The organism is Paraburkholderia sp. J8-2 (assembly GCF_905220195.1).
Classification (GTDB): domain Bacteria; phylum Pseudomonadota; class Gammaproteobacteria; order Burkholderiales; family Burkholderiaceae; genus Paraburkholderia.
Map to the genome: position 1 here is coordinate 1 of NZ_CAJMZA010000029.1, position 56,658 is coordinate 56,658.

Sequence of the window (56,658 nt, forward strand, 5' to 3'; positions counted from 1 at the left end):
CCGCGAAAACAAGGAAAGGCCAAAGCGCCAGGACCCGCAAAAAAAACCCCTGCGCGCAGCAGCCCTCAACCAATCTCAACAATAATCTTACTAGCCGCACTACCGTCGGCGACGGCCCCATAAGCGCTCTCAGCATCCGCGAACGCAAAGCGCCTCGCATCCACCCGCGGCGCAAGCTTCCCCGCCTCGGCAAGCCGCGTCGCCTCGGCGAGCATCTCCCCATGATGCGCGCGATGCTTCCCACTCAACAGCGGATAAAGCGTAAACACACCCGAATACGACGCCTCACGAAACGACAGCGGTGCGAGCGCATGCGTCCCCCACCCAAGCGCGCTCACCACATGCCCGAAATGCTTGACCGCGGCAAACGAAGCGTCGAGCGTCTTGCCGCCTACAGTGTCCACCACGAGATCGAAGCCCGCGCCCGCCGTGTGCGCCTGAACGTACTGCTCGACACTGAGTGAGCCATAATCAACAGGCGTCGCGCCCAACTGCGAAATAACATCCATGTTGCGTGCGCTTCCCGTCGCGAAGACTTCCGCGCCAAGCGCCCGCGCAATCTGCACGGCCACGTGTCCGACACCCCCCGCACCGCCCTGAACCAGCACGCTCTGACCCGCCGCCAGATGCGCACGATCGACAATGCCCGACCACGCCGTTATGAATGCAAGCGGCAGCGCGGCGGCTTCGCGCATGGACAGATTCGCGGGCTTGCGCGCGAGGAGGTCCGCATCCACAGCGGCGTACTCGGCCAACGCGCCTTGAATGCCGCCCACGCCGCCTGTCATACCGTACACCTCGTCGCCCGGCGCGAAACGCGTGACGCCCGCGCCAACCGCTTCCACCACGCCCGCCATATCGATACCGAGCACGAGCGGCAACGGATGCTTCGCATGGTCGGCCTTGCCCGCGCGAATCTTCACGTCGAGCGGATTGAGCCCCGCCGCATGAATGCGCACGAGCACCTGGCCCGTTTGCGGCTGCGGACGATCGAGCGTGACAAGTTCGAGCGGACCATCGTATTGGTTGAGAACGAGCGCTTTCATTTTCGGTGTGTGTGCCCTTGTGAGTTAATGAGGTAGCCTAAGCAAAGCTTGCTTAGTCCTTGTCGTTCAGTTGCGAGGCGGCGTCACGCAACGCGGTGCGCAACCCTTCTTCCACTACGGGGTGATAGAACGGCATCGCCAGCATGTCGTCCACACTCAGCCCCATCTGCACGCTCCACGCGAGCAGGTGGCCGATATGCTCCGCCGCCGGTCCAAACCATTCCGCACCCACGAAACGCCGTGTCGCGCGATCCACGTAGACGTGGCCTACGCCGTGGTTCTTGAGCATCACGCGGCTGCGACCCTGGTCCTCGAAGCTCACGGCGCCCGTCACGAAACTGCCCGCCGCCAGTTGCCGGTGCGACTTGCCGGCGATCGCGATCTGCGGGTCGGAGAAGACGATGGCAAGCGGCGCGCGGCGCGCAACGGCCTCGATCTCCGGAAAGCGCGCCGCATTGCGGCCCGCTGCGCGGCCCTCGTCGGCGGCTTCGTGGAGCAGCGGCAGCACGTCGTTCGCGTCGCCCGCCACGAACACCGGCGCGCCACTGGCTTGCAGCGTAGCCGGGTCGAAGCGCGGCACACCGTGCGCGTCGAGTTCGAGCGAGGTGTTCGCGAGGCCAAGGGTCGCCACGTTGGGATGCCGACCCGCTGCCGCCAATACGTAATCAAACGTCTCTTCGGACTCCGTGCCATCCGCGCGGGCGTAGCGAAGCGTCACGCCCGCATCGTTGCGCGTCGTCGATACGACACGTCCCTGCGTTTCGAAGTGCATTTCCGCGCCAAACACGCGGTGCGCTTCGGCGATCACACGCGGGTCTGTGAGCGGTCCCACGCTGCCGTGCGAGCCGCCGTACAACGTGACCCGCACACCCAGCCGCGCGAGCGCCTGGCCAAGTTCCAGGCCGATCACACCCGAACCGACCACCGCCACGCTGCGCGGCAGGTCCTCCCACGCGAACACGTCGTCGTTGACGATGAGCCGGTCGCCAAGTCCCGCGAGCGACCCGGGTATCGTGGGCGTCGATCCCGTTGCGATCACGACGCTCTTTGCGCGCACCCGCGTGTGCTCGCCAACCTGGATCAGGCCGTCGTCGATGAAGCGTGCATGCCCAACCAGGCGGTCCGCTTCGGGCAGTGCGAGCGTGCTTTCCACGACGAAACCGACGAACCGGTCGCGCTCGCTGCGCACGCGCGCCATCACGGCGCGCCCGTCGATTTCCATGCCGCGCGGATTCACGCCGAAGCGCGGCGCCAGACTCACCGCGTGCGCCGCCTCGGCCGCCGCGATCAACAGCTTCGAGGGCATACAGCCCACACGCGCACACGTCGTGCCGTAGGCGCCGCCTTCAATGATGATTGCGCTCGCACCTTCCGCCTTCGCGGCGCGGTAAGCGGAGAGTCCGGCCGTGCCGGCGCCGATGATGGCGACATCCGTTCGCAGAGTTTGCATCGTGTTTCCTTGAGGGGCTCATGCATTCGTTGACATGTGCCAGTCTAGGAGGTCGACGTACGTGGGTGAATGTCGGCGCTGCTCAAGTTCATGCCCGATCGTCTCACGCGAGGCGAGGCAAGGTGAGGCGGGCCGCCGCTCACTCGGGCATGTGCTGCGCGAGCCAGTCGATCAACACGCGCACTTTCGGCGGCAAAAAGCGATTGGGCGGATACAGCATCCACACCGGGCCGCTGTACGCACGCGGCTCCAATGACCACTCGGGCAGCACGCGCACGAGCAGGCCGTCGCGCAGCGCATCCGCCGCCGCGAATTCGGGCAGGCTCGCAATGCCCCAGTCCGCAAGCGCCGCGTCGCGCCGCGCGCCCACGTCGTTGGCGATATAGCGGCCCTTCACCTCGACGGTTTGCGTTTGCGCGCCGCGCCGGAACGTCCAGCGGTTGTCGTCGGGCGTTTCGCCGAGATAGAGGCAGTCGTGGCGCGCGAGGTCCTTCGGGTGCTTCGGCGTGCCGCGCTCGCGCAGGTAAGCGGGGGACGCGCACGGCATCCATTGCAGCGTGCCGAGCCGGCGCGCCGCGAGCCCCGGCGGCGGCGTGGGCGTGGGGCGAATCACGATATCGACGCTGTCGCGCACGGGGTCGACGTCCCGGTCGGTGAAGATGAGCTGCACCGCGACTTCCTCATATGCGCGCAAAAAGCCGGAAATCAGGGGATGAACGACGCTCTGCGCGAACGAAATGGGGGCACTGATGCTCACGCGGCCATGCGGGCGGCCAGTGAGGCGGCTGGCGGCCTGGGCCGCGCTCGCGGCGGCTTCGACCATGTCCGTGCAGTGCCGGTAGACCTCCGCGCCCGATTCCGTGAGCCGCAGGCTGCGCGTGGAGCGCTCCAGCAGGCGCGTGCCGAGCGCGCGTTCGAGCCGCTGCATCTGGCGGCTCACGGTGGAAGGCGTGCTGCCGAGCTGGCGCGCCGCAACCGAGAAATTACCGGCATCGACCACGCGGGCGAAGGTGGCCAGATCGGGCAGCAGGGGCAGGAGGTCGGAGAGCGTCATGGCTGGCTGGGCGAAATCATCTGTGCATTCGAAGCATAAATGATGTTCCGGTGAAGTGGATTATCGCTATGAAAGCATTATCGGACAATGTGTTCGTCCTCGACCAATCCGCAAGCCCGCTGCCATGAATGCCCTGACCCGTTCCTCCCGCACCGTCGATCTGCTGCTCGTTGTCGTCGCGCTCATCTGGGGCACGAGCTATGGCGTGGTGAAGGGCGCGCTGCTCGTCTACCCGGTGCTGGGGCTGCTTGCCCTGCGCTTTGGCATCACGTTTGTTTTGCTTTCGCCCGCGCTGCGCGGGTTGCGTCACGTGATGTGGCGCGAGCGCATCGGCGTGCTCGGCGCGGGCCTGCTGCTGCTCGGCATCTTTCTGGCCGAGACGTTTGGCGTTTCGCTCACGAACGCCTCGAACGCGGCGTTTCTCATCAGCCTGTGCGTGGTGCTCACGCCGGTCGTAGAGTGGGCGTGGCTCAAGCGCGCGCCACGCCCGGTGGAATGGGCGGCCGCCGGCGTGTCGCTGTTCGGCGCGCTGCTCCTGACGGGCGGACATGTTGCGGCGAGCCCCGGCGACCTGCTGGTCGTGCTCGCCGCGCTGCTGCGCGCGTTGACCACGTGCGCGGTCAAGCGCGTGATGAAGTCGGGTGCCGTGCCGGCGCTCACGGTCACGGCGGTGCAGTCCGCTGTCGTTTCGATCGGCTGCGCCGCGCTCGCGCTCACTGTCGCGCCCGAACAGTGGCAGCCGTTGCCGCACTGGCAGGGGCACGGCGTGTTCTGGGGCAGCGTGATTTATCTCGTGGCGGGTTGCACGCTGTTCGCCTTCTTCGTGCAGAACTACGCCGTGAGCCGCAGCAGCCCCACGCGCGTGGCGTTGCTTATGGGCAGCGAGCCTGTGTTCGGCGCCCTCTTTGCATGCGTGTGGCTCGGCGAGCGGCTTTCTGTGCCTGCGTGGATCGGCGGCATGCTGATTGTTGCGGCCTCGCTTTTCGCGCTCAAGCGGGAGCCCCAGGCCGAAATGCAGGAAGCCGTGAAAGCGTAGGGCGCGCGGACATCCGCAAAGCTGATATGCAATTGCGAATTAACTGGTAGGGGATCGAGACGCGGGCTGTTCCAATGGACGATTGGACCCGTTCGACGCCGCAGGAGAAGCCCTACAATGGCAAAAGCCAACAAACCCATATTGCTCAACGCGTTCAACATGAATTGCGTGGGGCACATCAATCACGGGCTGTGGACGCATCCGCGCGACCGCTCGACCGACTACCGCACTCTCGCATACTGGACAAATCTCGCGCGCACGCTGGAGCGCGGGCTTTTCGACGGGCTGTTTCTCGCCGATATCGTGGGCGTATACGACGTCTATCAGCGCAACGTGGACGTGACGTTGCGCGAGTCGATCCAGTTGCCGGTCAACGACCCCACGCTCGTGGTGCCGGCCATGGCCGCCGTAACCGAGCATCTCGGCTTTGGCGTGACGGTCAACCTCACGTACGAGCAGCCGTATTTGCTGGCGCGGCGCTTTTCCACGCTCGATCACCTGACGCAAGGCCGCATTGGCTGGAACATCGTGACCGGCTATCTGGACAGCGCGGCGCGCGCCATGGGGCTCGAGCAGCAACTTCCGCACGACGAACGTTACGACCGCGCGGACGAATACCTGGAAGTCCTCTACAAACTCTGGGAGGGTAGCTGGGAGCCGGATGCCGTGCGGCGCGACAAGGCCGCGCGTATTTTTGCGGACCCTGCGAAGCTGCATCGCGTGGAGCATGCCGGGCGGTACTATCGCGTGGACGGCTATCACCTGGCGGAGCCTTCCCCGCAGCGCACGCCGGTGCTGTTCCAGGCGGGCAGTTCGGGGCGAGGGCAGCGCTTTGCGGCACGCCATGCCGAATGCGTGTTCATTTCGCCGCCCAATCGCGCCGCAGCGCGCGAGACCGTGCGCGCGCTGCGCGAACAGCTGGTGCAAGCGGGGCGCCGCCCCGACGATGTGAAGGTTTTTGTTGGCGCGGCGGTGGTGCCGGGTGCGACCGAGCGCGAGGCGCGCGAGAAGTATGCCGATTACCGCCAGTATGCGAGCCGCGAAGCGGGCTTGGCGCATTTCGCGTCGAGCACGGGCATCGATTACGCGCAATACGATCTCGACGCCCCGGTAGACTACGCGCCTGGCAACGCGATCGAATCCGCCACGCGCACGGCGAAGCAACATGGCTGGACGAGGCGCAAGCTTCTCGAGATGTTCGAGCTGGGCGGCCGCTATCCGGCGATCGTCGGCAGCGCTTCGCAGGTGGCGGACGAACTGCAGGCATGGATCGACGAGGCCGACGTGGATGGCTTCAACCTGAGCCGGACCGTGGTGCCCGAGAGCTATGAGGATTTCGTGGATCTCGTCGTGCCGGAGTTGCAGGCGCGTGGGCGCTACAAGACGGCGTATGCGCCTGGCACGTTGCGGGAGAAGTTGTTTGGCGATGCGCCGACGTTGCCGGAGCGGCATGCGGGGGCGGGGTTCAGGCGCGTGACGGAATCGGCCTGAATGACGATGTAATGAAAAATCGCCAGTGATTCGGATAACGAATCACTGGCGATGGATTGTGAATCAGGTGACGTTACTGCTGAGGCGCGTCCTTCCACGCGGGCAGCGTCGCGCCGTGATACACGGCAACGATCTCGGAAGCCACATTAGGCTGCTGATAGCTCTCCACGAGCGCATGCACCCAAGGCGCGTTGGCGTCTTTTTCGTTCACGGCAATGAAGTTGCGATACGGATTGCCGGTCACCTTCTCCTGAGCAATCCGCTCCTGCGGAATCTTGATGCCCGACTTCACCGCCCAGTCCGTGTTGACCACGGCTGCGTCCAGATCGCCAATCGCGCGCCCGACTATGCCCGAGTCGAGTTCCTTGATATGGATATTCTTCGGATTCTTCGCGATATCGCGTGCGGTCGGCAAGAGGCCAACATCGTCGCGCAACGTAATGAGCCCTTGTGCCTGCAGCAGCAGGAGCGAGCGGCCTTCATTGCTCGGGTCGTTCGGCACCCCAATGGTCGCGCCCTGCGGCAGGTCCGCCACCGACTTTACCTTGCGCGAATAAAGCCCGATAGGCTGCACGTAGGTAAAGCCCACCGGCACGATCTTGTAGCCGCGCGCCTTGATCTGCGCATCCAGATAAGGTTTGTGCTGGAACGAGTTCGCGTCGAGGTCGTGGCTGGAGAGCGCTTCGTTGGGCTGCGTGTATTCGGAGAACGTGGTCACCTTGATCGTGAGGCCACGCTTCGCCGCATTGGCGGCGACCACGCGCCACACGTCCTCGTCTTCGCCCGACATGATGCCCACGCGAAGCGTCTGGTCTGCCGCGTGCGCTAGCGTCACACCCCCGAAACTCACGCCCAGCGCAAGCGTTGCCAGCATCGTGGCCAACAAGGTTCTTTTCTTCATAGGATCCATTATTCGAAGAGTTGTGGATAGCGCGATGCTAAGGAGCGCGCCGCAAGCGGACAACCAATTTTGGGAGCATTGCTTAGCTAGATTCGTCGTTTTGCGACGCGCAACGGTATGGCTAGGATGCAGCGATTGCATTTTTCAAGCGCGTTCCCTTCCATGTCTACTCTCGCCGTTCCCGCTTCTGAAGCTATCGAAGCCACCGGGCAAGCGCCTGGCCCGCAACATGCCGTGATCCGCTCGGCGCAGGACGTTGCGCGTATCGTCAACGCCGGCGCCGCGCAAGGCAGCAACGCACGCATCGTGATCGCCATCGCGCTGGGCGGCGTGTTTCTCGACGCCTACGATCTCACCTCGCTCGCCTATGGGATCAAGGACATCGCGCGCGAATTCTCGCTGTCGCCGGTGCAGGTCGGCTTCGTGTCGGCGGCCATTACGTTCGGGGCAATTCTCGGTGCACTGTTCGGCGGCTATCTCACCGACCGCATCGGGCGCTACCGCGTATTCATGGCCGACATGCTGTTCTTCGTCGTGGCCGCGATCGCGGCCGGGCTCGCGCCCAACGCCTGGGTGCTCGGCGGCGCGCGCTTTCTCATGGGCTTTGGCGTCGGGCTCGATCTACCGGTTGCCATGGCGTTTCTCGCGGAGTTTTCGCGCGTGGCGGGCAAGGGCAACAAGGCGGCCAGCGTGGCGGCGTGGTGCCCCGCGTGGTACGCGGCCACGAGCACCTGCTATCTGCTCATTCTCGGCCTCTATGCCGTCCTGCCCGAGCACCAGCATGGCTGGCTCTGGCGCATCACGCTCGCGTTCGGCGCGGTGCCGGCGCTCGTCATCATCGCCGTGCGCAGCCGCTATATCAGCGAGTCGCCGGTGTGGGCCGCGAATCAGGGCGATCTGGAGGGCGCGGCGCGCATACTCAAGCGCACGTATGGCGTGGACGCCGTGGTCGAACGCGGCGAGACGCCTGCGCAAGCGCCGCGCGCCGCATCATGGCGCAATTACGGCGTGCTTTTCAACGCCACGTATCGCCGCCGTACGATTCTTGCCGCAACGATCGGCGCGGCGTCTTCGTTCGGCTACAACGCGATCATCTTCGGCCTGCCCGTGATCATCGCGAGTTTTCTCCAGCAAGGACCGCTCACCACGATTGTCGCTGCGCTCACGCTGAACCTGTTGTTCGCATTCGTTGGCGGCTTGATTGGCGTGCGTACCGCGCCCACCGTTGGCGCCTGGAAAATGACCGCGCTCGGCCACACGCTGCAGTTCGTCTCGCTCATCGGCCTCGCGTTGATCGGCCATCCGGGCAGCGGCTTCCTTGTCGCACTAGCCATTTTGCTGCTCGGCGGCTATCTGTTCGGGCAGGGCTTCGGCCCAGGGTCGCACAGCATGACGTACGCGTCGCTCAGCTATCCGACCTCGCTGCGCGGCATTGGCGTGGGCTTCAATCAGACGCTCGTGCGCTCCGCTTCCACGGTGTCGCTGTTCCTGTTTCCCGTGCTCGCCGCGGCGCTCGGCACGAAGGTCTTCTGGGTGATCGCCATCGCGCCGCTCACTTCGCTGCTCGTGTTGCTGGCTATCCGCTGGGAGCCGTCGGGCTACGACATCGACAGCGAAGATTTCGCAGAAGCGCGCGACGCAGCCACGGCATAAGCATTGCACAATAAGTCATTTTGGTTTCGAAGATCAGCATTCCATACTGATTGGCGAGGCGCGCGCTTCGGGACGCGTTGCGCCTGCTTATCGGTGACATAAGCGTGACAAAAGCGTGACGTAAGCGTGAGATAACGGCGACATAGCGATCGCCGCAAACGGGGTTTGAACAGGGGAAACCAACTATGAGCAATTCGACTCTTGCAGCAGAGGGTGGCAAGCACGCGGGCGGCCAGGCCGTGTCGGTTCAACGCAAGCCATTCGGTACGGAAGACTGGTGGGCGGTTGCGATCGGGCTTTTCGTCATTGCGATTGCCTATGCGCTTTTCGCTTCTGGCGGCAGCATCAAGAGCCTTGCGGTGGCGCCGGCGCGCTGGAACGACTTCGGCGGACTCGCGCGCGATCTCGCCGCGCACGCGGGTGGATACGCGGCGCTGTTCGTCGGATTCGCGGCCGTATTCTCCGTGGCGATTGCGGCTCTCGGCTTGCCGGTTGCGCAATTCGTCAGAGGATTCTTTGTCCTCTTCGTGGTGTCGGCGCTCATTTTCATTGTGGGAGCGTGGGCGCAGGCTACTCGCTACAACCTCGAACCGCCGCTCATCGCGCTGGCGCTCGGGCTGATTGTCTCGAACGTCTTCACGGTGCCGGCCTGGCTCGCACCGGCGCTGCGCGTGGAGTTCTACATCAAGGTTGGGATCGTGCTGCTCGGCGCGACGCTGCCGCTCACGTTGATCGCATGGGCCGGTCCGGTTGCCGTCGGGCAGGCCACCATCGTTTCGCTCGTCACCTTCTTCGTGATCTATGGCACCGCGCGGGCGCTGAAGATCGAGCAGCGCTTCGCCGCAGTGCTGGGCGTGGGCGGCGCGGTGTGCGGCGTTTCGGCGGCAATCGCGATTGCGGGCGCAGTGCGCGCGCGGCGTGAGCAGGCGTCGGTGGCGATCACGCTCGTCGTGGGGTGGGCGATCGTCATGGTGTTCGCGCTGCCCGCGCTTTCGCGTGCGTTCGGCCTGCCGACAGGCATTGCCGGCGCCTGGATCGGCACCTCGGAATTCGCGGACGCGGCGGGCATCGCCGCCGCCCAGGCCTATGGCGACCTCGCGCGACATGCGAGCGGCGCGGTAGCGGGCGCGCCCGACGCGGCGCTGCAGGCATTCGTGCTGATGAAGGTGGTGGGGCGTGATATCTGGATCGGCATCTGGGCCTTCGTGCTGGCGATCGTGGCGACCACGCGCTGGGACCGCGAGGCCGGCGACGAGGTGCAAACGACCACGCGCGCCCGCGAAATCTGGACCCGCTTTCCGAAGTTCGTGATCGGCTTCGTCATTGCTTCGGCGTTGGTCACGTGGGTCGCGTCGCATTACACGCTGGCCGAATACCGCAGTGTCGTCACGCCGGCCTTCGTTGCGCCGATCGTCGCGTTGCGCACGTGGGCGTTCACGTTCTGCTTTCTGAGCATTGGCCTCACCACGCGATTCGCCGCGCTTTCGTCGACGGGCGTGAGGCCGCTTGCCGCGTTCACGGCCGGCGTGGCGGTGAATGTGGTGATCGGCTATCTGCTCTCGGCGCACGTGTTCGCGCCGTACTGGCTGGCGCTTGGCCAATGAGCATGAACGACGCAGCTGACTCCGCAAAGCGGCCGCAGTGCGCGCAGTGTGCGTACTGGGCCGAAAACCGCGCGGTGCTGGAGGCGCGCATCGCGGGGTTGGCCTCGTTCGGGTCGGCGTATGGCGCGAGTGTTGGAGAGAGCCGGTTATGTCTGCGGCACGACCGCCTGACTCAGCCGGAAGACCGCTGTGCCGCATTCGTTGCGCGCACAACGTGAGGTGTTCATCGAAGCTCGGTATAGCCCTGCTGCGCGGCTGCGTTGGCCATGTCCTCGATTTCAGCGTAAGCCTCGCCGCTGAGTCTCGCGAATCCGCGCAGGCGCAGCGTGCTTGCGCGTTCGGGGTCAATCGCGAGAGCAGTGTCCAGCGCGTCGCGCAGCGCGTGAGCCTGATTCTCGTCGAGCGCCCGCGAGGCGATCAGCGGAAGGCCGGGCGCGGAGGCTGTCATGCCGATGGTCCGCACGCCGTCGAACGATTCGGGGTGCGAATCGCGCAGCAACGCGAGCGTGACGCAGTCGATGGCGCCTACGTCGGCCTTGCCGCTCGCCAGCGCTTGTAACGTGCCTGCGTGCGAGCCTGTCCGGAGTACCGAGGCGAAAAAGTGGCCGCCGCGTGCGAGCGGTGCGACCGCGTGGCGAAACGCGTTCATGCCGCTATGCGAATCCACACCGTTGCAGGCGGCGCGCAGGCCGCGACATGCTTCGAGCATGTTCGCGCCTCGTTCCCACGCCTGCGCTGAAACGACGAGCACGCTTCGATAGCGCGGGCCCTCGCAACCGGGGGCGTCGAATATCGGCGTCGAGATCAGTTGGACTTCGTCGGCAAGGCCGAGCATCCGGTACGGAAACCCGCAGGTCTGCGAGAGCAGTAAATCCTTGCGGCGCCAGTGTGGCATGAGCTCGCCCTCGGGCGAGTTCATGATCGTGACCTCGCCCGGGTCGAACGAACGCGCAAAGACCGCCACGCTCTCGCTCAAGAGCGAGCGCCACAACGCCGCGTGGTGCGGTGTCACGTTGTACATCGGCAGGGAGGCGATCCAGCGGGTCATCGGCGCATTCTACGCCACGCAACGCTGGCGCGTCGCGCAGCGCGGTGAAATAAGCAAATGGCAATTCGTTGGTTGGTGAAGCATCTCGCGTTCGGTATGGTAAGGACCTGAATTGCTTTGCTCTCCGTATGGAGTGGCACCATCCTTCATCGCGGGAGCTGGCGCACATGGCCGAATACTTCGACGCAGACCACGCGCGGGAAGTCGCCGCGCTCGGCACAGGCTTCACCGCGCGCACGGAGTGGCCCACCTGGCTATTGATCGCCGTGATCTACGGCGGCTGGTTTGCGGTGCTGGCGCTCTTGCGTTCAAGTGCACTTACGCTTGCGGCCGCCACGCCATGCCTCATCGTGCTGTGCGCATGGCATATGTCGCTGCAGCATGAATTGCTGCACGGGCATCCCACCCGGTTCGCGTGGCTGAATATGGCACTGGGCTGGCCACCGCTTGCGGTGTGGTTCCCCTATGCGGTGTACCGCGAAAGCCATATGGCGCATCACCGCGACGAAGCGTTGACCGTGCCCGGCATCGACCCCGAGACGAACTACGTGCAGCACGAGCAATGGGCTCGCCTGCCGCGCTGGCATCGCGTGTTATGGCACGCACGCAAGAGCTTCGTGGGGCGTGTGGTGATCGGGCCGCCCATGAGCGTGGCCGCGATGCTCGCCGGTGCGGCGCAAACGCTGCGCAGCGGCGACTGGCGACACGTGCCGATGTGGCTCGCGCACCTCGCCGCCGTCTTGCTGCTGCTCGCGTGTGTGCAGCGTTACGCGGGCGTGCCGTGGTGGTGGTATCTCGCAGTTGTTACCTGGCCCGCGCTTGGACTCGCGATGGTTCGCTCGCTGTACGAGCATCGCGCGGCGTCGCATCCCAAGGCGCGCATCGCCATCAATGAGGCCGGGCTCGTCATGCGCTTTCTGTATCTGAACAACAACTACCATCTCGTGCACCACGATCTGCCGCGCCTGCCGTGGTTTCAACTGCCGCGCGCCTACCGCATGCGGCGCGACGCCTATCTCCACAAGTGCGGCGGTTTCGTGATCGAAGGCTACGCCGCGCTCTTCAGGCGCTATGCTTGGCGCGCGACGGATGCGCCCGCGCATCCGTTCGGCGATAACGCGGCACAGTGACAGTCACTGGCGCAAGCGTTTGAAAAAGCGCCGAATGTCGGCGGCGAGAAGGTCGGGTTCCTCCATGGCGGCGAAATGGCCGCCGCGCGGCATGTCGGTCCATTGCACGACGTCGAACACTCGCTCGACCCACGACCGAGGCGGGTGATTGATCTCCTTGGGAAAGCGCGCGAACGCGACGGGCGGCGCCACGCGTTGCCCGGCCGCGAAGCGAAACGGCTGGAGACGGTTTTCCCAATACATCTGCATGGACGTGCCAATGCTGCCGGTGAACCAGTACAGCGACAGGTCCGTCAGCAAGGTGTCTTTCGAAAACCGGCGCTCGATCACGCCGTCGCAGTCGCTCCATGCGCGAAACTTTTCGCCGATCCATGCCGCAAGTCCCGCGGGTGAGTCGTTGAGCGCCGCCGCCGCGGTTTGCGGCTTCGTGGCGTGCATATGCGCATATCCGCCCTCAAGCGCCGCCCAGTCGGCCTTTTCACGCAGATAATCCTGCTCCGCCTGAGTGAGCGGGGCTTGCGCCGCATCGACGGTGGGTTCGTACGAAGAGGGCAGGAAGTTCAGGTGAATGCCCTCCACGGCCCGACTGTGCCGCGCGGCCAGCGCGATAGACACACCCGCGCCGAGGTCGCCGCCTTGCGCGCCGAAGCGCTCGTAGCCGAGCCCGCGCATGAGCGCGGCCCACAGGTCCGCCGCCTGGAACGCGGAGGCACCGGGCGCCGCCGGAGCGGGCGAAAAGGCGAAGCCCGGCAGCGAGGGGGCGACGACATCGAACGCATCGGCCGGGTCCGCGCCGAATGCGGCCGGGTCGCATAGCCGGTCGAGCAGCGCGTGGAATTCAAAGAACGAGCCCGGCCAGCCGTGCGTGATCACGAGCGGGTAGGGCTTTGGGCCTTTGCCGCGCCTATGCACGTAGTGCACGCGTTGGCGAACCGCGCCGCCCTCGTCACCCACTTCGGCCATGAACTGCGGCAGGCGGTTCAGCGTGCGTTCGGCGGCGCGCCAGTCGTATTCGTCTGCCCAATACGCGACGAGTTCGCGCAGCCATGCATGGTCGGCCCCTTGTTGCCACGCCGGGGCGGGCGTAGCGTTGGCCCAGCGCGTGGTGCGCAAACGCTGGCGCAGGTCGTCGATTGCCTCCTCCGGAACGCGAATTTCGAACGGTTCGATATGCATGGTGGTTCATCCGCACGACTTCAGGCCAATGAGCGGACCATTATGAGCGAATTCGCCACCGCGCACCGGCCGCCCCTTGGGGCCCGTCGAATTCGCTCCATCGCTTACCAGATGTTTATCGAGGCATTCGTTTTATTTATCGGCGCTTCGAAAACACCGTCGGGTATTTCAGGGGCCATGGGGCGCGGCGCAAACCCCAAGGCGTCCATGGTTTCCGGCATTCCCAGCCGCCCGCTGCCGCACGCGTTTATTGGCGTGAGGGCGGTTTTTCGCGCAATCTAGGTAATTGCCCTGGCTACTAGCGCGGTGGGGCCAATTCGTACCGTAGCGCAACGATTCGAATCAGCAGCAGAGGTCTCAATGATCATCGACATTCATGGCCACTACACCACGGCGCCCAAAGCGCTGGAGGCGTGGCGCAAACGCCAGATAGCGGGCATCGCCAATCCGTCCGAAATGCCGAAGGCATCGGAGCTGAAGATCGGCGACGACGAGTTGCGCGAATCGATCGAACTCAATCAGCTGAAGCTGATGCGCGAGCGCGGTCTCGATCTCACGATTTTCAGTCCGCGCGCGAGTTTCATGGCCCACCATATTGGCGACTTCCAGGTGTCGAGTACGTGGGCGGCGATCTGCAACGAGCTGTGCTACCGCGTGAGCGAGCTGTTTCCCGAGCATTTCGTGCCGGCCGCCATGCTGCCGCAAAGTCCGGGCGTCGATCCAGCAACATGCGTTGAGGAACTCGTCAAATGCGTGGAGCAGTACGGCAACGTGGCGGTCAACCTGAATCCCGATCCCTCGGGCGGCCACTGGACAAGCCCGCCGCTTTCGGACCGTCACTGGTACCCGATCTACGAGAAGCTCGTCGAATACGACGTTCCCGCGATGATTCACGTGAGCACGAGCTGCAACGCGTGCTTCCACACCACGGGCGCGCACTACCTGAACGCGGATACGACCGCCTTCATGCAGTGCCTGACCTCAGACCTGTTCCGCGATTTCCCCTCTCTGCGCTTTGTGATTCCTCACGGCGGCGGCGCGGTGCCGTACCACTGGGGACGCTTTCGGGGCCTCGCTCAGGAGCTGAAGAAGCCGCCGCTCCAGGAGCATTTGCTGAACAACGTGTTCTTCGACACCTGCGTGTATCACCAGCCCGGCATCGACCTGCTCACGCGTGTGATTCCCGTGGACAATATTCTGTTCGCGAGCGAGATGATCGGCGCGGTGCGCGGCATCGACCCTGAGACCGGCCACTATTTCGACGACACGAAGCGCTATATCGAAGCCGCGCATGTGGATGCCACGGACCGCTACAAGATCTACGAAGGCAATGCGCGGCGTGTGTATCCGCGTCTGGACGCGCGGCTCAAGGCAAAGGGCTTGTGAGCGCGTACGCGGCGGCCTGCATTCCATGCACTATCGGCGAGGCGCACTCTCAGGCGGCCTCGCTCTCCTTCGACTGAAACGGAAGTCAATGACAAAGGAAGACGTACACAGCAACGCCGCGCTGGCGGGTGTCGGGTCGATGGCGACGCGCCTGCTGCTTGCGAATCTCGCCGAGCAATACGTGCGCGAAACGGGGCAGCAGTTGACGGTTGCCGCGATAGGCGGCGTGGACGCCGCACGGCGCGTGCAGGCGGGCGAGGCGTTCGATTTCGCCGTGCTGGCCTCGGCGGCGATCGATCGCCTGGCGGCTGGCGGTCATCTCATTGGCGCGCGCACGGACGTCGTGCGCTCCGGTATGGCAGCGGCCGTCGCCACAGGCGTGGCGCACCCCGACATCGGCACGCAAGCCGCACTGCGCGAGACGATGCTGCGCGCGGCGCGCATCGGCTATTCAACGGGGCCTAGCGGCAAACATTTGCTGGGTCTGCTCGAACGCTGGGGCGTGGCCGAAGTGCTCGCGCCGCGCCTCGTGCTGGCGCAGCCGGGTGTGCCGGTGGCGAGCCTGATCGCGAGCGGCGAGGTCGAGATCGGGTTTCAGCAATTGAGCGAGCTAAAGGACGTGCAGGGCGTGGACGTGGTCGGACCGCTTCCCGCCGGGGCTCAGCTCGTCACGGTCTTTTCCGCGGCGATCTGCGCGGTGTCCCGGAAGCAGCGGGCGGCGGCGGAGTTCCTTGCGTTCCTGGGTTCGGAACGTGCCGAAGCGGCCAAGCGGGCGTTCGGCATGGAGCCGGCGGGCCGCACTGAATACGGACAGTAAGCAGAGCGGCAGGGCGCGAGCAGGACGGCAATAAGAGAAACCGAAAGCGCAATAAGGCGATTAGATCGGGCATTTCATGTCGAACGGTCTACGCGTTTACGTTAATTAGACATCCTGATCATAAAAATCAGAACTGGAGGCGTGAAGTGAATCGGAAGAACACCTATACGTACAACACCAGGAGGCAAGCATGAGAATCCCGCATACCCGGCGGCTTTTCACGAGCGCGCGCGCTCGTGCAGCCTCGCTACTTTCGCTGTTCGCCGTCTTCGCGGCGGCCACGCTCGTCGCCGCGTGCGGCAGCGGGGGCAGTGGCAGCAACAGCAGCGACGCCTCGAAAGCGCCGCTCGCAGTCGTGGCGCCCGTAGTGGATTGCTCGAAGCTGGCTACGGTCGATATCAGCGATATTGGCGGTACGGGCAGCTCGATTACATCGGCTGCCGTGACCACGGCGACCATCAATGGGGCTTCGGTCAGCTTCTGTACCGTGAAGGGCACGCTCGCGCCTTCGAATACGTTCGAAGTGGCGCTGCCGGTGAGCACGTGGACGCAGCGCTTCGCGGCGCTGGGTTGCGGGGGCTTGTGCGGCAACGTGAGCGACCCGACCCAGCAGTCGTCGTTCAGCTTCAGCTACACGTGTCCGCTCGTGCAGGAAGGCGGCTTCGTGACGGCGGCGACGGACATGGGCCACGCGGGCAACGACGCCTCGTGGACCACCGACCCGCAAAAACAGGCCGATTTCGCGTATCGCGGGCAGCACATCACGACGCTCACGGCGGAAAAGCTCATCAAGGCCTACTACGGGCAGGCGCAAAAGTACGCGTACTTCATCGGCTGTTCGGACGGCGGCCGCGAAGCGCTCATGGCGGCGCAACGCTACCCGAGCGACTATAACGGCATCGTTGCGGGCGCTCCGGCGGCGCACTTCCAGATCCAGAACTCGCTGTATCACGGCTGGAGCGTGGAGTCGCAAAGCACGACCGGCGACAGCACCGGCAACGCCACGCTCTACGCCGACAAGGCGCTCGTGCTGCACAAGGCGGTCGTGGCGGCATGCGGCGGCCAGGCGGGCGTGCCCGACGGCCTGATCGCCGATCCGCGCACCTGCAATTTCGATCCCGCATCGATCCAGTGCGCGCAGGGCGCGACGAACACGAGCAACTGCCTGAGCGCGGCCGAAGTCGCCACCGCGAGCAAGATCTATGGCGGACCGGTGGACGCGACGACCGGCGAGCGCATGCTGGCGGGCTCCCCGCAAATGGGCTCGGAAGAGAACTGGGTAGGCGTGGAAGTGCCGACGACGAACTCGACGGCCGCGCCGGTTTCGGTGAAGAACCTGTTCAGCTACATGATCGTGACGGGTGCCTATAACCTGATCTTCACGGGCTCGCCCGCCATGCCGACCATCGACACGTTCGGCTACACGGATGCAAGCTTCTACCCGACCTACCTGCAGGCCAACCATCCGCTGATGGACGCGACGAACCCCGACCTCACGGCGTTCAACAAGGCAGGCGGCAAGCTGATCCTGTGGCACGGCTGGGCGGATCAACATATTTCGCCGCTCTTCACGATCCAGTACTACGAGGCCATGCAGAACACGATGGGCGCTTCGAGCGTGAGCAATTTCGCGCGCCTGTACCTCGTGCCTGGCGTGGCGCACTGCGGCGGCGGCGAAGGCTTCCCGAACATCGACCTCGTCTCGCAGATCACGGCGTGGGCCGAGCAGGGCACGGCGCCCAACGCGGTCATGACGTACCAGACCGATTCGTCGAACAACGTGACGGCGAGCCGCCCGGTTTATCCGTATCCGGCCGTCGCGCAGTTCACGGGCACCGGCGACTGGCACCTCGGCGCCAACTGGATGCAGGGCGCACCGTTGTACAACCAGCCCACGCATACCTGGGCGGGCTCGAGCTTCTATACGTCGTACACGCCGACCACGCAGGGGGTGGCAGCGCCTTGACAGGAAAAGCCGCATGATTCGCAGTTGAACCGGCCAGCCCTTCGGGGCTGGTTTCGTTTGAGCTGCGATAACTGAATCGCATGGCAAATGCGAGGCAGTGAAAGTAAGCCGTATCGCGCCGCCCCGCGATGTAGCGGCGACTGAATTCCGCACGATCGTCCGTCACGTTTGCGAATCCTTTCGGAGAGCATCGATTTTGTTTATTGCGCTGGATTCGAATCCAGCCTCGGGCCGCGACAGGCAAAGCGCGGGCTGATTGGGTCCAACCTTTATGCGGCGCGGCTTTCAGGCCGATAACGCAGGAGCGGGCGTGCCGGAATGGCCCATGCGAACGGGCATACATGTACCCAATATGTGGTTAACCCGCACTTTCAGGCGAGGGGTTGGCCACCTATCGTGCCCCCGACGGATAGCAGTTCGTAGAAATTCGACTCGGGCACGAGCGAGCGGCAGACCACAGAACGGACAGGAGACGACAGATGTCTGGCAGCAAAACAATTGATATCAAGGCGTTCATCGACGAACGCCACATTTCGGCGTACCAGTGGCTACTGGTGGCGCTGTGCTTTCTCGCGGTGACCGCCGACGGCATGGACGTGGCCATCATGGGGTTCGTGGCGCCCTCCATCATTCACGAGTGGGGCATTTCACGCCCCGAGTTCGGGCTTGTCATGAGCGCGGCGCCCATCGGCCTCGTGATCGGCGCGCTGGCCGCCGGTCCCGCCTCCGACCGCGTGGGCCGCAAGTGGGTGCTCATTACCTCCGTGTTCCTCTTCGGCGTGTTCACGATCCTCACGGCGTTCACGCAGTCGCCGGTTTCCATGGCCGTGCTGCGCGTGCTGACCGGCATCGGTCTTGGCGCGGCCATGCCGAACTCCACGACGCTGCTCTCGGAGTACTCGCCGCAACGCCGCCGCGCGCTGCTCATCACGATCATGTTCACGGGCTTCAACCTCGGCTCGGCATTGATCGGCTTTGCGGCGGGCTGGCTCGTGCCGACGCACGGCTGGCGCGCGGTGCTGATCTTCGGCGGCGCCATTCCGCTCGTACTCGTGCCGCTGCAGGCCTGGCTGCTGCCGGAATCGGCGCGTCTGCTCGCCGTGCGTGGCGCCACGAGCAAGCGCATTGCCGCGACGCTCAACCGCGTGACCGGCGCCAACTTCGCGGGCGACGAGAATTTCGTCTCGACGGAACCGCCGCTGCCCACGCGCAAGCCGATCGGCGTGCTGTTCTCGCAAGGCTATGGCGTGATGACCCTCGCGCTGTGGGTGACGTATTTCATGGGCCTGCTCGTGATCTATCTGCTCACAGGCTGGCTGCCCACGCTGATCAAGGACGCGGGCCTGTCCATCACGGTGGCGGCGAACGTCACGGCCATGTTCCAGATCGGCGGCACAATCGGCGCGGTGCTGGTGGGCTGGGTCATGGACAAGGTGCGTCCGGCGCGCGTGATCAGCGCGGCGTATGTCGGCGGCGGCATCTGCGTGCTGGCGCTGGCCGGCGTGGGCGCGCTTTCCTCGTCGCTCGCGCTGCTGGTGTTCGCCGCGGGCTTTTGCATGAGCGGCGCGCAAACGGGCCTCAACGCCTACGCGCCGGGCCGCTACCCGACGGTTGCGCGTGCAACGGGTGTGAGCTGGATGCTGGGCATGGGCCGCTTCGGCAGCATTTTCGGCTCGGCCATTGGCGGCGCGCTGCTGGGTCTTGGCTGGGAATTCGCCGCGATTCTCGCGATGCTCGCCGTACCGGCCGTGCTTGCGGCGATTGCGATCCTGGTTTCGCAGCGTGCGCGTCATTCGGAACCGGCTACGCAGGTTAGCGCGGCACACTGAGTTTTTGGGTAGGCAATAGCGCTGGATTGAACGGCGCGGTGGTGCGATTTGCACTGCCGCGCCGTTTTTTTTGTTTGCCGCAAGAACGCGGCCGGGTTAAATCCTGAATGCTCCCACCGTTTCGATCACGGTTTCCGCATTCCTGCCGAGCGTATTGGCCGAAATCGAAAAGTGATTCACGAGCGCGCTGTCCTGTTGCGTGAGCGCTTCGATATGATCCAAAGCCTGCTTGATCTCGGCAATGCCAGTGCTTTGCTCGCCGGTCGCGGTATTGATTTCGTCGATGAGCACATTCACGTCGCGCACGGCCTGAACCGCCTGCTGCATCTTCTCGCGGGCCGTTTCCGTGAGTTGGCAACCTTCCTGAACCTTCTGCGTCGAGTCGACGATGAGACCGGCGATCTCTTTGGCCGCCGTGGCCGCGCGGCCCGCGAGATTGCGCACCTCGCTCGCCACCACGGCGAAGCCGCGCCCGTGCTCGCCCGCGCGCGCTGCTTCCACAGCCGCGTTGAGCGCGAGAATATTGGTCTGGAAAGATATTCCTTCGATCACCTGAATGATCTCGCCGATCTTGCGCGAGGCCTCGGTAATGCCCTGCATCGTCACCGTCATGGCTTCCACGGCGCGGCCGCTCTCTTCGGTGATGGCGCGCGCCTGGCCCGCGCTGGTGGCGGCCTGCCGCGCCGCATCGGCGGTTTGCCGGACATTGGCCGCAATATGCTGCATCGACGCTGCGGATTGTTCGAGGCTCGCCGCCTGCGATTCGGCGCGCGCCGAGAGCTTCTGGCTGCCTTCGGACACGGTCACCGTGGCGGCGCTCATGCGCGCCATCTGGTCGCGCGCGTCGCCTACGATGGCGCGCATGTTCAGGCTGACCTGGTTGACCGATTGCTCGAGCTTGCCGACCACGCCGGTGGGTTTCCAGGTGTTCTCGACCTTCTGCGTGAGGTCGCCCATGGCGAGCCGCGTGGCCGCGCCGAGCAGGCGGCGCAACGGGTAGATGAACATGAAGCGCATGCGGTATTCGGCCAGCACGCCGAACGCCACGCAGGCGGCAAGGCCGATTGCCGTGCGCACCGGCGTGATCGACGATGCGCCGCCGTCGATGATGACCCCCGTGACCATGCCGGCCGCCGCAAGACCGCTCGTGAGCAGATAGGTCTGCGTCTTCATGGTGGGATGCACGAAGCGCGAAAGCCGTCCCGCCATGTCTTTGCGAACGATTGCGCCTGCCTGCAGATGGTGGACAGGCCGGCTGGCTCTTTGCTCCGCGAGCAAGGTCGCATACAGCGCTTCGGCGGCGCGCACCTGATCGCGTGAAGCGGCGGTGTGGACGGCCCGGTAAGCAACGACATGCTGCCCTTCGACGATGGGTGTCACGCCGATCTGCACCCAGCAATGCCGGGCGTGACTGAAGCGGTTCTTCAGCACGCCGATCCAAGGCTCGCGCTTTTTCAGCGTGGCCCACATGTCGCGATAGACCTCGGCCGGCATGTCGGGATGGCGCACGACGCTATGAGGCTGCCCGACCAGCGCCTCGCGAGAAAAGCCGCTGGCTTCGATAAATGCGTCGTTGCAGTAGGTGATGACGCCGCGTGTGTCGGTCGTGGAAACGAGCAATTTTCCGGGTGGGAGAGCGGCTTCTCCATGATGGTCCGGCTGGGTCGATGGTTCCGTGTGCACTCGTGGTCTCCTTTGTTTTTTGATTGGCCTTCGGACGTTCGCTGCTTATCGGCCGGAGATATCGATCATGAATGGGGCGGTTCAAGGCCAAAAACCGCCGCTGCCGCGCGGCAGGGCGATAAACGAAGCGAAGCGCAGTGGCGTGCGCCGCGGGGCAGAAGCGCAAACGCCCGAGGCATAAGGCTCGCAGCCGGAAAAGTGGAGTACGCAACGAGTTTGCGCACGTATTCGGATGCATGACAGCCGATAACTTCTTCGCAAGTTCCGCAAAGCAGATTCGATACGACCGTTCGAAAAGCGTTCAGCAAAAATCTATGACGGCGGCGCATTTCGAATGACAACGCGTAGCCTGGCCGCCCTACACTGCCTCCGGTCAGTTGAGAACAGACGAGACACGAGTCCGGATGAATCGACATATGGCCGGTGCGAAACCCTGCCGAACATGGCAGGCGGCGTCCCGGCACGATAACGATGGAGGCTTTATGCGCAAGTTGATGTTGGTCGGGACGGCGACGACGCGGCCCGAGGCGATCGGATCGCTCTTCAAGCTCGAGCCCGGCGGCGAGTGGCAACAGGTGAGCGATATTCCTGCGGATGCGTCGGTGCAGGCCATCACGCCGCATCCCAGCCGCGAGAACGTGATCTACGTGGCCGCGCGCAAGGGCGTCTACCGCTCCACCGACGGCGGCGCCTCGTGGCACAAGCTGCATGTCACGGACGAAAACGTGCAGTTCTGGAGCGTGGCCGTGAGCCCGCATGATCCGGACATGCTGATCGCCGGCACCGCCCCGGTCGGCTTCTATCGCAGCGATGATGGCGGCGAGACCTGGCGCAAATGCAAGGGCGAGCATCCGGAGCGCTACAAGATCTCGTTCGGCGGGTCGCGCGCCATGCGCGTGGCCTTCCATCCGACCAACCCGAAGCGGCTTTACGCGGTGGCCGAAATCAGCGGCCTGTACGTCAGCGAGGACGGCGGCGACAGCTGGCGCGGCGAATCGCAGGGCCTGTCCGTGCTCGCAGCGATGCCGCATTTGAAGAACACCGAACTGACCGACGATGATACGGAGGGCATGTTCGACGCGCATGCGGTGTCGATCTCGCCGGCCCGGCCGGACTCGATCTTCTACATCTGCCGCCTGGGCATCTTCGAGAGTGGCGATGGCGGCAAGAGCTTCCGCGACCTGGAAGTCCGCAAATACGCCCCGTTCAACTATTCGCGCGAATGCCGCGTCGTCCATGGCCAGCCGAAGAAGATGTATGCGTGTTTCAGCATCTCGTCGCGCAGCGCCGCGGGTGCGCTCTATGTGAGCGAAGACCTGGGCGCCACGTGGGCGCGCGCCGATGCCCAGGTCGAACCGCGCAGCACGATGATGGGCTTCGGCGCGCACGTGAGCGACCCCAACGGCGTGATTACGGTGACGCGCGGCGGCCAGGTGTTCTTCACGACCGACGGCAGCAAGACGTGGACCGAAAAACAGTTGCCGGCGAATGCGGGTGACGCATTCTGCGGCGCAATGCTCTGAGCGCGGAGGAACGAACGACATGGCTGAACGACTCAACGGCGTGATCCGCGCACTGGAAACCGGGCGCGGCATCGCTTTCACTTCCTTTATTCAGGCCGAAATCGAAAACGCGGTCAGCTTTGCGCAGTCGTCGAACGACGGCGTGGTGTTCGAAATGGAGCACACGCCCTGGGACATTTCCGCCTTGCGCAACGCCATGCAGTTCTTGCTGTTGCGCGAGCGTATTGCGCGAGCCGGTACGGTTGCCTGCCAGATGACACCCATCGTGCGCATTCCGCCCAGCGGCAGCGAGATGAACCAGTGGTTCGCGAAGCAGGCACTCGACCTCGGCGCCTATGGCGTCGTGTGGCCGCGCATCAGCACACCCGAGCAGGCATACAACGCGGTGGCCGCTTGCCGCTATCCGCGCCTGCCGGACAAGCCGCTGTACGAGCCGGCCGGCTTGCGCGGCGACGCGCCCATGCCCGCTGCGCGCTACTGGGGACTTTCGCAGCAGGAGTATTACCGCAAGGCCGACGTATGGCCGCTCGTGCCCGAAGGCGAGATTCTCGTCACGCTGATGATCGAAGACGTGGCCGCCATTGAAAACCTCGAGGAGATGGTCAAGCGCGTGCCGGGCATCGGTGTGCTGCTGATCGGCGAAGGCGATCTCACGCAGGAACTCGGCTGCCCGCGCGAATACGACAATTCCGAGTTGCTGCGCCTGATGGCTCACGTGCGCGAGATTGGCCGCGCCTACAACATTCCGGTTGGTCATCCGCACGTAAACGAAGGCAACGTGTCGCGCGTGATCGAGGAGGGCTACCGCTTTCTGATGACGTTCCCGAAGCGCGATTTCGGCGCGCTGGACAAGGGCCGTCAACTCGCGGGCCGCGTGTGAGCCCTGCGCAACAAGACGAAGCAATACGGGAACGTCAACATGACTGAAAAACTGTCGATCGTGCTGGGCCGTCACGGTCAGGTCGAGGATTTGCGCAGCGGCGCGGTGCTCGTGGAAGGCGTCGAACTCGATTTCATCGAAATCAAGCGCATGCCTGACGCTTATCGCAACATGGCGCGCAGCCAGCCCTACGATATTTGCGAAATGGCGCCGACGTCGTACCTGATGGCGGTGGCGGCCGGCGCGCCGATCACGGCACTCGCGCTGCCCATGACCCGGCGTTTTCGCCACGCGGGCCTGCAGCGGCTGCGCGAATCGTCGATTCGCCATCCAAAGGATCTGGAGGGGCGTGCCGTAGGCGTGCGCGCCTATTCGGTCACGGCGGCCGTGTGGACGCGCGGCATCCTGGCCGAGGAATACGGTGTCGATTTCGGCAAGGTGACGTGGCTCACCGAAGAAGACGAAAACGTCGAGACCTTCGTGCCGCCCGCCAATGTGCGGCGCGTGGCAAACAGCACGTCGCTCGCCGCCATGATGGAGGCGGGCGAGATCGAAGCGGCATTCGGCGGTCTCGCCGGTGTGGGCGCGGATCTCGACGACCGCCTCGTGGATCTGGTCGAAGACGCCGCGGCGCGAGAGGCCGACTGGTATCGCCGCACGGAGATTTACCCGCTGCATGGCGTGATCGTGGTGCGCAACGACGTGCTCGCGCGCCATGCGGATTTGCCGCGTCGTCTGTTTGCGGCTTTCGTCGCGGCGAAAGAGAACTATCTCGCCCGCGTGCGAAGCGGTGCTGCGGACGGTGCGGAAGACAAACGCTATCGGCGTCTCGCGGAACTGGTTGGCGATCCGCTGCCTTATGGCCTCGCACAGAACGCAAAATCGTTCGATGCGCTGGTGCGCTACGCCCACACGCAGCGGCTGATTCCGGAGCGAGCGCCCATCGCCTCAGTGTTCCTCGATCCGGCAGTCAATGCATAGGATGACATATCAATCAGGAGGAAGACGATGACAACTGTTCAAACCCTCGCCATTCCGACGATGCTTGGGACCTACCCCAAGACCCAGCCTCTCAAGGACGGCACGCTCGCTTCGCCGCTCGTGCATCTGGATTTCGCCGCGGTGGACACGGCACAAAAAGCCTTCAAGGACGTCGTGCGTCACGAGAAGTACGACGTGGCGGAGCTGGCGATCATCACGTTCCTGCAGGCGTTCGAGGCGGGCAAGCCTTATGTGATGCTGCCGTTCGTGATGAATGGAGGCTTTCATCACAAGAGCATCGTGGTTCGCGACGACGCGACGTTCACCGCGAGCGAGCTGGCCGGGCGCAAGGTGGCGATGCGCGCTTATACGCAGACCACGCCGACGTGGGTGCGCGGCATCCTTACCGACGACTTCGGCGTGCGGCTCGCCGACGTGCGGTGGTTGAGCCAGGAAGGCGCGCACGTGGCCGATTACGAGGAACCCGCATGGGTTTCGCGACTCGAATCGACATCGAGCCTTGAAGCCATGCTGCGCGCGGGTGAAGTGGACGCCATCATCGCGGGCGGCGGGCTTTCGGGCGAGCCGGGCATTCGTCCGTTGATTCCCGTGCCGGCCGAGGCCGCCGCCGCATGGCAGGTGCGCCACCGTGCGGTGCCGATCAATCACGTGGTGACGGTCAAGCGCTCGCTCGCACAGAATCACCCGGAAGCCGTGCGCGAGGTCTATCGTCTGCTTGGCGAGGCGAAAGATCTTGCACAGCAGGGGAAGCCACAGGCCGCGATCGATTTGCAGCCCACAGGATTCGACAGCCTGGCCCCTGCCGTAGAGCTGGCCGTTCGCTACGCGTTCGAGCAACGGCTCATTTCGCGCCGATATGCGCTTGAAGAGTTGTATGGCCCCGTGCTCGATATTCTCGGCTAGGGGCGCACACGAGTCACACAGCAAGACAGAACACGATACGGAGACAAACTTGGCTTCGACTATTTCAGGCATGGCCCACGTCCGGCTGAGCGCCCCCGATCTCGGGCGCATGGAAGCCTTTCTCGAAGACTTCGGCATGGTGAAAGTCCATCGCGACGACAAGCGCCTTTACATGCGCGGCATCGGCGAAGCGCCTTTTCTGCACGTGACCGAACTGGGCGACCCCGGCGTCGTCAGTTGTGCCTATGAATTGCGCGACGCCGCGCTGCTCGCGGAGCTCGCGAAACTGCCCGGCGCGCGCGGTATCGAGCATATCGACGAACCTGGCGGCGGGCGCCGCGTGCGCGTGCAGGACCCTAACGGCTTGTGGCTGGAGTTCGTCACGGAGCGCGAGCCGGTGGCACGCCTCGCACCGCGTGCACTGGTGAGAGGCGCACAGGGCGAGAGCCGCGTGCTCGGCCCGGCGCGCGTGGAGCGCATTGCTCATACGGCGTTCGCCACGCCGAACCTGCCTGCCTCGATCGAGTGGTATCAGCGCACGCTCGGCGTAATTCCCACCGACGAATTGTTCGTGGGCGAACCCGACAACGTGATTGGCCAGTTCAATCGCATCGATCTCGGCGAAACACCCGTCGATCATCACATCGTTTTCCTGCTGCGCGGGCCGCGCGCCGGTTTGCACCATGTGTCGTACCAGGTGGAGGGGGTCGACGACATCTTCTTCGGCTACGACCACCTGCATCAGCGTGAATACGATCACGTGCGCGGCATTGGGCGGCATGCGTTGGGCAGCCAGATTTTCGACTACTGGATGAGCCCCTTCGGCCAGATGCACGAGCACTGGATCTCGCAGGAGCGCATGACAGCGAAGAGCCGCTTCAACCCTATCCGCATCGGCGACGGCATGAGCTACGACACCGGCGAAAAGCCGCCCGAGCGTTTCGTCAAGCAGGCCACGCCGCTCGTGGCGTGGCAGGACTAGCCGCTCGCCCCTTTTTCAACGAACCAGGTAGCGTTTCATGATCATCGATTGTCACGGTCACTTCACGACCGTTCCCAAGACGCTGCACGAATGGCGGCGCAGGCAGCTCGAACATGCAGGCCCCGTGTATGGCGCGCCGCTGGCTATCAGCGACGACGAATTGCGCGAGGCGCTGGAGGGCGGCCAGCTCAAGGCCCAGCGCGAACGCGGCCTCGATCTCACGCTGTTTTCGCCGATCGCGGGCCAGATGGGCCACCACCTCGGCACGCTCGAGCAGGGTATCGAATGGGCGCGGGTGTGCAACGACCTCATTCATCGCGTGGTGCAGTTGTATCCGGAGAACTTCGCAGGCGTGTGCCAGCTGCCGCAGTCGCCGGGCAAGGACGTGAGCGCGTGCGTGGCCGAACTGGAGCGCTGCGTGAAGGAGCTGGGCTTCGTCGGCTGCAATCTGAATCCCGATCCTTCGGGCGGGTACTGGACCGATCCGCCGCTTACGGACCGCCACTACTATCCGCTCTACGAGAAGATGGTCGAACTCGACGTACCGGCCATGATCCACGTGAGCAGTTCGTGCAACCCGTGTTTTCACCACGTGGGCGCACATTATCTGAACGGCGACACCACGGCGTTCATGCAATTCCTGCTCGCGCCGCAGCTGTTCAAGGACTTCCCCACGCTGCGCTTCGTGATTCCGCATGGCGGCGGCGCGGTGCCGTATCACTGGGGCCGTTATCGCGGGCTTGCGCAGGACCTGGGCTTCCAGGCGCTCGAAGAAGGCCTCATGAACAATCTCTTCTTCGACACCTGCGTATATCACCAGTCGGGCGTGAACCTCCTCACTGAAGTCGTGCCGCACAAGAACATTCTGTTCGGCTCGGAGATGATCGGCGCGGTGAAGGGCATCGATCCGCGCACCGGCCACCACTACGACGACACGAAACGCTACGTCAGCGCCACGCCGCACCTGTGCAGCGAGCATCGGCACGACGTGTTCTGCAACAACGCACTCAATGTCTATCCGGGCCTGAAGTACCGCTGCCAGGACTGAAGCCATCACGAAGCGAGAGATAACTCATGGATCTTGGAATCGCAGGAAAGACGGCGCTCGTCTGCGCGTCGTCGCGCGGTCTCGGCCTCGCATGCGCGACGGCGCTGGCGCGCGAAGGCTGCCGCGTGTATCTCAACGGCCGTCACGCCGACGCGCTCGAAACCGCCGCGCAGCAAATCGAGGCGGCAACGGGCAACCGTCCGCACCTCATCGTCGCGGACCTGAACACGGAAGCGGGGCGCGAAGCGATCGTCGCCGCGTGCCCGGCGCCGGACATTCTCGTGAACAACAACGCGGGTCCGGAGCCGGGCAAGATCGCCGACTGGACCCGCGAGGACTGGCTGGCCGCGGTGGAAGGCAACATGCTCGCGCCGATCTTCCTCATCAAGCACTACGTGAGCGGCATGCGCAGCCGCAAGTTCGGCCGCATCGTCAATATCACCTCGGCGATGGTGAAGTCGCCGAGCGCGACGATGGGCCTTTCCGCCGCCGTGCGCGCCGGTCTGACCGCTCTCAGCAAATCGGTGCAGCGCGATTGCGTCGTAGACAACGTCACGATCAACAACATGCTGCCCGAGCGCTTCGACACCGACCGTCAGCGCTATATGGCCGACCGCATGTCGAAAAAGGACGGCATCACCGTCGCGCAAGCCAAGGAGCGCATTGCCGCGACGATCGCCGCGAAGCGCCTGGGGGACCCCATGGAGTTCGGCGATGCCTGCGCCTTCCTGTGCAGCGCACAGGCGGGCTTTATCTCGGGACAGAACCTGCAGCTCGACGGCGGCTCCTATGCCGGCCTCGTCTAACGCGCAGCACACGTAACGCATTCAGAGGAGATTTTCGATGAAATACGCGAGCTTTTCGGTAGAAGGACGCGATACCTACGGTATCGTCGAGGGCGACAACGTGATCGATCTCGGCAAACGCATCGGCAACGAATACCCCACGCTCAAGGCGCTATGCGCCGCTGACCTGCCGCACGAAGTTGCACGGGCGGTGCAAGGGCAGGCCGATTACGCACTGCAGGACATTACGTTTTTGCCGCCCATTGCCGACCCGACGCATATCTGGTGTCTCGCGCTGAACTACGTCGAGCACCACAGCGAAGTGCAGAGCGCGGGCCGCGTGCAGGAGCTGCCGAAGCAGCCGGCGCTGTTTGCGCGCGCAAGCGATTCGCTGGCGGCGCACGGTCAGCCGCTGCGCCATCCGGGCGTTTCCGAACAGTTCGACTATGAAGGCGAACTTGTCGTGGTGATCGGCAAGCCCGGCTATCGCGTGAAAGCCGAAAACGCCTTCGAGCACGTGGCCGGCTACACGATCATGAACGAGGGCAGTGTGCGCGACTGGCAGTTCCACACGCGCCAGATCACGCCTGGCAAGAACTTCTACCAAAGCGGTGCGATCGGTCCCTGGATCGTGCCGCGCGGGGAAGTGGGCGACGTGGACGCGCTGCGCATCCAGACGAAGCTCAACGGTCAGGTCATGCAGGACGACACCGTGGCCAGCATGGTGCACAAGATCCCGCGCTTCATCGAATACGTTTCGTCGATTGCGCCGCTGTGCCCCGGCGACATTCTCGCCACGGGCACGCCGAGCGGCGTGGGTTTCTCGCGCACGCCGCCTGTCTTCATGAAACCCGGCGACGAGTGTGAGATCACGATCGATCGCATCGGCACGCTGCGTAACAAGGTGACCGGGTAGCAAACCTGGTCGCGCGCCGCCCGTGCGCTGTGGTATATCGATCGTACGTCTCGCTTGTCACGTTCACTCCGCTAGTCACGCAGGGATCGCAGCACTATGGCCTCGGTCGTCGCGTCACCCGTCGAACAAACGGAAGCTCCCGCCGAGCTGCCCAGTCTCTGGCAGTTGCGCGTGTTCGAGACGGTGGCGCGTCACGAGAACGTCACGCAGGCCTCGCAGGAGCTGTTGCGCTCGCAACCAGCCACCACGTCGTGTCTCGCGGCGTTCGAAACGCTCATGGGCGTGAGCCTTTTCGAGCGTTCGACCACGGGTACCTGGCTGGCGCCGGCGGGTGTCGCGGCGCTGGTGCGCACGCGCAAGATCCTGCAGGCCGTGCAGGAGGCGGTGGCGCAGGTGGGCAGCACGCGTAACGTGTCGCCGGGCGTGCTCGCGGGCGGCATCACGCGCACGCAAATGCGCTGCCTCATCGCCATTGCGGAGTGCGGTTCGTTTCGCGCGGCCGCACGGCAACTGGGCATTACCGAGGCTTCGCTGCAGCGCGCGGCGCGCACGCTCGAACAGAATCTGGGCGCGCCGCTCTATCGGCACTCGGCCTCGGGCGTCACGACCACCGAGGTCGGGCAAGCCTTCGCGCGCCAGTTGCAGACGATCTCGAACCAGATTGCCGCGATGGCCGATGCACTGCGCGCGTATCAGTTTCCCGTGGAGCGCAGCGTGACGGTGGGCGTGCTGCTGCTCGACCCGTCGATCCTGATCGTGAGTGCGATTCGCGAGCTCAATGCGCATTTTCCCGATGCGCGTGTGGTGATCATCAACGGCACCTACGACCAGTTGCTCAACAAGCTGCTGCGCGGCGAGATCGATTTCATGCTGGGCGTGCTGAAAAACCCCGACCAGTCGTTCGATTTCGTCGAGGAGCCGCTGTATCACGAGCGCTATTGCGTGGTCGCGCGGCGCGATCACCCGCTTACGCGCGAGCCCGCCGTGACGGTGGACGCCTTGCGCAACTACCGCTGGATCTTGCCGCCGCGCAGTTCGCCGCGCCGCGAGGCCTACGAATACGTGTTTTCCGAAGGCGCGCCGCCGCTCGCGAGCATCGAGACCTATTCGCTTTCCACCATTCGCATCACGCTCTTCGACAGCGACATGCTCACGGTGCTGAGCTGGACCGAAGTGCTGAGCGAACGGCGTTTCGGTCTGCTTGCACCGCTGACGATCGACGTGCCGTGGGACGGCCCGATCGTCGGCATCACGGCGCGGCGCGACTGGAAGCCCAACGACGTACAGGAAACGTTTCTGCGCAGCGTGCGCCGCAACGCGCAGGCGATGACGGGCGGACAGGGCACGTAGGGCGTCGGCGCTTTCCCTTCTTTCCTGCAGGCCAGAAAGGCTTGCATTTCCTCGGGTTTCCACTCAGATGTCGAACGAACCTACCGTCGCGTTCGCGCCTGCGCGCGCGCATGCCCCCCTGTTGTCCTTTTCCTCGTTTCGCAGCCTGCTGGCCGTGCGCATTGCGTGGACGGTGGGCATTCAGATGCTGTTCGTCGCGATCGGCTGGCAGATGTACGCGCTCACGCACGACGCGTGGGCGCTCGCGCTGGTCGGGCTCTATCAGTTCTTCCCGGTGCTGTTGCTCACATTGCCCGCGGGACACGCGGCCGACTCGTGGCGGCGCGCGCGCATCGTGCTCGGCTGCCTCGCGGTGCAGGGTGTCGTTGCCGCGGCGATGGCGTTCGCCACGCACCGCAACGGCCTCACGCGCGACGCACTGCTGCTGGCCTCCCTGCTGCTCGGCGCAGCGCGCGCGTTCCAGATGCCGGCGCTGCAGGCGCTCGTGCCTTCCACAGTGCCGCCGCCGCTCCTGAGCCGCGCGATGGCGGCCGTCTCCACCGGCTCGCAATCGAGCGTGATACTCGGGCCCGCGCTAGGCGGGGCGCTCGTGAGCTTCGGCATCGGCGTGGTCTATGCGGTCGCGGCGCTGCTCTTTCTCGCAGCGGCGCTGCTCGCACTCGGCCTCAAGGTGCGTGAAGTTCAACGCGAGCGCCGCGCCGCCACGCTCGACGCGCTGGTGGGCGGCCTGCGCTTCGTGTGGCGCAAGCCGATCATTCTCGCGGCGATCAGCCTCGATCTCTTCGCCGTGCTGTTCGGCGGTGCGGTGGCGCTGCTCCCCATCTACGCCGATACGATCCTGCACGGCGGCCCCGTCATGCTCGGCTGGCTGCGCGCGGCGCCCGCCGCAGGCGCGTTCGCGATGTCGCTCTGGCTCGTGCGCTACCCGCCTAAACGCCGCGTGGGTGTGACGCTGCTCGCCTCGATTGGCGTATTCGGCCTCGCGACGGTGGTGTTCGGCGTTTCGACGAACCTCTGGCTCTCGCTGCTCGCGCTGATCATGACAGGCGCGGCGGACATGGTGAGCGTGGTGATTCGCCAAACGCTCGTGCAGCTTGAAACACCCGACGAAATGCGCGGCCGCGTCAGCGCTGTGAACGCGATTTTCGTGGGCGCGAGCAACCAGCTCGGCGAATTCGAATCGGGCTCGCTCGCCAGCGTGATCGGGCCGGTGGGCGCGGTCGTGCTGGGCGGCGCGCTGACCTGCCTCGTGGCGCTGACGTGGGCGTGGCGCTTTCCGCAACTCGCGGCGCGCAAGACGCTCGATGGCTGAGCGCGGCGCTTGCAAGCCGTACAGCAATAACTGATGACGGCCCGCTCTTTTTCTATGCCGCTGAAAGTCGGCGGCTCACTAGAATCAGGTCTCCTGACAATGATATCGGCGCCGAACAAGACGGCGCGCCTCTAAGGAGACGGAGGGTTCATGCAACTCATGCAGAGCGGGCAAAGCCCATTTCAGGACCAGCGCGTCCTGAGCAAAAACCAGCGCACGCTGCTCGCGCTGATTGGTATAGGCAGCATGCTGGAATTCTGGGACGCCTATCTGATCGGTTTCATCATGGCGTTTCTCGTCAAGCCGTGGGGCATGACATACGGGATGATGGGCACGGTGCTGCTCGCTTCGGGCGCGGGCGCGATCGTCGGCGGCGTGGTCTGGGGCATGATGGCCGACCGCTTCGGCCGCAAGCCCGTGTTCGTCATCTCGCTGCTGCTGCTCGCGGCCATGAGCCTCGGCCTCGCATTCACGCCCACGGGCGGCTGGATCTACATGGCGGTGCTGCGCACGGTGATCGGCTTTTGCACCGGCGGCTATTTCATTCAGATCGCGCTCGTTAACGAATTCATTCCGCCGCGTCGGCGCGCCGCGCTCACGGGGGTCGTTTCCGCCATCACGACTTGCGGTCTGTTGCTCGGCGCGTTCAGCGGCGCCTTCGTGATTCCGGCGATCGGCTGGCGCTTCACGTTCGCGCTCGGCGCGGCGCCCGCGCTCGTGGCGTTGATCGGCGCGTTTTATGTACCGGAGTCGCCGCGCTGGCTGAGCCTGCAGGGCCGCCGCGAAGAAGCTCGCCGCGCCGTGCAGTGGGCGCTCGGCACGGCCGCCGAATGGCGCGACGAAGAGAGCAGCGCGAATGCCGAGAGTGCGGTGCGCCGCCCGCCCGCCTCGCGCTGGTCGGAGATCTTCTCGTACCCACGCAGCGTGGTAACGGCCACGCTCATCAACATCGGGCTGATTTCGGGTTACTACGGCATCGTGCTGTGGGCGCCCACGCTGCTCGCCCAGGTGCAGTCGGTCACGCCCGCGGGTGCGTCGCGCTTCATGATCGGCTTCAGCGTGTGCGGCATCGTCTCGCGTCTTGCGGCTGCGAGTCTCGCCGACCGTATCGGCAGGCGGCGCACCGGCGGGTACTTCGCCATTGCCGCCGCGATTGCCGCGCTGCTGGCGGGCTACGTGGGCCACGGCGACTTGCTCGCGCCTTCGTGGTTCTGGCTGCCGCTGCTGCTCGCATTCGTGTTCGCCGACGGCAGCTTTTCCGTGTGCGCGGTCTATTCCACCGAAATCTGGCCCACGCGGCTGCGTGGCAGTGGCTCGGGCTACGCGGGCCTCGCGGGGTCGGTGGGCAAGATGATCGGCCCGGTCGGACTCGCGTGGGTCGCGGGGTCGAACAACATGGTGATGCCTTCGGCCACGCTCGGCGTGATCGTGCCGGCGTTCCAGTTCCTTGCGCTGTGCCTCCTGCTGTGCGGCGTGACCTATCTCTTCGTGGGGATCGAGGCGCGCGGCAAAACCCTCGAATCGCTCGACGAAGGCTTCGCTCAACAGCGCGAAGCGGCGCACGCCATGCCGCCGGCCAACGACCGCAGCGGGACCTGACGTCCTGGGTTCAGCAAAAACCGATTGCGGCGGCCGCTTTCCGATTGGTGACGCGAAGCCGCAAAAAATACACTGGTTCAGACTCGCGGCGCCTTTCTGGCGCCGTGCAACAGAGGACTGAAATGAAGAGATTGCGCGTGGGCATGGTGGTGCCTTCACTGAACACGATTGCCGAAGATGATTTTCGTCTGTTCTGCCCCGAGGACGTTTCGTATCACGTCCATCGTATCCGCCTGAGGAAGGAGGGGGGCCGCGTGACGATGGAAAGCCTGCAGCGGGCCTGGCTCGAAGCGGCCGAGGAGACGGAATACCTGAAGGACCTTTCGCCCGACGCCGTGGTGTTCAACTGCACGGGCGCGAGCGTCGCAAACGGCGCGCAAGGCGACGCGCTGCTCGCCGCGCGCCTTGCCGGGCGTCTTGGCCTGCCTGCCACGAACACGATGGTCGCGATCAAGGAAGCGCTCACGGCGCTGCACGCCGAGCGTCTGCTGCACGTGTGCCCGTTCGCCGACGAGTTCTCGCGCATCGAGCGCGAGTCGCTCGAAGCCTCGGGGCATGCCGTGGCGCGCACGGTATCGCTCGGCTTCACCGACGCGAAAGAGGCGGCGCTCATGTCGCCGGAGCGCATTGCAGGGATCGTGCGCGAGCAGATCGACGCGGACATCGGCGCGGTGCTGCTCTCGTGCGCCAATGTGCGCGCCTTCGAGACCGCGCACGCGTTGGAGGCCTCGCTCGGCATGCCGGTCGTAACGAGCAATCAGGCGACGTTGTGGGCCGTGTTGCGGCTTGCAGGCTGGCAAGGCCGCATTGCGGGCGCCGGCAGCCTGTTCGGCGCGTAATGGATGCGCGCACAACGGTCGTCAATCCGGTAATCCACTACGAAATAAATGAGAAATAGCATGCATATTGTCGATGCCCAGGTGCACGCATGGGTGAACGGAGATTCGACGGGTCATCACCGCCGCACGCCGATCACGCGCGACGTGCTCGTGGACGAGATGGTGCGCGCGGGCGTGAACCGCGTCCTGCTCGTGCCGCCGCTGTGGGACCCCGAGGGTAATGCCTATTCGCTCGCGCTCGCGCAGGCGGAGCCGGAACGTTTCGCGGTCATGGGGCTCCTGGGTGCGGACGTGACGGACCCGGCCGCCGCCATCGAGCGCTGGCGCGACGAGCCGGGCATGCTCGGTGTGCGCTTCCTGTTCAACACGCCGGAGCGCCTTGCGCCGCTGCTTGAAGGCCGCTACGAACGTGTGTGGCCGGTGGCGCAGGAAAGCGGGCTCGTGGTCGCATTGCATGTGCCGGGCGCGCTCGGCGAGGCCCACGCCATTGCACAGCGATTTCCGCGCTTGCGCCTGATCGTCGATCACCTGGGCGTGCCGCGCGGCGCAAGCGGCCCGGCGGCGTTCGACCATCTGCCCGAGTTGCTCGCGCTCGCGCAACACCCCAACGTGCATGTGAAAGCCGCGGGCGTGGGCGACTATGCGCTCGATCCCTGGCCGTTCCGCTCGATCGAGGCGCCGTTGCGGCAAGTGTTCGATGCGTTCGGCGCCGAGCGCGTCGTGTGGGGCAGCGACCTGTCACGCCTGCACCACCCGTATCGCCAGTGCGTGACGCACTTCAGCGAAACGCTCGCCTGGCTTTCCGCAGCCGATCGCGCGGCCGTGATGGGCGGCAACCTGTGCCGGTTGCTGGGCTGGAACCAGGCAATCAGGGCATGAGTGATGCGCGCGGCGCGGCCCCATAATGTGCGGTTCGCGAAGCGCGCAGCAGCAACACAGAACACACATAACGATATCGGAGACACAACATGCTGACCCCTGGCGGCTGGCCTTGCATCATCCTGCTCTACCTTTACGGAACCGTGGCGACCTCGCTCGTCACACAGTCGGTGCCCGTGATCGGCGACATCGCGCACCAGTTCGGTCTTTCGCACGCGGCGGCTGGCTGGGTGATCTCCATTCCCTCGCTCATCACGGCCGTGCTCGCCCTGTTTGGCGGCTGGCTCGTCGATCGCATCGGCGACAAGCGCGTGATCGTGGGCGGATCGCTCTTCGCGCTCGCGGGCAACCTTGGCGTGGTGGTGGCGCACGACCTGAACATGCTGTTCGCGAGCCGCCTCCTTGAGGGCGTGGGCTATCTCTCTCTCACGGTGGGCGCCGTCACGCTCATCATGCGCACCACGAGCGGCGCGCGCCGCGGCATCGCGCTCGGCCTCTGGACCTCGCATACCGCGGTCGGCATCGGGCTCACGCTGAGCGTCGTCGCACCGCTCGCGCAACGCGGCGAAATGTGGCGCTGGGCCTTCGGCGGCCATGCCATTCTGATGGCGGCCCTCGCGCTCGCAGGCTTCCTGCTGCCGGGCAAGACGCAGCACATGGCCGCGCGCCGGCTCGCCGACATCTGGACCGTGGTGAAGAGCCCGCGGCCATATCGCGTGGCGCTGGCTTCGGGCGCTTCGGCGTTCATCCAGACCGGCATCATGGCCGCGCTTACCGTGTATCTCGCGAAGACGTTCGGCGTGGCGATTCGCACGGCGGCCGGCGTGGGGACGGTGGCGGAAGTGTTCGTGTGCATCGGCTGCCTTTCGGTCGGGCATCTGCTCAAGGGGGGCACGAGTGCGCGCCTCATCGCGTCGGCAGGCGGCGTGGTCGCGCTCGCTGGCGGCGTGGCCCTCTATCTGCCGTTGACGGGCTTGAGCGGCGCGGTGGCCGCGGTGTGCGTGTTTTCGGTCGGCATTGGCCTGCTGAACGGCCTGATCTGGACGATGGTGCCGGCCGCCGCGCCGAGCCTCGCGACCATGGGCGCGACGAGCGGCCTCGTTGCGCAGGCAACCTATCTCGGCGTGCTGCTCGGGCCGCCCGCGATTTTTGCGAGCCTCTACGAGAGCGGCTGGACTGTGCGCATCGGACTCGTTGTGCTTGCCACCTTGCTGCAACTCGCACCGTTGCCGATCTGGGGACGTAGCGCATCGCGCAGCGAAGAGTCCGGCGCCCAGGCGACCGGTTCGGCGCAGGCCGCGGCGGGAGGCAACTGACGCAAAGGATTCGGCCTCCTGCGCAGGGAGGCCAGCGTGACCCAGGTACTCTACATAACAATCAGTATGACTAAGGAGACGAAATTGAAACAAGGAGACTTTGCAGTCAAACGCACCTGCGTAGCGAGCCTCATATCCGGCGTGGTTGCGGGGCTGTTGCTGGGCGCGGGGGGCATGGGCGTGGCGCACGCGCAGAGCAGCGTGACGTTGTACGGCGTGATTTCGGAATCGCTGGAATATGTGAGCAACTCGAAGGGCAATCATCTTTTCGCGCTTTCCAACGCAGGCATGATGCCGCCGCGCTTCGGCCTGCGCGGGGTAGAAGATCTCGGTGGCGGCACCAAGGCCATCTTCACGCTGGAAAACGGCTTCAACGTGACGAACGGCGCGATGCTCAACGGCGGCATGTTCGGCCGGCAGGCCTATGTGGGCTTGAGCAACGACCGGGCGGGTACGGTCACCATGGGCCGCCAGTACGAGGAAATGACGAACACCATGTGGTTCGCCACCGCCTCGAACGTGTTCGCCGGCTACGGCGCGCACATTGGCGACAACGACAACATGTTCTTCACGAACCGCTTCAACAACGCGGTTCGCTATGCCTCGCCCACTTACTCGGGTTTCTCGTTCGCGGGCAGCTATGCGTTCTCGAACTCGACCCAGTTCTCGAACAACAACGGCTTTAGCGGCGCGATGACCTATACGAGCGGGCCGCTCAAGGTCGGCGCAGCTTTGACGCAGTTCAACCGGCGCAGCAACGCGGTGCCTTCGAACACCACGACCGGCGCAGTCGACAGCACGGGCTGGGGCTTCAGTTCGCCGTTCGTGACGAGCACGAACGGCGCGGGCACGGATCAGCAGCGCATCATGGGCGTGGGCGGCAGCTACGACTTCGGTTCGTTCCACGTGCTCGGCAACTACACGAACGTGCTGTTCAATTATTCCGATTCGACGGGATTGCGCCTGCAGAACTTCGAGGCGTCGGCGTACAAGTTCGTCACGCCGTTCGTCGAAGTCGGGCTCTCGTATGTCTACACGCTCGGCAACTATTCAATCGGGCGCTCCACGCACTATAACCAGCTCGATCTCGCGGGCCATTATCTGCTCTCGAAGCGCACCGAGCTGTATCTCATCGGCATCTACCAGCGTGCAAGCGGTCCGGGCACGTATGCGCAGATCTATACGGCTTCGCCTTCGTCTGGAAAGAGTCAGACGCTCGTCGAGACGGGAATCATGCACAAGTTCTGATTGGCGCCCGGGCGGGGCAGCCTTTGGGCGCCCCGTTTCATCGGGACTTTTCAATACGCTTTCCGTTCACGCATTAAGCAATATCGTATGGGGGACGCACAGCGATAAGCGCAGCGAGCCTGGGAGCGCATACAATTGAGCCGGACACACTCAGAGTTGAACGGCGATGCGCATTCTTGTGATCGAAGACGAGCCGAAGACCGGCGCGTATCTGAAGAAGGGCTTCGAGGAATCCGGCTATGCCGTGGACGTTGCCGCGGACGGCGCCGAAGGCCTGATCCTCGCAAAGGAGGCCGCGTACGACGTGATTGTGCTCGACGTCATGCTGCCCGCCATGGACGGCTGGACGGTGCTCAAAACGCTGCGCACGACGCACACCACGCCGGTGCTCTTCCTCACCGCGCGCGACGATATCAGCGACCGCGTGAAGGGGCTCGAGCTGGGCGCGGACGACTACCTCGTGAAGCCGTTCGCGTTCGTCGAACTGCTTGCGCGCGTGCGCACGCTGGCCCGCCGTGGCCCCCCGCGCGAGAGCGACGTGCTCCTGCTAGGCGACCTCGAAGTGGACGTGACGCGCCGGCGCGTGAAACGCGGGGCCGCGCGTATCGACCTCACGCCGAAGGAGTTTTCGCTCCTGCAGCTGCTCGTGCGCCGCCAGGGCGAAGTGCTCACACGCACGCAAATCGCTTCCTACGTGTGGGACATGAACTTCGACAGCGACACCAACGTCGTGGAAGTGGCCATCCGCCGCCTGCGCGCGAAGGTGGACGACGCCTTCGACGTCAAGCTGATCCACACCGTGCGCGGCGTGGGCTACGTGGCCGAAATCAAAGGGAACGCCTGATGCCGCGCATCGCGGTGCGCTCGCTCGCGACAGGCCTCGCGCTGAGTTTCGCGGGCACGACGCTCGCGGTATTCGCACTCGTGGGCAGCACGCTCTATTTCACGCTGGACCGCGAAGTAAAGCAGCAGGACGACCTCGATATCGTGCTGATTTCGCGGCATACGCGCCGCCTTGCGCAGGAACTGCACAGCGAGCACGACGTGCGTGAACATGCGGAGCGGCTCACGAGCCAGGTGCTCGGCAACCCCGCGCTTTCCATGGAAATTCTCGGCACCGGCGGCGCGCAACTGGCCGAGCACAACACGGCGGGCATTGCCGACGCCGCGTTTCCCGATGCGGCGCTCGCGCGGCGCCTGCCGCCGGCGCAACGCATTACCGAAGGCGACGTGGTGGAGTGGCGCAACGCCCGCGGCGTGCCAGTGCGCGGGCTCGCCACGGACGCTACGCTCGCGGACGGCACGCCGGTCACCATCGTCATCGCGCGCGACATGACCGACCGCTGGCGCCTGCTCGACCACTATCGCGAGCGGCTCTATGGCTTCGGACTTGCGGGCATGCTGCTCGCGTTTCTCATGAGCTGGCTGCTCGTGCGCGAGTCGCTGCGCCCGCTGCGCGAGATGGCCGCGCGCGCGGCCACGGTCACGGTGGACCGGCTCGATACGTCCATCGAAGTCGAGGGCGCGCCGAGCGAGCTGCAAGCGCTCACGAAGTCGCTCAACGCCATGCTCGAACGCCTGCACGGCGGCTTCGAGCGCATGTCGCAATACACGGCGGACCTCGCGCATGACATGCGCACGCCGCTCGGCAATCTGCGCGGCGCAAACGAAGTGGCGCTCGCGCGCGAGCGCAGCACCGCCGAATACGAGGCGTTACTCGAATCGAATCTGGAGGAATGCGAACGGCTTTCGCGCATGATCGAAAGCGTGATCTTTCTCGCGCGCGCGGAGCACCCGCAATTCATGACGACGCTCGCGGAGTTCGACGTGCACGATGCGCTCACCCAGATTGCCGAGTACTTCGAAGGACTGGCCGACGAGGCGGGCGTGCAGATCTGCGTGCAGGGCGCGGGCCGCCTGCGTGCGGACAAGGAATTGTTCCGGCGCGCCGTGGGCAACCTGCTCGCCAATGCGCTGCGCTATACGCCGCGCGGCGCGGTAATCACCCTGAGCGTCGAAGAGACGCCAAAGGCCGTCGAAGTGACGGTGGGCAATCCCGGCACGCCCATCGACTCCGCGCTGCTGGAGCGCATTTTCGACCGTTTCTATCGCGCCGATGCGTCGCGCCATAGCGAGCCGCGTGCGGGGGCATCGGCGGGGCTGGGGCTGGCGATCGTGCGCACGATCATGGCGCTGCACGGCGGTTCCGCACGCGCCGAAAGCGACGCGGGCAGCACGCGGTTTATCCTGACGTTTTTGCGCCCTTAGCGCTCAAGTCGCTCAGTGCTGCACGGTCCCAGCCGCCACCGAGCGCCTCTAGCAGTTGCACGCTCGCATCGAGCCTTCTGCCCGCAATCTGCTCCTCGTTGCGCTCGTTCGAGAGCGCGATGGTCTGCGCCGTCACCACGTCGAGATAGGTCACCGCGCCCGCCTGGTAACGGTTGGTGGTCAGCTTGAGCGAGAGTTGCGCGGCGGCGGTCGCGCGCTGCTGGCTTTGCGCTTCACTGGCCAGCGTGTCGAGCGCGCTCAGGTTGTCCTCGACTTGCTGGAATGCCGTAAGCACCGTTTGCCGGTAGCCGGCCACGGACGCGTCGTATTGCGCGTTCGCGCCTTTGAGCGTGGCGTCGCGCCGGCCGCCGTCGAAGAGCGTGCCAGCAAGCTGCGAGCCGAGCGACCAGAAGAGGCTCGGTGCGCTGAGCCACGGCGCGAAAAACGTGCTTTCGAGGCCCGCCGTGGCGGAAAGCGTGAGGTCGGGATAAAAGGCCGCATGCGCCTCGCCGATTCTTGCATTGGCCGCTGCCACGCGCCGTTCGGCTGCGGCAATATCCGGGCGCCGTTCGAGCAGCGCCGAGGGCACGCCTGCGGGAATCGACGGCACGATAACAGGATCGACGCGCGGCGGCAGGCTGAACGTCGAGGCGGGTACGCCGATCAACGTGGCAATGGCGTGCTCGCGTTGCGCGCGCTGCACGTCGATATCGCTGTCGGCCGTGCGCGCGCTTTCGAGCTGCGTTTGCGCCTGGGCGACGGCGGAGGCGTCGATCGCGCCATCGGCGAGCTGCTGCTGCACGATGCGCAGCGCGGCCGTGTAGGCGGTCACGGTGTCGTCGAGCAGCTTCTTCTGGCGATCGAGCGAGCGCAAATCGAAGTAGTCCGTAGCAAGCTGGCTCGTCATCGAAAGACGGACCGATTCGAGGTCGGCTTGCGTGGCCTGCGCGTTGGCATGCGCCTCGGTGGTCGCGTCCTTTACGCGCCCGAACAGGTCGGGTTCCCAGCTTGCCGTGAGCCCCGTCGAATAGTCGGGAATCGTCTTGCCCGCAAGCGAACGGTCCACGAGATTTTGCGAGGTCCGGTAGCGCTGCGCGGCCACGCCCGCCGTGACGACAGGCGCATAACCGGCGCGTTGATAATCGATCATCGCGCGCGCGGCTTCGAGATTGGCAACGGCCTGGCGCACGGTCTGGTTCGACACATCCACGCGGGCTTCGAGCTGGTCGAGGTCGTTGTCGCCGAAGAGGGTCCACCACGGGCCGCGCGGTTTGGCGTCGCCGGGTGCAGCGACGCTCCAGCCGGGTGCCGCTGCGGGTGGTGTGGTGGGTGTGGCGTAGTGCGCGGGGACATCGGCCGAGGGCACGCTGTAATGCGGCAACGTGGTGCACGCTGCGAGTGAGGCTGCCGTGCAGGCCACGGCGATCCGGCGCAACGCGGGCAGAGGGCGTTCGAACATGATGAGCCTCGCTTACGCTTTCGCGGCCGTCGAGGCCGCCGCCACGCGCACGCTCTGGCCGCTGGCAATGGCGTCGCCGGGGTTGTTGATGACGCGCTCGGTGGGCGCGAGGCCCGTCGCAATTTCCACATACGTGCCGAAATCGCGGCCTATGGTCACCTTGCGCAATTGCACGGTGTTTTTGGCATCGACCACCGCGACTGTCACGCCGTCCGGGCGGAACAGCAGCGCGCTCACGGGCAGTTCGAGAGCGGGCGCGGCAGCCGTGAGCGCAAGATGAACCTGTGCGTAGGCGCCGGGCATCAGCGCGCCATCGTGGTTGTCCACATCGACTTCCACGCGCAATGTGCGGCTCACGGGGTCGATCACGTTCGAACTGCGCGCGACACTCGCGTCGAAACGGCGGCCCGGATATTGTTGCGTCGTCAACCAGACGGTCGTGCCGGGCGTGACGAGGCTCGCGTCGTCTTGCGGCACGTCTACGTACACGCGCAGCCGGTCGGTCTGTGCGATGTGGAACAGTTCGCCGGGCATGGTCGCGAGGCCAGGCGTGCCGCCCGCCGTAACGAGCGCGCCCACCTGCACGTTGCGCGCGGTGATCACGCCGTCGAAGGGCGCCGTCACGTTCTGGTACGAAACCAGTTCCTGGAGCCGCGCCACGTTCGCCTGCGCGGCCTGGAGCGTGGCGAGTTTCGCGGCGGCGTCGCTCGTCTTCGACTGCGCGTCCTGCTCGGAAACCGATTGCGTCTGCAACATTGTTTGCCAGCGCTGCGCGGTGCTGTTCGCAAAGCGATAGTTGGCCTGCGCCGTGGCTTCGTCGGCGCGTGCCTGCTGGAGTTGCGCGTCGAGTTCGGGTGTGTCGATCTGCGCGAGCGTCTGGCCGGCCTTGACGTGCGCGCCGATATCCGTGGACCAGTGCTGCACGTAGCCACTCGTGCGCGCATAGATCGAAGCGTCGGCCCACGACATGATCGAGCCGGGCAGCAGCAGGTCCTGCGTGGCGGGCGCGCGCGTGGGCGTGAGGGTGGAGACGACCAGCTCGCGCTGCGCCGCGACCTGTTCTGCCTGTGCCGTGTGCGCCTCGAGGCGCGGCACGATGCCCGCGGTGAGCAGCGTTGCAGCGATGGCGAGGCACGTAAGGCCGATGATGACAGCCGTGCGCTTGCGTGCAGTCGCTTCAGTTGCGGCCGGTAGTGCCGGGCTGTCACGATGCTCGTGCGGAGTGAGCGGGTTCATTTTGGAATCCTTATTCAACGTGAGTGGTTGCACTGGCTTGCGCATCGTTGCTGGCATCGCGGGCGGCGCGGCGTTTCGCGAGCCAGCCGTGCACCATGCCGAACACGACCGGCACGAATACGAGCGTGGAAAGCGTGCCGATGGCGAGGCCGCCGATCACGGCGCGTCCGAGCGGCGCGTTCTGCTCGCCGCCGTCGCCGAGACCGAGCGCCATCGGCAGCATGCCGATCAGCATGGCGAGCGCGGTCATGAGCACCGGGCGAAAGCGGTTGAAGCCTGCGTCGAGCGCGGCGGCGAGCGGCTCCATGCCCGCTGCGAGCGACTCGCGCGCCGTGTTGATGACGAGAATGCTGTTCGCCGTGGCAATGCCCATACAGAGAATCGTGCCCGTGAGGGCCGGCACGCTGAGCGTGGTTTGCGTGACGAACAGCATCCACGCGATGCCGGCGAGCGAGGCCGGCAGGCCGCTCACGATGATGAGCGGGTCGAGCCACGACTGGAAGTTCACGACCATCAGCAGATAGACGAGCGCGATGGCGAACACGAGCCCGGCTGCGAGGCCGCTGAACGAGGCGTTCATCGACTGCACCTGGCCGCGCATCACGATCGACGAACCGGGCGGCAATTGCGCGCGCGCCGCGTTGACGAGGCGGTTCACGTCGGAGGCGACGCCGCCCAGGTCGCGCCCCTGCGTGGAGGCGAAGATATCGAGAACGGGCTGCACGTTGTAGTGCGAGACCACGGCCTCCTGCTCGCTGCGCGAGACAGTGCCGAGCGTGCCAAGCTGGTTCTGCGGCGTGAACGTGACGGATTGCGACGTCGTCACTGGAATATTGGCGAGCGTTTGCAGCGAATGAATGTCGTATTGCGGCACTTCGGTCACGAGCGGATAGCTCACGCCGTTCTTCGGATCGAGCCAGAAGTTAGGCGTGGTTTGTGAGCTGCCCGAGAGCGCAATGAGCAGATTCTGCGCGACGTCGTGCTGTGTGAGGCCCGCTTGCAGTGCCTTCGTGCGGTCCACGTTCACGTTGATGGTGGGTTCGTCGCCGGGCTGCTGGATGCGCGCATCGACGAGGCCGCGCACGCCGCGCATTTCGTCGAGCAGGTGGTTCGCGACGACGCGGTTCTGCGCGAGCTTGTTGCCGACGATCTGCACGTCGATGGGCGCAGGCAGGCCGAAGTTCAGGATCTGGCTCACGATGTCGGCGGGCAGAAACGCGAAGGTCACGCCCGGAAAGGCGGTGTTGAGCACGTTGCGCAGCTTCGCGACATATTGCGGGGTGGGCTGGTGCTTCGGCGCGAGCGTGATGAGGATGTCGGCGTCTTCGGGGCCAATGGGGTCCGACGAGTCGTACGTGAGGTTGATGCCGCTCACCGGCACGCCGATGTTGTCGAGCACCGCGGCCTGTTCGGCGGGCGGAATCACGCTGCGGATCTTCGCTTCGACTTCGTCGGTAATGCGCGCCGTTTCTTCGATGCGCGTGCCGGTGGGCGCGCGCAGATGCAGGCGGATCTCGCCGGTATCGACGGCAGGAAAGAAGTCGCGGCCCGTGAACGGCACGAGCACGAGCGAGCCGAGGCAGAGCGCGACCCACAGCACGACGAAACGGCGGCGCTGCGCAATGGCGGCTTGAAGCCAGGCGCGATAGCGGTTGCGCACCGCTTCGAAGCGGTGTTCGAAGCCCGCCTGGAAGCGCGTCAATGCGCCGGCAATGCCGCGCGAGGGGGCGGAGCCCGGCGTGCGGGCGCGCAGCAGGTACATGGCGAGCGTGGGAATGAGCGTGCGCGAGAAGAAGTACGACGCGCACATGGCGAACACCACGGCCTCGGCGAGCGGCACGAAGAGGTAGCGCGCGACGCCCGAAAGCAGGAACATCGGCACGAACACGATACAGATGGAGAGCGTCGAAACGAAGGTCGGCACGGCAATTTCGCCGGAGCCGTTGAGTATGGCGTCGTGCAGCGGCGCACCGCGCTCCAGGTGGTGCGTGATGTTTTCGATAGCGACGGTTGCGTCATCAACGAGTATGCCGACAGCGAGCGCCAGGCCGCCGAGCGTCATGATGTTGATGGTTTCACCGAGCGCCGCGAGCGCGATGAGCGACGTGAGCACGGCAAGCGGAATCGTCACGGCAATGATGAGCGTGGCGCGCCAGCTGCCGAGAAAGAGCAGGATCATTGCGGCAGTGAGGCAGGCCGCAATGAGCGCTTCGCGCACCACGCCCGAGATCGCTGACTTCACGAACACGGACTGATCGGAGAGCGGCGTGATCTTGAGCGCTTTCGGCAGGCCTGCTGCGATCTTCGGCAGCATCGCCTTCACTTGCTGGATGATCGTAAGCGTCGAGGCGCTGCCGGTTTTTTCGACGGTGAGGAGCGCCGCGCGTTTGCCGTCCGCGCGCACGATATTCGTTTGCGGCGCGTAGCCGTCGATCACGTGCGCCACGTCGCGCACATACACCACGCTGCCGTTCACGGTCTTGATCGGCAGGTCGTTGAGTGCGGCAACCGTTTGCGTGCTGCCGTTCATCTCCACGTTGTATTCGCGCGAACCAATCTTGGCCGTGCCGCCGGGCAGGATGAGGTTCTGCGCGTTCACGGCGTTCGCGACGTCGGCGGGGGCGAGTCCTTTTGCCTGCATCGCTTTCGGATCGAGCTGCACCATGATCTGGCGGATCTTGCCGCCATAGGGCAGCGGCACGGCCGCGCCCTGGACGGTGGCGAGCTGCGTGCGGATGAAGCTGTTGCCGAGGTCGTAGAGCGACTGCTCGGGCAGCGTCGCGCTGGAGAGTCCCAGTTGCAGCACCGGCACCGTGGAGGCGTTGTACGTGATGATGTTCGGCGGCAACGTGCCCGGCGGCAGTATGCGCAGGATCGAAGCGGAGTTCGACGCGGCTTCGGCAATCGCGCGGTTGATGTCCGCGCCCGGATGGAAGAACACCTTCACGACCGAGACGCCGTTGAGCGACTGCGATTCGATGTGCTCGATGTCGTCCACGTCGGAGGTGAGGGCGCGCTCGTAGTTCGAGGTGATGCGGTGCGCCATGTCCTCGGCGGAGAAGCCGTTGTAGGTCCAGACAATGCTGACCACGGGGATATTGATGTTCGGAAAAATGTCCGTGGGCGTGCGCATGATGGCAAGCGGCCCGAGGATGAAAAGCAGTACGGCCAGCACGATGAACGTGTAAGGCCGCCTGAGAGCCAGTTTGACGATCCACATGACGGTGTCCGGGTTGGGGCAGGATTGGCGCAAGTATCGGGAGGGCGCGCTTACCCGGCGCTGACCTCGACATTACGGATTTGTCATGTTTGACGTGAAGGGGTGTTGGCCGCGCATCGGCCGCGCGAGGCGCGTCGCGCCCAGATAACGAACTCGTAATCGGCGGGTCAGCATTGGGTCAGCGCCGCGCGGCCAGAATGCAGTCAACCTTCGCGACATTGCCGAGGGCGGCCGAGGCGGCATCGCTTCCCGATGCAGCGGCCATTCATTGAGAGGTGAACATCATGAAAGCACTCGTTTCCACATTGCTCGTTGCCTGCGCTCTGGCCGCTCCGGCTGCCGCTTTCGCACAGACCGCCACCCCGGCCAACACGCCGGTCACGCGTGCACAGGTCGTTGCCGATCTCGTGCGGCTGGAGCAGACGGGGTACCGTCCGACGGCCAACGATCTCAACTATCCGGATGACATTCAGCACGCGGAAGCGATCGTGGCTCAGGAGCAGGCGCAAACGGCACAGCAAGCCGCGCCGGGCAACACGGCGGTTGGCGGCGTGGCGATGACGGGCAGCTCGGACTCGGGCGCGCCGATCGTGGCCAGCGTTGCCGGCGGACGGTCGATTTATGCGGGCCACTGAGTTGACCACTGAGCGCTTGAACGCGGCGCGGCAGCCCCCGGCGATAGAGCCGGGCGCCGCCGCGTATTCCGATTGATTGAATCAAACGTTTGCGCGGACGTCATTCGCACACCATCCCCGTCTTGCTGGCGCAGTCACGTTAGAATCCCGACCCTCAATAAAAAAGAACGTTCAAACGGGTGCCATGCGTATGCGAAGTGGACTGGATATGCGTCGGGAGGTCCGAACGCCGCTGTTGTTTGCCCCGCTGCTTCTGAACAAGGACGGCAGGGCCCTCGCGCAGGTCGCTGACCTCAGCTCGCGCGGGGCGCTCCTGCACGCGCGCAACGGTCTGCTCTTCCGCGGAGAGACAGTCTCGGGCTGGCTGCAATCGGCGCCGATCGACGACGAAGACGAGATCGTCCTCGCCGTCGCGCTCGATGTGCGCTGGATCACCGAGGATCAGGAAAGAGGATGGAGCCGTGTGGGTTGCGAGATGCACCCGCTGGATCGGCGCTCGATGGCCCGTTTGCAGGACCTGATTGCGAAGGCCGCGCCCTAGCCGTTCGACATTTCATGCGTGGCCGCTAAAGTTTGTAAGCCGCCCGCCGAAAATCCATGCATGGCGCACGAACAACCCAAACCTCCTCCAAACGATCCGATCTGGGCAGAAGCACGGGCGCTGGAGGCCAGCATCCGCGCGATCAGGCATGCACAGGGAAAGTTGAACCCCGAAGACTGTGCGCCGGGCAGCCCGGAATGCCTCGCGATCATGGAAGCATTCGTGCGCGATGTCGGGCGTGTGCTTGCGCTCGATATGCTCGAGCGCGAAAAGGAAGATGACAGCGATGTGAACGGAGCGGGTTCCACCGGGTAGGTGAAGACGCATCGAGGTAAAGTTCAACCCAAGGGCGTAAAGCCATCAGGGCTCCAGTCCTCGCTGCCCACGCCGTGATGCACGAAAAAGAACCCTTGCGGATCGTAGCGATCCTTGATCGCCTTGAGCCGCGCGTAGTTGACGCCCCAAAACGCCTCGCGCCAATCGTCGCGAAAAAAATCGGTCTCCGAAACATAGGAGCCGCCTTGCGGCGATAGCGCCTTGAGTATGGCCGCAGCCTTGGCCACATTCGCAGCGTTGCGATGCGCCTGCGACATGTCGGGCGGGGCGATGGGGAGGCCCGGAAATGGCGGTGGGCCGCCGGTGGCGACGATCGCGAGGCCGAAGGCGTCGGCCACGTTCGGATTCGTGGCGCACTGACGCGCCGCTTCGTTCACCTCCGGCGGTGCACCGGCGAGTCCTTTGTTGAAATGCAACTCCACGGCTTGATACTGGGCGGCCGCGACGAAGGCATCGACAAGGCGGCCGCGTTGCGCCGGTTCGAGCAGGGCGGCGGGCAGCCATTGCGACTCGTAGGCGTGCAGGAATACGGAGGCCTGCTCGCCATCGCCTTGCCACCAGCCGTGGTTGTGTGCGGCTTCGGCGCGGGGGTCCGCCACGAGTCCCGGGTTGGCATCGACGTCCCACCAGCGGCGCGACGGGCCAGCGCCGACGCGAGGTCCTTCGTTCAAGGTGAAGTCGGGCGGCGAAGCGCGGACCCAATCGATGATCGGTGCCCAGACCGACTTCGCCTCGTGGTCGTCGAGGCCCTGGCATACCATCGCCACCTCGATCTCATCGCTGTGAAAGACGAATCGCTCGCCCCATGCAGGGTTGAACAGCTTGTCTGCATAGTGATCGACGAGCCGCGCAGCCAGCCGCCGGTAAGCCTCACGCGACGAAGCCTTGACCTTGAACCTGGCCCAGCCGAAGTGTTCGGGCAGGTCGTGGGTCTGTAGCGTGATGCGGGTCACCACGCCGAAACTGCCGCCACCGCCGCCCTTGAGCGCCCAGAAAAGATCGGGCTCCTGGCATGCGTTCACCGTGCGGACAACGCCGTCGGCGGTGACGATCTCGGCCTGCAGCAGGCTCGCGGCCGCGAGGCCATACCGCTTGGACCAGGACCCGAAACCGCCGCCCAGAACGAGGCCGGCCACGCCCACCGTCGTGCATCCACCGCCCTGGACGTAGCGCCCCGCCTGAGTCGTGACGGCGGTGTAGACGTCGATCCACATGCAGCCTGCCTCGACCGTCACAGCGGGCTTCGGTGTCGTCGAGCAACCGGCTGGAACGAACGCGTCGTGGAGTTCGATACGCTTCATGCCGCGCGTCCAGATCAGAAGAGAATCGGGCGCGTTCGAGCCGCCCAGGTAGCTGTGGCCTCCGCCTTTCACCACCAGGCGTAAATTGTGCCGGCGCGCGAAATTGACGCCCGCAACGACGTCTGCGGTGGAACGCGCGGCCACTGCGTAGGCGCTTGCCTTCGCCGTCCAGGCATCGAGCCAGCCGGAGATCTGGGTGCCGCCGGCGTCGTCGCCGAGCGCGAACGGGTTGCGCGCTTCCTTGACTCTCGCGAGGCACGCTTGCTCGTGTGGCGCTTGTGCGCAGGTCTGCCAGATCGTGGTGGGTTGCAGCAAGTTTGCGCCGACTGCCTGGCGCAATGCGTCCCATTGCTGTGCATTCGGCCAGCCAGGGTCGCCTGGCCGCACACGCCCCGCGCGCGCCGAGGCGGGCAGCGCGTCGGCGAAGGTCGAGGCGGTGGCGAAGCACGGCAGCGCCATAACCCCCTTTAGCAGGCTTCGTCGCTTCATGACGACGTTTCTCCTCACGATGGGTGAAACGCTTAGCTTTCCAAATGATGATGCAGTGCTGCCAGCGCGTGCTGCTCGACGGGGCACGCTGAGCGCAAGCGTCACTCGTGCCGCGTCTCCGCCCCGCGCAGCACGAACAGCGTCACGCTCTGCGCGGGCAGGCTCGCGCGCAGCGTGCCGTCCTGGTAGCGCGCGTCGGGCAGGCGCGCAAGCTGGTTGTTCGCGAGCCGCCAGGTTTGGGCCACGCCGCTCGCGGCGAAATGGTCGAACGCGACGGCGGTGTCGGCGGACCGGTCCAACTGCTTGTTGATGACCACGAGCGTGAGCGCGTGGTCGCGCTCGCGCAAGGCGGCGAACGCGGATACCGTGTCCGGGTCGCTCGCGCTCGCGGCGATGCTGGTCGCGCCGAACGCCGAGCCGTTGCCGTCGTAGTTGCGGTAGAGCTTGAACGCCTTGTACACCGGCATCGATGGATCGAGCTTGCCCCAGCGCGTGGCGATATCCAGCCCTTCGCGGCCGAAAATGCCGAGCACGTCGGCCTGGGCCGTCGCGCCGTTCATCAGCGTGTCGCCGCCCCAGCTGTATTCCGTGATGGCGATGGGTGTGCCTGGGTAGTAGTACGTGTCGGCCCAATGACGCATCAGCGGGATCAGCGCCACGACGCTGTTGATCCACGTGGGGTCTTTGTAGTTCGGGTCCCACAGGTCGCGCGTGGAGCGGTTGCGCAAGAGCGCCATAGCCTGCGCGTTCGCCACGCCCGTTTCGGCAAATTCGCCGCCTTGCGGATAGAAGTGGAGGCTGAACACGTCCACCGGATGGCCCGCCGCTTTCCATTGCGTGAGCAACCAGGGCACGTAGGGCATGCCCTGAGTTTCGCCTGCGCGGTCGGGCGTGCGGTCGAAGCCGTGGTCCGCTGCGTATTGCTGGTCGAAGCCGCTGTAGAAATAGCCGGGCCAGCCCCATTCTTCCGGCGCGAAGATCTGCGCGTGCGGGTCCGCCGACTTCACGGCGCGCGAATAGGCGATCACCTTGTTGGCGATCTCGCTCGCATGCGCGCCCGTGGGGTGCACGTCGCGGTGGTTGATCTGCCAAAGGCTCGGCTCGTTGTCGAGCGCGAAGTAGCGCACGCCGCCTCCGTTCGCGCCGCCGAACCGTTTGACGAGATCCGCCACGCGCGCCTGCTCATTTTGCGGGTCGTCCGGTGTCGAGGCATCGTTCGCGTCATTGCCGTCGATCGGCTTGCCGCCTGCCGTGACGCCATTGCCGGCATCGGCGTGGCCGTTCACATCGCGGTTTGGCTGCGGGCCGTATTTGGCGATCGAGAAGCTCGCGAGGGTCTCGCGCGCCGGCCCGAGTTTCGCCACACGGCCGAGCATCGGAATGGTCACGATGGGCGTGGCGCCCGCCGCCTGGGTGAACGCGACGAAGCGCTCGCCGAACTGCTCGTCGATCGCGGCGGGATTGGCCGCAACGCTTTCGAAATACCAGTCCTTGCCCGCATTGCGCGCGTCGATGCGCCAGTTATAGGCCGAGGCGCTGTTGCCGCCCGAGCGGTTGAGCGGCGCGCGCAGGTCTTGCAACACGGCGGTCGTGCCGAAGTTGATACCGTAAATCAGCGGGCTGATGGGGTGCCGGCCCGCCGCGGCATCGACCGAGATGGCCACCGGCAAGGGCGTGCCGGAGGTCGCGCCGGTGCAGACCGCAGCGCCCGACATGAGCACGCCGGCCAGCAGCGTGTGCAGGCGAGGGCGCCTGGTGCGCTCAGTGCGCTCAGCGAGCTTGGGGCGAGACGTGGTGAACCGGCAAATCGGCATGGTCGGCAAGATCGTCGTGTTCGCTGTGCAACTCGCCCGCGCGCCGGATCTACGCGAAGATCGCGCGAACCGCTGTGGTTTTGCCCGGCGTGAGCGTAGGTGGAGAGACGAACGAAATGAGCAGGAGGTAGACGAGCTAGTCGAACAGTGCGCCGATCAGGCCGTACTCGAACTCGGGGATGTTTTCGTACGCATTATATGCGTCGTCGAATCTTCGATGCTGGCCCGCAACCGTTTCTGTATGGTAGTGATATGAACAAGCCGTGCGGTCAATCGGGCCGCCGTTGCGCGGACAACGAGTGTGAAGCGAAGCCGCGCAGGCCGCGTTCATCGCCCCGGCTGCAAGTGGCCCCAGCTCACGAGAATGGCCTGAATGCTGCGCGCATAGGCATCGCGCTCGTGCGGCGATTCGGAGTGGTACGCGCCGATGGCGCGCCACGTGTTGCCGTATCGCACCATCTTTTGCTTGAGCAGCCACGCGGCCACGAAGATATTCACGCACGGGTCCGTGAGGGCGCCGTGCGGAATGCCCTCGCGCGAAAGCTCGGAAAAATGGATCGAGTTGATCTGCGCTTGCCCCACGTCGATTGAGCCGTTGGCATTGTGATTGATGGCCGCGGCGTCCCCTTTCGATTCACGCCACGCCACCGCGCGCAGCACGAGCGGATTCACGCCCTGGTAGGCGCCGGCCTTTTCAAAGCATTCGTCGGCGGGCTGCGCAGCGTGCGCGGCGGTTGCGCCGAGCGCCGCGAGGCTCACGAACGTGACCCACGCGCGGACGACTCGGCGTCGCAGGCTCAGGGCGTTGGTCTGCTGCTGCATGGGGCGAAGCTCCGGGTTAGGCGTCATGCGCGACGTCAACGCGCGACGTTACTGCGCAAGGGCGGAATCGAGCTGCTGCTCGATGTCCTTGAGGTAGGCGCGCGACGTGTCGGAGACGACAAGGCGCGGTGTGGGCATGGCGCAGTGGCAATCGCGCTGACGCGGCTTCTTCTTGTGCGAGGACGAATGCGTCGCGGGCAGCTCGTCGTCGTCGCCGGTGGAGGGCGGCAGCATGGCGAGCGTGGGCAGCGGCGGATAAACCTTGTCGGCGGCGGCGGCGGGGGTTGCGGCCGCGGCAGCGGCAGCGGTGGTGGCGCCCCCGGCGGCAGGCGTGCTGGCGGCGGGCTGGCCCGCCCAGGCGGCGCTGCAACAGCAGAGTGCGGCGGCGGCGACGAAAACGATCGAACGCATCGTGTCAGCTCCCCGCATGCAACGGCTCGATCGAGACGCTGTACGTCTGGTTCGCGCCGGACGTCAGGTTTTCGAGCGTGGGCTTGGGCCCCTGCGCGGGCACGCCGCGCCAGATGGCCTGATTGATGTACTTGAGGTCCTGGCCGAGGGCCGTCACGCGGATCACGGTGGGCTGCTTCTGCGCGGCGGCGAGCGCGCCCGCCTTGGCGAGCACCGCGCTCAGCTGCGGGTCGTGCGCGCCGAGCGCGTCGGCGGGAATGTCGAACTTCATGATGACGTTCGACACGGCGGGTTTCCCGGTTTGCGCCGTCGCGGGCGGCTGCAGTTGCGCGCAGCCTGTCATAACCATTACGGCAAGTAAAAGCAAAACGCGCGTCACGGCCGGGTCTCCAAAAATTCGTGGCGATGTACGCGTTTTCGGCCTCGCGCGCGCGGACTTGATACCCGGGCTGCAAACGTTTGCCAAAAAGAAAGAGTTCGCTCGCGCAGTGCCGCTTCCCGGAAGGTCGCTCGCGTCGAGGCGGCGTTCGGGCAGAGAACTGCCTCCCGAAACCAGCAGGCAATGCGCCGCGCATGCGGCGAATAAGTATGAAGAATACGAAGCGGCCGCGCGGCACCGGCCCGGGTGCCGCGCGCAGGTTGTTGTTAATTGAGCTTGCCGAGCACCGCGGTGAACTCGTCCTTGCTCAAGGCGCGCAGCGATTGCGTGCGGATATTGCCAAGCGACCCGAGCGCGAGGCCGAACGCCATGAAGCTTTGCTCGTCGGGCGCTTCGATCACCGTGACGATGTCGTACTTCCCGAGCGTCCAGTAGATCTGCTTCATTTCACAGCCGAAAGTTTTGGCCATCTCCGCGGCCTGGCCGGCCCGCTGCGCGCTGTTCTTGACAGTGCGAATACCCTGATCGGTGAATTGCGCAAGCACCACATAAGTCGACATGACGATTCCCCTTACGATGACATCGAAACTCGAATCACGGGCTCCCCTTAGGCCGACCCGTCGGGCCGGATGTTCTGGTTATGGCGGAAAAGATTGTGCGGGTCGTAACGCGTCTTCACTTCGACGAGACGGCTCATGTTCGGCCCATACGCCGCCTCGACGCGCGTGCGTTCGTCGTCGGTGAGGAAGTTCACGTAGACGCTGCCGAGCGCATACGGCGCGGAAGCTTCGAAGAAGTCGCGTGCCCACGCAACGCAGCGGGCGTCGTCGGCGGGATCGGTCCAGCGGCCGTGCACGTTCATCACGTAGAGCGCGTCGCGGCTCGGGTAGGCCATCGCATCGGGCGCGACGCGCAACGTCGCGCCGCCGATCTGCCCGAAGAATATTTCGCACTCGGGCGAGGGCAGTGTGGCGATGGCGTCGGTCAGCGTGTCGATGAGGCCGTCGGGCAGCGTGGCGAGATTGTGCGATTTCCAGTAGTTGCGCGCGCCCGGCGTCAGGAGCGGATCGAATGCCTGTTGCCACGCGGCGTACGGCATCGGCCCGAGATGTTCGCCATAAGGCTTGCCGAAGCGCCGCACCACCTCCACCGCGTTCGGCCCGTTTTCCACCGGCCCCGAATAGCAGATGGCGAACACCATGATCGGCTTGCCATGGACCTCGGGCGGCAGGAAAGGCAGCGGCGGTGCGAGGCGCGACACGCTCCACACTGTCAGGTCTTCGGGCATCGTGGCAGCCGCCTCGCGATACTTCACGAGCGCTTCTTTCGCGGCGTCGAATGGCAGCACGACTAGCCCGCCGTAAATCTCGGGGCCGACGGGGTGAAGCGCGAACTCGAACATCGTCACCACGCCGAAGTTGCCGCCGCCGCCGCGAATGGCCCAGAACAGGTCGGCGTTTTCCTTGGCGCTCGCGCGCAGCAGTTCGCCGTCGGCGGTCACGATATCGGCGGCCACCAGGTTGTCGATCGACATGCCGAAACGCCGGCTCAGCCAGCCGAAGCCGCCGCCCAGCGTGAGACCGGCCACGCCCGTTGTCGAATTGATGCCAAGCGGGGTGGCCAGGCCAAACGCTTGCGCTTCGTGGTCGAAGTCGCCGAGCGTGGCGCCGGGCTCCACATACGCGCGGCGCGTGGCGGGTTCGACTCTGACCGACTTCATCAACGAGAGATCGATGACGATACCGCCGTCGCATAGCGCGCTGCCCGCGATATTGTGGCCGCCGCCACGCACGGCGAGCGGCAGTCCCGTTTCGCGCGCGAGCGCCACGGTTTGCCGCACGTCGGCGCAGCCCCGGCAGCGCACGATGAGTGCAGGGCGGCGCTCGATCATCGCGTTCCAGATTTGCCGGGCTTCTTCGTAGGCCGCGTCGCCGGGTTGCAACGCTTCGCCGCGCAGCGCGCTTTTCAATGTGGCGATGGATTCGCTCGACAGGCTGGACATGGCTCACCTCTCAATTCAACGGATCGGACACACGCACACCCATAGCCGGGCGTGCGTTTTCATGGACTGAACGGAACTGCGGGCGACCGCTTCAATTGTCGAATCAATGCGGCTGACGCACGCGCGAAACGCGGCGTGCGTCCGGTCGGGAAAGCAGGAAGGAAGCGCTTTCGCAAAGGGCGGCGGGGGCAGCCTGTGGCCGGACCGCGAGGGACCGGGCGGCGAGCGCTTCGTGACCTTGCCGGGTTTCTACCCAGGCCGCCACCGAGCCTCGCCGGATCATTAGATAACCTAAATTACGCAGCTTGATAAATAAAATCGCGTGCAATTAATTCAGATTATTGTCGCGCGTGGAATCGCTTTAATAGTTTAGCAAGCACATTGCATGGATTCTATAATTTTCACGTATGTACGCACGGGCAGCGTGAATGTTCTCCTATGCCCAACGAGAGGTCTCACCATGACGCGCAAGTACATTGACTGCCGGGAGTTCCCTAGTGAAATGAACTGTTCGGTGGCGATCTCGGCGGACTCGGACTCCGAGCTTCTGGAAGCGGCCGTGCAGCACGCGGTGAGCGTGCATCGTCACGTGGATTCTCCGGAACTGCGTGCGCAGCTCAGCCAGCTCTTTCACGAGGGTTCGCCGCCCGTCGCATCGCCACGCGCATGACGCCAAAGAGGGCCGGCATGCAATGTGCCGGCCTGTGCGCCCGTCCCATACAGCGCACGCGAGCCTCCAGCACCCCACCCCAGCGTTTCGGGCGCCCGAATCCGGGCCGCGCCTGAGCACCGTCCAGCCGCCATTGCCACCCGTTCGCCCCGGCTGGGTCGTCCGTGGCAGAATCAAGCGCGTCCCGCAGTCCCAACATCAGCGTTAGGCCTTTCCAGCCGGGAGCCCCCCGTGAAATACCCGCTAATCGTTGGCTTGAGTATCGTTTTCGTCGATGTCGTCGTGTGGCGTGCGCGGCTGCCTCCACAGGATCTGGTCAGGCTCTTCATTCGGCTGGCGCTCTTCGCGGCGTTGAGCTGGGTGCTGTTTTCGTCGGGTATGAATCCGTTCGGGCAGGCGCCGTACCGGGATGCGGCAGCGCTCCACTGGCTGGCCCAGGTTCTGGAAATCGTCTGGTGGCTGATGGCCGCGCGGCTGTTTACCCTGTCGCTCGACTCGCTGCTGTTGCCTCGCGCCTGGCGAAAGCAACGACTGTTCTCGGACGTCTTCGGCGCCGTTGTTTTTCTCGCGGCGGTCGTTGCCGCCCTGGCATTCGTGCTGGAGCTGCCGGTGCGCGGTCTGGTCGCCACGTCGGGTGCGCTGGCTATCGTGCTCGGCCTCGCCATTCAGAGTACGCTCAGCGACGTTTTCGCCGGAATTGTGCTCAACGCCACGGAGCCGTACACCGTTGGCGACTGGGTCGTGATCGACGATGTGGAAGGCAAGGTCGTCGAAATGAACTGGCGCGCCACTCACTTGCTGACCGGTCAGGGGAACACGCTCATTGTCCCGAACGCCATGACTTCCAAGGCGAAGATCTCGAACAACAGCAGGCCGGCCAATGTTCACGGCCTGTCAATCGTGCTCGAGATCGACCCGGAAGCCCGGCCGAAAACGGTGATCGACGCGCTGGAGCGCGCGCTGACCGGAAGCCACGCCATCCTCAAGACGCCCGCGCCCTATGCCCGCATGCAGCGCGCAACGCTGAACTCGATCCATTACGAGGTGGTCGGGTTCGTTGACGATATGAGCAAAAAGAGGGTGACGTCCAACGAGCTGTTCGACTTGTGCTACCGGCACCTGGCGGCCTCCGGCGTGTCGTTGCGTGCACTGGGCGTGCCCGCGCCCGCCATCGAAGCGCATGACGCGAAGGAGGCGCTGCTCAAGCGCGTGTCGCTGTTCGA

51 protein-coding genes (1 of these 51 only partly in view) are annotated in these 56,658 nt (G+C 65.1%); 34 read left to right on the forward strand and 17 right to left on the reverse strand.

What is annotated here, in order from left to right; genetic code table 11:
* Window positions 1-65: 65 nt before the first annotated feature.
* The 3 genes from U5A52_RS34890 to U5A52_RS34900 all read right to left on the reverse strand — a co-directional run bounded on the left by U5A52_RS34890 (window position 66) and on the right by U5A52_RS34900 (window position 3,550).
* Window positions 66-1,046, reverse strand: a complete 981-nt coding sequence (locus tag U5A52_RS34890; RefSeq protein ID WP_321938519.1) for a zinc-dependent alcohol dehydrogenase family protein — start codon at window positions 1,044-1,046, stop codon at window positions 66-68.
* A 52-nt stretch (window positions 1,047-1,098) separates the two neighbouring features.
* Window positions 1,099-2,496 carry a dihydrolipoyl dehydrogenase gene (locus tag U5A52_RS34895; protein ID WP_321938521.1) on the reverse strand — a complete coding sequence of 466 codons (1,398 nt, stop codon included), beginning with the start codon at window positions 2,494-2,496 and terminating at the stop codon, window positions 1,099-1,101.
* A gap of 139 nt (window positions 2,497-2,635) precedes the next feature.
* Window positions 2,636-3,550, reverse strand: coding sequence for a LysR family transcriptional regulator (locus tag U5A52_RS34900; protein WP_321938523.1), 915 nt, complete (start codon window positions 3,548-3,550; stop codon window positions 2,636-2,638).
* A 124-nt stretch (window positions 3,551-3,674) separates the two neighbouring features.
* Here U5A52_RS34900 and U5A52_RS34905 point away from each other — a divergent pair, with 124 nt between their 5' ends.
* Both U5A52_RS34905 and U5A52_RS34910 read left to right on the forward strand, forming a co-directional pair.
* The gene (locus U5A52_RS34905) at window positions 3,675-4,586 is read left to right on the forward strand and encodes a DMT family transporter (RefSeq protein ID WP_321938525.1); all 912 of its coding nucleotides are present in this window, start codon (window positions 3,675-3,677) and stop codon (window positions 4,584-4,586) included.
* A 117-nt stretch (window positions 4,587-4,703) separates the two neighbouring features.
* Window positions 4,704-6,077, forward strand: a complete 1,374-nt coding sequence (locus U5A52_RS34910; RefSeq protein ID WP_321915171.1) for an LLM class flavin-dependent oxidoreductase — start codon at window positions 4,704-4,706, stop codon at window positions 6,075-6,077.
* Between the two features lie 73 nt (window positions 6,078-6,150).
* Here the strand turns inward: U5A52_RS34910 and U5A52_RS34915 are convergent, their stop codons facing one another.
* Window positions 6,151-6,951: a MetQ/NlpA family lipoprotein gene (locus U5A52_RS34915; protein ID WP_321938611.1), complete on the reverse strand. Its 801-nt coding sequence runs from the start codon at window positions 6,949-6,951 to the stop codon at window positions 6,151-6,153.
* A 189-nt stretch (window positions 6,952-7,140) separates the two neighbouring features.
* Between U5A52_RS34915 and U5A52_RS34920 the strand changes: the two genes are divergently transcribed.
* Both U5A52_RS34920 and U5A52_RS34925 read left to right on the forward strand, forming a co-directional pair.
* On the forward strand, window positions 7,141-8,631 hold the full coding sequence (locus tag U5A52_RS34920) for an MFS transporter (protein ID WP_321938527.1): 1,491 nt from the start codon (window positions 7,141-7,143) through the stop codon (window positions 8,629-8,631).
* Window positions 8,632-8,816: 185 nt separating this feature from the next.
* Window positions 8,817-10,235: a YeiH family protein gene (locus U5A52_RS34925; protein WP_321915169.1), complete on the forward strand. Its 1,419-nt coding sequence runs from the start codon at window positions 8,817-8,819 to the stop codon at window positions 10,233-10,235.
* Between the two features lie 223 nt (window positions 10,236-10,458).
* On the opposite strand, the gene U5A52_RS34930 is transcribed toward U5A52_RS34925, so the two are convergent.
* Entirely contained in the window at window positions 10,459-11,283 is an 825-nt protein-coding gene (locus U5A52_RS34930) for a phosphate/phosphite/phosphonate ABC transporter substrate-binding protein (protein WP_321938529.1), read from the reverse strand.
* 167 nt (window positions 11,284-11,450) lie between these two features.
* Between U5A52_RS34930 and U5A52_RS34935 the strand changes: the two genes are divergently transcribed.
* Window positions 11,451-12,413, forward strand: coding sequence for a fatty acid desaturase (locus U5A52_RS34935; RefSeq protein ID WP_321938531.1), 963 nt, complete (start codon window positions 11,451-11,453; stop codon window positions 12,411-12,413).
* Window positions 12,414-12,416: 3 nt separating this feature from the next.
* Here the strand turns inward: U5A52_RS34935 and U5A52_RS34940 are convergent, their stop codons facing one another.
* Window positions 12,417-13,589, reverse strand: coding sequence for an epoxide hydrolase (locus U5A52_RS34940; protein ID WP_321938533.1), 1,173 nt, complete (start codon window positions 13,587-13,589; stop codon window positions 12,417-12,419).
* 42 nt (window positions 13,590-13,631) lie between these two features.
* On the opposite strand from U5A52_RS34940, the gene U5A52_RS34945 reads away from it, so the two are divergent.
* From U5A52_RS34945 to U5A52_RS34965, 5 genes are all read left to right on the forward strand, one after another.
* Window positions 13,632-13,871, forward strand: a complete 240-nt coding sequence (locus U5A52_RS34945) for a hypothetical protein (protein WP_321938535.1) — start codon at window positions 13,632-13,634, stop codon at window positions 13,869-13,871.
* A 78-nt stretch (window positions 13,872-13,949) separates the two neighbouring features.
* Window positions 13,950-14,975 (forward strand): amidohydrolase family protein, encoded by a 1,026-nt coding sequence (locus tag U5A52_RS34950; RefSeq protein WP_321915162.1) that lies wholly within the window; start codon window positions 13,950-13,952, stop codon window positions 14,973-14,975.
* Between the two features lie 88 nt (window positions 14,976-15,063).
* Window positions 15,064-15,792 (forward strand): substrate-binding domain-containing protein, encoded by a 729-nt coding sequence (locus U5A52_RS34955; RefSeq protein WP_321938537.1) that lies wholly within the window; start codon window positions 15,064-15,066, stop codon window positions 15,790-15,792.
* A gap of 190 nt (window positions 15,793-15,982) precedes the next feature.
* A complete protein-coding gene (locus tag U5A52_RS34960; protein ID WP_321938539.1) occupies window positions 15,983-17,758 on the forward strand; it encodes a tannase/feruloyl esterase family alpha/beta hydrolase in 1,776 nt (591 codons plus the stop codon).
* 479 nt (window positions 17,759-18,237) lie between these two features.
* The gene (locus U5A52_RS34965) at window positions 18,238-19,587 is read left to right on the forward strand and encodes an aromatic acid/H+ symport family MFS transporter (protein ID WP_321915159.1); all 1,350 of its coding nucleotides are present in this window, start codon (window positions 18,238-18,240) and stop codon (window positions 19,585-19,587) included.
* Between the two features lie 96 nt (window positions 19,588-19,683).
* Here U5A52_RS34965 and U5A52_RS34970 read toward each other — a convergent pair whose 3' ends face one another.
* Window positions 19,684-21,270 carry a methyl-accepting chemotaxis protein gene (locus tag U5A52_RS34970; RefSeq protein ID WP_321938541.1) on the reverse strand — a complete coding sequence of 529 codons (1,587 nt, stop codon included), beginning with the start codon at window positions 21,268-21,270 and terminating at the stop codon, window positions 19,684-19,686.
* 482 nt (window positions 21,271-21,752) lie between these two features.
* Here U5A52_RS34970 and U5A52_RS34975 point away from each other — a divergent pair, with 482 nt between their 5' ends.
* The 17 genes from U5A52_RS34975 (at window position 21,753) to U5A52_RS35055 (ending at window position 40,120) form a co-directional block, all read left to right on the forward strand.
* Window positions 21,753-22,793: a hypothetical protein gene (locus U5A52_RS34975; protein WP_321938542.1), complete on the forward strand. Its 1,041-nt coding sequence runs from the start codon at window positions 21,753-21,755 to the stop codon at window positions 22,791-22,793.
* A 19-nt stretch (window positions 22,794-22,812) separates the two neighbouring features.
* Window positions 22,813-23,673 carry an HpcH/HpaI aldolase family protein gene (locus tag U5A52_RS34980; protein WP_321938544.1) on the forward strand — a complete coding sequence of 287 codons (861 nt, stop codon included), beginning with the start codon at window positions 22,813-22,815 and terminating at the stop codon, window positions 23,671-23,673.
* Window positions 23,674-23,712: 39 nt separating this feature from the next.
* Window positions 23,713-24,654, forward strand: coding sequence for an ABC transporter substrate-binding protein (locus U5A52_RS34985; protein WP_321938546.1), 942 nt, complete (start codon window positions 23,713-23,715; stop codon window positions 24,652-24,654).
* A gap of 27 nt (window positions 24,655-24,681) precedes the next feature.
* The gene (locus tag U5A52_RS34990; protein WP_321938548.1) at window positions 24,682-25,578 is read left to right on the forward strand and encodes a hypothetical protein; all 897 of its coding nucleotides are present in this window, start codon (window positions 24,682-24,684) and stop codon (window positions 25,576-25,578) included.
* A 49-nt stretch (window positions 25,579-25,627) separates the two neighbouring features.
* Complete coding sequence (locus U5A52_RS34995; RefSeq protein ID WP_321938550.1) at window positions 25,628-26,560, forward strand: VOC family protein; 933 nt, start codon at window positions 25,628-25,630, stop codon at window positions 26,558-26,560.
* Between the two features lie 37 nt (window positions 26,561-26,597).
* The gene (locus tag U5A52_RS35000) at window positions 26,598-27,608 is read left to right on the forward strand and encodes an amidohydrolase family protein (RefSeq protein WP_321915152.1); all 1,011 of its coding nucleotides are present in this window, start codon (window positions 26,598-26,600) and stop codon (window positions 27,606-27,608) included.
* Between the two features lie 26 nt (window positions 27,609-27,634).
* Window positions 27,635-28,414, forward strand: coding sequence for an SDR family oxidoreductase (locus tag U5A52_RS35005; RefSeq protein ID WP_321938552.1), 780 nt, complete (start codon window positions 27,635-27,637; stop codon window positions 28,412-28,414).
* Window positions 28,415-28,451: 37 nt separating this feature from the next.
* Entirely contained in the window at window positions 28,452-29,309 is an 858-nt protein-coding gene (locus tag U5A52_RS35010; protein WP_321938553.1) for a fumarylacetoacetate hydrolase family protein, read from the forward strand.
* A gap of 96 nt (window positions 29,310-29,405) precedes the next feature.
* Complete coding sequence (locus U5A52_RS35015; protein ID WP_321915147.1) at window positions 29,406-30,659, forward strand: LysR family transcriptional regulator; 1,254 nt, start codon at window positions 29,406-29,408, stop codon at window positions 30,657-30,659.
* A 67-nt stretch (window positions 30,660-30,726) separates the two neighbouring features.
* A complete protein-coding gene (locus U5A52_RS35020; RefSeq protein WP_321938555.1) occupies window positions 30,727-31,971 on the forward strand; it encodes an MFS transporter in 1,245 nt (414 codons plus the stop codon).
* A 150-nt stretch (window positions 31,972-32,121) separates the two neighbouring features.
* Window positions 32,122-33,570 (forward strand): MFS transporter, encoded by a 1,449-nt coding sequence (locus U5A52_RS35025; RefSeq protein ID WP_321938557.1) that lies wholly within the window; start codon window positions 32,122-32,124, stop codon window positions 33,568-33,570.
* A gap of 122 nt (window positions 33,571-33,692) precedes the next feature.
* The gene (locus U5A52_RS35030; RefSeq protein WP_321938558.1) at window positions 33,693-34,409 is read left to right on the forward strand and encodes a hypothetical protein; all 717 of its coding nucleotides are present in this window, start codon (window positions 33,693-33,695) and stop codon (window positions 34,407-34,409) included.
* Window positions 34,410-34,469: 60 nt separating this feature from the next.
* Complete coding sequence (locus U5A52_RS35035; protein WP_321915142.1) at window positions 34,470-35,288, forward strand: amidohydrolase family protein; 819 nt, start codon at window positions 34,470-34,472, stop codon at window positions 35,286-35,288.
* Between the two features lie 89 nt (window positions 35,289-35,377).
* Window positions 35,378-36,604 (forward strand): MFS transporter, encoded by a 1,227-nt coding sequence (locus tag U5A52_RS35040; RefSeq protein ID WP_321938560.1) that lies wholly within the window; start codon window positions 35,378-35,380, stop codon window positions 36,602-36,604.
* Between the two features lie 84 nt (window positions 36,605-36,688).
* Complete coding sequence (locus U5A52_RS35045; RefSeq protein WP_321938562.1) at window positions 36,689-37,852, forward strand: porin; 1,164 nt, start codon at window positions 36,689-36,691, stop codon at window positions 37,850-37,852.
* A 166-nt stretch (window positions 37,853-38,018) separates the two neighbouring features.
* Entirely contained in the window at window positions 38,019-38,696 is a 678-nt protein-coding gene (locus U5A52_RS35050; protein WP_321915139.1) for a heavy metal response regulator transcription factor, read from the forward strand.
* An 8-nt stretch (window positions 38,697-38,704) separates the two neighbouring features.
* A complete protein-coding gene (locus tag U5A52_RS35055; protein WP_321938612.1) occupies window positions 38,705-40,120 on the forward strand; it encodes a heavy metal sensor histidine kinase in 1,416 nt (471 codons plus the stop codon).
* Here the strand turns inward: U5A52_RS35055 and U5A52_RS35060 are convergent.
* The 3 genes from U5A52_RS35060 to U5A52_RS35070 are packed head-to-tail and all read right to left on the reverse strand — an operon-like array spanning window position 40,095 to window position 46,035.
* Entirely contained in the window at window positions 40,095-41,579 is a 1,485-nt protein-coding gene (locus U5A52_RS35060) for an efflux transporter outer membrane subunit (RefSeq protein WP_321938564.1), read from the reverse strand. The two genes, U5A52_RS35055 and U5A52_RS35060, sit on opposite strands and share 26 nt — an antisense overlap.
* Window positions 41,580-41,591: 12 nt before the next feature.
* A complete protein-coding gene (locus tag U5A52_RS35065; RefSeq protein WP_321938565.1) occupies window positions 41,592-42,815 on the reverse strand; it encodes an efflux RND transporter periplasmic adaptor subunit in 1,224 nt (407 codons plus the stop codon).
* 10 nt (window positions 42,816-42,825) lie between these two features.
* Window positions 42,826-46,035, reverse strand: coding sequence for an efflux RND transporter permease subunit (locus tag U5A52_RS35070; protein ID WP_321938567.1), 3,210 nt, complete (start codon window positions 46,033-46,035; stop codon window positions 42,826-42,828).
* A gap of 284 nt (window positions 46,036-46,319) precedes the next feature.
* Between U5A52_RS35070 and U5A52_RS35075 the strand changes: the two genes are divergently transcribed.
* From U5A52_RS35075 to U5A52_RS35085, 3 genes are all read left to right on the forward strand, one after another.
* On the forward strand, window positions 46,320-46,670 hold the full coding sequence (locus U5A52_RS35075; RefSeq protein ID WP_321938569.1) for a DUF4148 domain-containing protein: 351 nt from the start codon (window positions 46,320-46,322) through the stop codon (window positions 46,668-46,670).
* Between the two features lie 208 nt (window positions 46,671-46,878).
* Entirely contained in the window at window positions 46,879-47,211 is a 333-nt protein-coding gene (locus U5A52_RS35080; RefSeq protein ID WP_321938571.1) for a PilZ domain-containing protein, read from the forward strand.
* Between the two features lie 60 nt (window positions 47,212-47,271).
* A complete protein-coding gene (locus U5A52_RS35085) occupies window positions 47,272-47,526 on the forward strand; it encodes a hypothetical protein (RefSeq protein ID WP_321915132.1) in 255 nt (84 codons plus the stop codon).
* A gap of 23 nt (window positions 47,527-47,549) precedes the next feature.
* Here U5A52_RS35085 and U5A52_RS35090 read toward each other — a convergent pair whose 3' ends face one another.
* Complete coding sequence (locus tag U5A52_RS35090; protein ID WP_321938573.1) at window positions 47,550-49,337, reverse strand: FAD-binding oxidoreductase; 1,788 nt, start codon at window positions 49,335-49,337, stop codon at window positions 47,550-47,552.
* A 101-nt stretch (window positions 49,338-49,438) separates the two neighbouring features.
* A complete protein-coding gene (locus U5A52_RS35095; protein ID WP_321938574.1) occupies window positions 49,439-51,151 on the reverse strand; it encodes a glycoside hydrolase family 44 protein in 1,713 nt (570 codons plus the stop codon).
* Between U5A52_RS35095 and U5A52_RS35100 the strand changes: the two genes are divergently transcribed.
* Complete coding sequence (locus U5A52_RS35100) at window positions 51,150-51,407, forward strand: hypothetical protein (protein WP_321938578.1); 258 nt, start codon at window positions 51,150-51,152, stop codon at window positions 51,405-51,407. The genes U5A52_RS35095 and U5A52_RS35100 overlap by 2 nt on opposite strands.
* A 71-nt stretch (window positions 51,408-51,478) precedes the next feature.
* On the opposite strand, the gene U5A52_RS35105 is transcribed toward U5A52_RS35100, so the two are convergent.
* The 3 genes from U5A52_RS35105 to U5A52_RS35115 are packed head-to-tail and all read right to left on the reverse strand — an operon-like array spanning window position 51,479 to window position 52,733.
* Window positions 51,479-51,973 carry a lytic transglycosylase domain-containing protein gene (locus U5A52_RS35105; protein WP_321915128.1) on the reverse strand — a complete coding sequence of 165 codons (495 nt, stop codon included), beginning with the start codon at window positions 51,971-51,973 and terminating at the stop codon, window positions 51,479-51,481.
* A gap of 48 nt (window positions 51,974-52,021) precedes the next feature.
* Window positions 52,022-52,384: a hypothetical protein gene (locus U5A52_RS35110; RefSeq protein WP_321938580.1), complete on the reverse strand. Its 363-nt coding sequence runs from the start codon at window positions 52,382-52,384 to the stop codon at window positions 52,022-52,024.
* Between the two features lie 4 nt (window positions 52,385-52,388).
* Complete coding sequence (locus tag U5A52_RS35115; RefSeq protein WP_321938614.1) at window positions 52,389-52,733, reverse strand: hypothetical protein; 345 nt, start codon at window positions 52,731-52,733, stop codon at window positions 52,389-52,391.
* Between U5A52_RS35115 and U5A52_RS35120 the strand changes: the two genes are divergently transcribed.
* Window positions 52,654-53,037: a hypothetical protein gene (locus U5A52_RS35120; RefSeq protein WP_321938621.1), complete on the forward strand. Its 384-nt coding sequence runs from the start codon at window positions 52,654-52,656 to the stop codon at window positions 53,035-53,037. The two genes, U5A52_RS35115 and U5A52_RS35120, sit on opposite strands and share 80 nt — an antisense overlap.
* Here U5A52_RS35120 and U5A52_RS35125 read toward each other — a convergent pair.
* Entirely contained in the window at window positions 53,030-53,323 is a 294-nt protein-coding gene (locus U5A52_RS35125) for a GYD domain-containing protein (RefSeq protein WP_321915126.1), read from the reverse strand. The two genes, U5A52_RS35120 and U5A52_RS35125, sit on opposite strands and share 8 nt — an antisense overlap.
* 47 nt (window positions 53,324-53,370) lie before the next feature.
* The gene (locus tag U5A52_RS35130; protein WP_321915125.1) at window positions 53,371-54,765 is read right to left on the reverse strand and encodes an FAD-binding oxidoreductase; all 1,395 of its coding nucleotides are present in this window, start codon (window positions 54,763-54,765) and stop codon (window positions 53,371-53,373) included.
* Between the two features lie 460 nt (window positions 54,766-55,225).
* On the opposite strand from U5A52_RS35130, the gene U5A52_RS35135 reads away from it, so the two are divergent.
* On the forward strand, window positions 55,226-55,435 hold the full coding sequence (locus U5A52_RS35135) for a DUF1059 domain-containing protein (RefSeq protein WP_321915124.1): 210 nt from the start codon (window positions 55,226-55,228) through the stop codon (window positions 55,433-55,435).
* A 231-nt stretch (window positions 55,436-55,666) separates the two neighbouring features.
* Window positions 55,667-56,658 carry the 5' portion of a mechanosensitive ion channel family protein gene (locus U5A52_RS35140; protein ID WP_321938581.1) on the forward strand. It continues 469 nt past the right edge of the window, so only the first 992 of its 1,461 coding nucleotides appear in the window; its start codon is at window positions 55,667-55,669; its stop codon lies beyond the right edge, outside the window.

What these genes read in the sequence shown, in the direction of transcription:
- U5A52_RS34890 (WP_321938519.1), bottom strand. Translation starts at nt 1,046, where the DNA reads ATGAAAGCGCTCGTTCTCAACCAATACGATGGTCCGCTCGAACTTGTC.
- U5A52_RS34895 (WP_321938521.1), bottom strand. Translation starts at nt 2,496, where the DNA reads ATGCAAACTCTGCGAACGGATGTCGCCATCATCGGCGCCGGCACGGCC.
- U5A52_RS34900 (WP_321938523.1), bottom strand. Translation starts at nt 3,550, where the DNA reads ATGACGCTCTCCGACCTCCTGCCCCTGCTGCCCGATCTGGCCACCTTC.
- U5A52_RS34905 (WP_321938525.1), top strand. Translation starts at nt 3,675, where the DNA reads ATGAATGCCCTGACCCGTTCCTCCCGCACCGTCGATCTGCTGCTCGTT.
- U5A52_RS34910 (WP_321915171.1), top strand. Translation starts at nt 4,704, where the DNA reads ATGGCAAAAGCCAACAAACCCATATTGCTCAACGCGTTCAACATGAAT.
- U5A52_RS34915 (WP_321938611.1), bottom strand. Translation starts at nt 6,951, where the DNA reads ATGCTGGCAACGCTTGCGCTGGGCGTGAGTTTCGGGGGTGTGACGCTA.
- U5A52_RS34920 (WP_321938527.1), top strand. Translation starts at nt 7,141, where the DNA reads ATGTCTACTCTCGCCGTTCCCGCTTCTGAAGCTATCGAAGCCACCGGG.
- U5A52_RS34925 (WP_321915169.1), top strand. Translation starts at nt 8,817, where the DNA reads ATGAGCAATTCGACTCTTGCAGCAGAGGGTGGCAAGCACGCGGGCGGC.
- U5A52_RS34930 (WP_321938529.1), bottom strand. Translation starts at nt 11,283, where the DNA reads ATGACCCGCTGGATCGCCTCCCTGCCGATGTACAACGTGACACCGCAC.
- U5A52_RS34935 (WP_321938531.1), top strand. Translation starts at nt 11,451, where the DNA reads ATGGCCGAATACTTCGACGCAGACCACGCGCGGGAAGTCGCCGCGCTC.
- U5A52_RS34940 (WP_321938533.1), bottom strand. Translation starts at nt 13,589, where the DNA reads ATGCATATCGAACCGTTCGAAATTCGCGTTCCGGAGGAGGCAATCGAC.
- U5A52_RS34945 (WP_321938535.1), top strand. Translation starts at nt 13,632, where the DNA reads ATGAGCGAATTCGCCACCGCGCACCGGCCGCCCCTTGGGGCCCGTCGA.
- U5A52_RS34950 (WP_321915162.1), top strand. Translation starts at nt 13,950, where the DNA reads ATGATCATCGACATTCATGGCCACTACACCACGGCGCCCAAAGCGCTG.
- U5A52_RS34955 (WP_321938537.1), top strand. Translation starts at nt 15,064, where the DNA reads ATGACAAAGGAAGACGTACACAGCAACGCCGCGCTGGCGGGTGTCGGG.
- U5A52_RS34960 (WP_321938539.1), top strand. Translation starts at nt 15,983, where the DNA reads ATGAGAATCCCGCATACCCGGCGGCTTTTCACGAGCGCGCGCGCTCGT.
- U5A52_RS34965 (WP_321915159.1), top strand. Translation starts at nt 18,238, where the DNA reads ATGTCTGGCAGCAAAACAATTGATATCAAGGCGTTCATCGACGAACGC.
- U5A52_RS34975 (WP_321938542.1), top strand. Translation starts at nt 21,753, where the DNA reads ATGCGCAAGTTGATGTTGGTCGGGACGGCGACGACGCGGCCCGAGGCG.
- U5A52_RS34980 (WP_321938544.1), top strand. Translation starts at nt 22,813, where the DNA reads ATGGCTGAACGACTCAACGGCGTGATCCGCGCACTGGAAACCGGGCGC.
- U5A52_RS34985 (WP_321938546.1), top strand. Translation starts at nt 23,713, where the DNA reads ATGACTGAAAAACTGTCGATCGTGCTGGGCCGTCACGGTCAGGTCGAG.
- U5A52_RS34990 (WP_321938548.1), top strand. Translation starts at nt 24,682, where the DNA reads ATGACAACTGTTCAAACCCTCGCCATTCCGACGATGCTTGGGACCTAC.
- U5A52_RS35000 (WP_321915152.1), top strand. Translation starts at nt 26,598, where the DNA reads ATGATCATCGATTGTCACGGTCACTTCACGACCGTTCCCAAGACGCTG.
- U5A52_RS35005 (WP_321938552.1), top strand. Translation starts at nt 27,635, where the DNA reads ATGGATCTTGGAATCGCAGGAAAGACGGCGCTCGTCTGCGCGTCGTCG.
- U5A52_RS35010 (WP_321938553.1), top strand. Translation starts at nt 28,452, where the DNA reads ATGAAATACGCGAGCTTTTCGGTAGAAGGACGCGATACCTACGGTATC.
- U5A52_RS35015 (WP_321915147.1), top strand. Translation starts at nt 29,406, where the DNA reads ATGGCCTCGGTCGTCGCGTCACCCGTCGAACAAACGGAAGCTCCCGCC.
- U5A52_RS35020 (WP_321938555.1), top strand. Translation starts at nt 30,727, where the DNA reads ATGTCGAACGAACCTACCGTCGCGTTCGCGCCTGCGCGCGCGCATGCC.
- U5A52_RS35025 (WP_321938557.1), top strand. Translation starts at nt 32,122, where the DNA reads ATGCAACTCATGCAGAGCGGGCAAAGCCCATTTCAGGACCAGCGCGTC.
- U5A52_RS35030 (WP_321938558.1), top strand. Translation starts at nt 33,693, where the DNA reads ATGAAGAGATTGCGCGTGGGCATGGTGGTGCCTTCACTGAACACGATT.
- U5A52_RS35035 (WP_321915142.1), top strand. Translation starts at nt 34,470, where the DNA reads ATGCATATTGTCGATGCCCAGGTGCACGCATGGGTGAACGGAGATTCG.
- U5A52_RS35040 (WP_321938560.1), top strand. Translation starts at nt 35,378, where the DNA reads ATGCTGACCCCTGGCGGCTGGCCTTGCATCATCCTGCTCTACCTTTAC.
- U5A52_RS35050 (WP_321915139.1), top strand. Translation starts at nt 38,019, where the DNA reads ATGCGCATTCTTGTGATCGAAGACGAGCCGAAGACCGGCGCGTATCTG.
- U5A52_RS35060 (WP_321938564.1), bottom strand. Translation starts at nt 41,579, where the DNA reads ATGTTCGAACGCCCTCTGCCCGCGTTGCGCCGGATCGCCGTGGCCTGC.
- U5A52_RS35065 (WP_321938565.1), bottom strand. Translation starts at nt 42,815, where the DNA reads ATGAACCCGCTCACTCCGCACGAGCATCGTGACAGCCCGGCACTACCG.
- U5A52_RS35070 (WP_321938567.1), bottom strand. Translation starts at nt 46,035, where the DNA reads ATGTGGATCGTCAAACTGGCTCTCAGGCGGCCTTACACGTTCATCGTG.
- U5A52_RS35075 (WP_321938569.1), top strand. Translation starts at nt 46,320, where the DNA reads ATGAAAGCACTCGTTTCCACATTGCTCGTTGCCTGCGCTCTGGCCGCT.
- U5A52_RS35080 (WP_321938571.1), top strand. Translation starts at nt 46,879, where the DNA reads ATGCGTCGGGAGGTCCGAACGCCGCTGTTGTTTGCCCCGCTGCTTCTG.
- U5A52_RS35085 (WP_321915132.1), top strand. Translation starts at nt 47,272, where the DNA reads ATGGCGCACGAACAACCCAAACCTCCTCCAAACGATCCGATCTGGGCA.
- U5A52_RS35090 (WP_321938573.1), bottom strand. Translation starts at nt 49,337, where the DNA reads ATGAAGCGACGAAGCCTGCTAAAGGGGGTTATGGCGCTGCCGTGCTTC.
- U5A52_RS35100 (WP_321938578.1), top strand. Translation starts at nt 51,150, where the DNA reads ATGGTCGGCAAGATCGTCGTGTTCGCTGTGCAACTCGCCCGCGCGCCG.
- U5A52_RS35095 (WP_321938574.1), bottom strand. Translation starts at nt 51,151, where the DNA reads ATGCCGATTTGCCGGTTCACCACGTCTCGCCCCAAGCTCGCTGAGCGC.
- U5A52_RS35105 (WP_321915128.1), bottom strand. Translation starts at nt 51,973, where the DNA reads ATGCAGCAGCAGACCAACGCCCTGAGCCTGCGACGCCGAGTCGTCCGC.
- U5A52_RS35110 (WP_321938580.1), bottom strand. Translation starts at nt 52,384, where the DNA reads ATGCGTTCGATCGTTTTCGTCGCCGCCGCCGCACTCTGCTGTTGCAGC.
- U5A52_RS35120 (WP_321938621.1), top strand. Translation starts at nt 52,654, where the DNA reads ATGATGACGTTCGACACGGCGGGTTTCCCGGTTTGCGCCGTCGCGGGC.
- U5A52_RS35115 (WP_321938614.1), bottom strand. Translation starts at nt 52,733, where the DNA reads ATGGTTATGACAGGCTGCGCGCAACTGCAGCCGCCCGCGACGGCGCAA.
- U5A52_RS35125 (WP_321915126.1), bottom strand. Translation starts at nt 53,323, where the DNA reads ATGTCGACTTATGTGGTGCTTGCGCAATTCACCGATCAGGGTATTCGC.
- U5A52_RS35130 (WP_321915125.1), bottom strand. Translation starts at nt 54,765, where the DNA reads ATGTCCAGCCTGTCGAGCGAATCCATCGCCACATTGAAAAGCGCGCTG.
- U5A52_RS35135 (WP_321915124.1), top strand. Translation starts at nt 55,226, where the DNA reads ATGACGCGCAAGTACATTGACTGCCGGGAGTTCCCTAGTGAAATGAAC.